Origin of the sequence: Nocardia altamirensis NBRC 108246 (genome assembly GCF_001612685.1) — a bacterium.
Taxonomy (GTDB): Bacteria; Actinomycetota; Actinomycetes; order Mycobacteriales; family Mycobacteriaceae; genus Nocardia; species Nocardia altamirensis.
The window spans coordinates 1-56514 of sequence record NZ_BDAY01000009.1; the positions used below are offsets into that span (position 1 = coordinate 1).

The window sequence follows — 56514 nt, forward strand, 5'->3', positions numbered from 1 at the left end:
GCAGTGGGGGTGCGGATTTCGGTGTTGAGGCACGGCTAGCCACGGGTGCCGGTATCGGAGAGACCTGCGATCCCAGTATGTGGGGAGTACAAGGGGTGGATTCTGGGCGAAGGGGCACTGGTGGCGGGGGCTTCTCGGGCGATGCCGCCGTCAGTGCCTCGTGATCAGTCGACCAACTCCAGAAGGGGCCGGGGAGAGTGATCGGGGCGAAAGTTGGCTCGGCTGTGTCCCGTTCGATGGGGGTGGGTTCGGCGAGGGGGACATGGTGGAGTCGTTTGCGGGTGTCGCCTCTGTCATGTCCCACTCGCGGCGTGGTTGGAGGGGGTCAGGGGGTTTCGGCGGTGAGGAAGGTGGCGACGTCGCGGGCGAAGTCGGGGTGTTTGGCTACGCCGGTGTGAGTGGTGCGGGGGTAGATGGTGAGGCGGGAGTCGGGGATGCCGTCGGCGGTGTGGCGGAAGTTCTCCGCGCTGTAGGCCGCGTCGCGTTCGCCGCCGAGAATGAGGGTGGGGGTGGTGATTTCGTGGAGGCGGGCGTCCAGGTCGAAGGCGTCTTCGGCGCGGACGAAGGCGTACGTGTCGGCGGGGTTCTTCGGGCGGGCCAGCGGATCGAACAGCCACATGGCGACGCCGAGGACACGGGCCAGCGCTGGGGAGGAGACGGCGGTCGGGGCCATCAGGTGCAGGGCGCGACGGCCTGCGAACACCGCTTCGCCGTAGCGGAGCTGGCTTTCCTTTGCGATCGGGTCGAGGCGGTAGCCGGAGGAGGCGACAATCAAGCGGCGCACGGCGCTCGGATGGTCGGCGGCCAGTTGCAGGGCGATCGAGCCACCCGAGGAAATGCCGAGCACATCCACCGGCCCGCCGAACTCGGCCTGGAACGCTGCTGCATGCTGGGTGGCGATGTCGGCCATGGTGATGCCCTCGGCCATGCCGGGTGCCCTGTTGACCGCGTAGACGCGGAAGTGCTTGGCCAGCGGGGCGAGCATCTTGATCTCGGCGTCGCGCATCCAGCCGCGGGGATTCGCGTGGTCGGGGGTGAACCAGCGCAGGAAAACCAGCGGTCGCCCGGAACCCATCGCTAGGTAGGGCATCCCATGCTTCAAGGCACCCTCGGTGATATTCAGCTCGGCGGCGAGGGTCGACTTACTCATGGTTCCTCCGGATCGACTGATCGTTGTCTAGCATTGTCGACGCTAACGGACGGTGCCGACCGACCGGAAGAACCTCCTCCCAGGTGTGGAAATGCCTCCGGACCAGGCTAGCGTGGTCCGCTGGCGGAACCTGTTGCGGCGCATACGACTAGTGTGATGATCATGCGAATCGCGGCGCTCGCTGCTTTGATCCTGGCGCTGAGCGCCTGCTCCCAGTCCACCCCTGGCAAGCCACAGTCGAGCTCGGACCGGCCCCCGGCCACCTCGACCGCGGCGACACCCTCGAAGCCGCCGAGCCGGGACAGCCAGCTCAAGGAGCGGATCGCCTGGGTCCAGGCGGGCACCCAGGCGGACCTGGGCGGATACCATTCCGCCAGCACCGGCACCGGACCCGCCACCGACCTGAAAAGCGATATCGCGTTCGTCAGCCCGTCGGGGAAGATCAGCTGCATCACCGGCACCGAATACCAGATCGATGGCATCAACTGCGTCGTCAAACTGAAGAACCCGGTCCCCAAGCCTGCTGACGGCGTCGGCAACTGGGACGGCGGCTACGTGCGCTTCACGGGCTCCGCCCTCACCGTCGGCCAATTCCGTGGCGACCCAGGCCTTTTCATCTACGGAGAAGGCCAGACGCTGCCCTACGACGGCGCGCTGACCTTCGGCAAATACTCCTGCCGCATCGCCACCAACGGCCTCACCTGCGTCAACCCCGCCACCAAGAGCGGCGTGCAACTGAGCGACGACGGCATCGTCCCGTTCGGCTGCCTGCACGAGATCCCCGCCGCTCGCCGCGAGCAATACGACGGCCAAGTCTTCAAGTGCTGACCGCAGCAGCGACGAACCCGAGTCACCCCTCGCAATCGGCCGAGAACCACCACCGACAGGTCTAGGGTTGCCTTATGCGCGGCACAGCATTGGTCGTCCTCGCTGCGGCACTCTCCCTGGCCGCATGCACCGACTCCTCGCCAGGACCGTCAACCACGGCCAGCCCGGTGGTGGGCACACCGGCCGCCGCCGAGCCGACCCCGAACCGGCCGCCGCCGCCCTCAGCCCCCAAGGCCGAAGCCGCCTGCACCGCAGCCGATCTCGACATAGCACTCGGCAGGCAGGGCGGAGCCGCAGGCAGCATCTACGTTCCCGTCGTGTTCACCAACACCGGCAACGCACCGTGCACGCTCTCCGGCTACCCCGACGTCTCCCTCGCTGCAGGCACACCCCCGACTCCCCTCGGCCCCGCCGCCGACCACAAGACCGACAGCACCGCACCGGCCCCGGTCACCCTGGCCCCGACCGAAGCCGCCCACGCCACCCTCCGCTACGCCCAAGCAGGCAACTTCGACTGCGAACGCACCCCAGCCCAATACCTCCTGGTCTCCCTGCCTGCCCAGCCCTCACGCCCGCTCCCCTTCCCCGTCGACGCCTGCACCAAGCCTGCCCACCAACTCCTGCACGTCGACCCCATCAAGCCCGGCAAGCAGGACTGACGCCGACAGCACTCGGAGGATCGCTCCTCGACGTAGACCGCATCCCCGGTTTCGCCCGCTGCCAAGAACTCGAGCACGTCACGAGGGTGGACAAGTCCGGCCTGGCAGGCGCTGAACGGCGCCGCTCCCTTCGGAGCGACGCCGACGGATCAGCGACCGGTCGCCTTGGCGATGATCTCCTTCAACACGTTGGCCGGAACCTCCGCGTACGAGTTGAACACCATGGAGTAGTTCGCCCGGCCCTGGGTCTTCGACCGCAGATCACCGATATAGCCGAACATCTCCGAGAGCGGAACCAGCGCCTTGACGACACGGGCACCACTGCGTTCCTCCATGGCCTGAATCTGGCCACGGCGGGAGTTCAGGTCGCCGATCACATCGCTAAGAGCGCTTGCGAGTCGCGAATGCGCGAGGCCGCCCATGTAGTCCTCGGGCGTGATGACCTCCACCGCCATCAACGGCTCGAGAATCACCGGACCGGCCTTGCGCACCGCCTCTCGTACCGCTTGGGCACCTGCCGTGCGGAAGGCTAGTTCCGACGAATCCTGTTCGTGCGCAGCACCATCGAGCAGGATCACCCTCAGGTTCACCAGCGGGTACCCGGCGAGCACGCCGGACTGCATGGCATCCTGCGCGCCGGCGTCGACCGCGGGGATGAACTCCTTCGGCACCCGGCCACCGGTGACCCGGTTGTCGAAGGCGTAGATCTCCCCGTCGGACCCGAGGAACGGCTCAACGGCGACAACCACTTTGGCGAACTGCCCGGTCCCACCGCGCTGCTTGCGGTGGGTGTATTCGAGCTTGTCGACCTTCTTGGTGATCGTCTCGCGGTAGGCCACCTGCGGCTTGCCGATATTCGCCTCGACCCGGAAATCCCGTTTCATGCGGTCGAGCAGGACGTCGAGGTGCAACTCGCCCATGCCGCCGATGACGGTCTGACCGGTCTCCTGATCCAGCGCCACCGAGAAGGTCGGATCCTCCCTGGCCAGCTTCTGGATCGCGAAGCTCAGCTTCTCCTGGTCGGACTTGGTCTTCGGCTCGATGGCGACCTCGATGACCGGGTCGGGGAACGTCATCGACTCGAGCACGATCTGGTGCTGCGGGTCGCACAGGGTGTCACCGGTGCTGACGTCCTTCAGCCCGACCACGGCATAGATATGGCCCGCCGTGGCTTCGCCGACCGGAATCTCCTTGTCGGAGTGCATCTGGAACAGCCTGCCCAAACGCTCCTTTCGACCTCGTCCTGGATTGCTGACAACCGTGCCCGGTTCGGCACGGCCCGAATACACCCGGAGGTAGGCGAGTTCGCCGAAGAACGGATGCGCGGCAATCTTGAACACCAGTGCCGCGAAAGGCGCACTGCTGCTGGCACTTCGGTGGATCACCTGTGTCTCGTCGTGTGGCGGGCAACCGTCCGTGCCGCCGCCGTCCAGCGGCGAGGGCAGATAGTCGACCACGGCGTCGAGCATCGGCTGCACGCCGGTGTTCTTGAACGCCGAACCGCACAGCACCGGGTACACAACGGATTTCACCGTCATCGCCCGAATAGCCGCCTTGATCTCCGCGACCGTGAAGGCGACGCCACCGACGAACTTCTCCAGCAGCGCCTCGTCCGACTCCGCGACGACCTCGACCAGCTCGGCCCGGTACCGTTCGGCCAGCACACGCAGCTCGGCCGGAATCGCGACCACGTCGTAGCGCTTACCGAGATCCGTTGCACCACACCAGATCTTGGCGTTCATTTCGACCAGGTCGACAACGCCTTCGAAGGTGCCCTCGACCCCGATCGGCAGCTGCACGACCAGCGGCGTCGCGCCGAGACGGTCCCTGATGGTCTGCACGGTGAAGAAGAAGTCAGCACCGAGCTTGTCCATCTTGTTCACGAAACAGATCCGCGGCACGTCGTACCTGTCGGCCTGACGCCACACCTGCTCGGACTGCGGCTCGACGCCCTCCTTGGCATCGAAGACCGCGACCGCACCGTCGAGCACCCGCAGCGAACGCTCCACCTCCGCGGTGAAGTCGACATGCCCTGGCGTGTCGATGATGTTGACCTGGAAGCCATTCCAGAAACAGGTTGTCGCCGCCGAGGCGATGGTGATCCCGTGCTCCTGCTCCTGCACGGTCCGATCCATCACGGCGGTCCCGTCATGCACCTCGCCGAGCTTGTAGGTGACACCGGTGTAGAACAGAATCCGCTCGGTGGTGGTCGTCTTGCCCGCATCGATATGCGCCATGATCCCGATATTCCGAACCATGCCGAGATCGGCGGTGATTGCACGCGTCATGGGAATCCCCCACTCCATCAACTGGTTTCGTCAAGAGAAATGACACCCGCCTGGTTGATGCGTTCCGGCGACGGCACGAGTATCGGGAGCTGACGCGGCGCGGGCAGCGCGCCACTGAACGCTCTACCGACTGCTACCGCGAATGCGGACGTGCTGTAACCATGCCCCCATGTGTACCCGCCTCCTGGTCGACTGTCGACCGAATATATCCCCCGAAATGCCGAACGGCGCCGCCCCTTTCGGGGCGACGCCGTTCAGTGCAGCGATTCAGTGAATCACTTGACGATCTTCGTGACGCGACCGGCGCCGACGGTGCGGCCACCCTCGCGGATCGCGAAGCGCAGACCCTCGTCCATGGCGACCGGCTGGATCAGCTTGACGGACATCTCGGTGTTGTCACCGGGCATGACCATCTCGGTGCCCTCGGGCAGGGTCACAACGCCCGTCACGTCAGTCGTACGGAAGTAGAACTGCGGACGGTAGTTGTTGAAGAACGGCGTGTGGCGGCCGCCCTCGTCCTTGGACAGGATGTAGGCCTGGCCCTCGAACTCGGTGTGCGGGGTGGTGGTGCCCGGCTTCACGACAACCTGGCCACGCTCGACATCTTCACGCTTGATACCACGAACCAGCAGGCCGACGTTGTCGCCCGCCTGGCCCTGGTCGAGCAGCTTGCGGAACATCTCGATGCCCGTGATGGTGGTCTTGGTGACCTTCTCGCGGATGCCGACGATCTCGACTTCCTCGTTCACGTTGACGATGCCGCGCTCGACACGACCGGTGACGACGGTGCCACGACCGGTGATCGTGAACACGTCCTCGACCGGCATCAGGAACGGCTTGTCGGTCTCACGGACCGGGGTCGGGATCGACTCGTCGACGGCGTTCATCAGCTCGACGATCGACTCGGTCCACTTCGGGTCGCCCTCGAGCGCCTTCAGACCGGAGACACGCACGACCGGCGCGTCCTCGTCGAACTCCTGGGCCGCGAGCAGCTCACGGACCTCCATCTCGACGAGCTCGAGGATTTCCTCGTCGTCAACCATGTCCGACTTGTTCAGCGCGACCAGGATGTAGGGCACGCCGACCTGACGGGCGAGCAGCACGTGCTCGCGGGTCTGCGGCATCGGGCCGTCGGTCGCGGCGACCACGAGGATGGCACCGTCCATCTGCGCCGCACCGGTGATCATGTTCTTGATGTAGTCAGCGTGACCCGGCGCGTCGACGTGCGCGTAGTGACGGTTCTCCGTCTGGTACTCGACGTGGGAGATGTTGATCGTGATACCACGAGCCTTCTCTTCCGGCGCCTTGTCGATCTGGTCGAACGCGAACGCCGCGTTCAGATCCGGGTACTTGTCAGCCAGCACCTTGGTGATCGCTGCAGTCAGCGTGGTCTTGCCGTGGTCGACGTGACCGATGGTGCCGATGTTGACGTGCGGCTTCGTCCGCTCGAACTTCGCCTTCGCCACTGTGGTGTCCTCCTGGACTTGTTGGTGCGTGCAGTTGCAGCAGTGCGGTTATTTCTGGGGTCGTACTGACTCCCGGCTGGCGGGGCAAGTGCCTGCAACGCGTCCCGGAAGTGGGACTTGCAGCAAGTGTGGCACTTGCCCTGCCGGACTTATTCGCCGGTCGCCTTGGCGATGATCTCCTTCGACACGTTGGCCGGAACCTCCGCGTACGAGTTGAACACCATGGAGTAGTTCGCCCGGCCCTGGGTCTTCGACCGCAGATCACCGATATAGCCGAACATCTCCGAGAGCGGAACCAGCGCCTTGACGACACGGGCACCACTGCGTTCCTCCATGGCCTGAATCTGGCCACGGCGGGAGTTCAGGTCGCCGATCACATCACCCATGTAGTCCTCGGGCGTGATGACCTCCACCGCCATCAACGGCTCGAGGATCACCGGACCGGCCTTACGGGCCGCTTCCTTGAGCGCCTGCGAACCGGCGATCTTGAAGGCCATTTCCGACGAGTCGACGTCGTGGTACGCGCCGTCGAGCAGGGTGACCTTCAGGTTAACCAGGGGGTAGCCCGCGAGCACACCGTACTGCATGGCATCCTGCGCACCGGCGTCCACCGAAGGGATGTACTCGCGCGGCACGCGGCCACCCGAGACCTTGTTCTCGAACTCGTAGGTCGCGCCGTCCTCGCCGACGAACGGCTCGAGGGCGATGATGACCTTCGCGAACTGGCCGGAGCCACCCGTCTGCTTCTTGTGGGTGAACTCGAGCTTCTCGACCTTCTTGGTGATGGTCTCGCGGTAGGCCACCTGCGGCTTGCCGACGTTCGCCTCGACCTTGAATTCCCGCTTCATGCGGTCGACAAGGATGTCGAGGTGGAGCTCGCCCATGCCGCCGATGACGGTCTGGCCGGTCTCCTGGTCGAGCTTGACCGAGAAGGTCGGGTCCTCTTCCGAGAGACGCTGGATCGCGGTGCCCAGCTTCTCCTGGTCGGACTTGGTCTTCGGCTCGATGGAGACCTCGATGACCGGGTCAGGGAAGGTCATCGACTCGAGCACGATCTGGTTCTGCGGGTCGCAGAGGGTGTCACCGGTGGTGGTGTCCTTCAGACCGATGACCGCGTAGATGTGGCCTGCCACGGCCTCGCCGACCGGGTTCTCCTTGTTGGAGTGCATCTGGAACAGCTTGCCCAGACGCTCCTTCTTGCCCTTGGTCGAGTTGATGACCTGGGCGCCGGAGTCGACCTTGCCCGAGTACACGCGGACGTAGGTCAGCTTGCCGAAGAACGGGTGCACGGCGATCTTGAACGCCAGGCCGGCGAACGGCTCGGACGTGCTGGCGTCGCGGTGGATGATCTGGTCTTCCTTGCCGGGCACGTGGCCGTCGGTGCCACCGTCGTCCAGCGGCGTCGGCAGGTAGTCGATCACGGCGTCGAGCATGGGCTGCACGCCCTTGTTCTTGAACGCCGAACCACACAGCACCGGGTACAGCTCGGAGTTGACCGTCATCTTGCGGATGGCGCCCTTGATCTCCTCGATCGAGAGCTCCTCGCCGCCGAAGAACTTCTCCAGCAACGCCTCATCGGATTCGGCGACCGTCTCCATCAGTTCCTGACGGTACTGATCGGCCTTCTCCTTGAGCTCGGCCGGAATCTCGACGACCTCGTAGGACTCGCCGAGCTTGGTCTCGCCGCGCCAGACCTTGGCATTCATCTCGACCAGGTCGACGATGCCCTCGAAGGTGTCCTCAGCGCCGATCGGCAGCTGAATGACCAGCGGCTTGGCACCGAGGCGGTCCTTGATGGTCTGCACGGTGAAGTAGAAGTCCGCACCGAGCTTGTCCATCTTGTTGACGAAGCAGATACGCGGCACGTCGTACTTATCGGCCTGTCGCCACACCTGCTCGGACTGCGGCTCGACGCCTTCCTTGCCGTCGAACACCGCGACGGCGCCGTCGAGCACGCGCAGCGAACGCTCCACCTCGACGGTGAAGTCGACGTGCCCGGGGGTGTCGATGATGTTGATCTGGTTGTTGTTCCAGTAACACGTGGTAGCCGCGGAGGTGATGGTGATACCACGCTCCTGCTCCTGCTCCATCCAGTCCATGGTGGCTGCGCCATCGTGGACCTCACCGATCTTGTAGGTGATGCCGGTGTAGAAGAGGATGCGTTCAGTTGTGGTCGTCTTGCCCGCATCGATGTGGGCCATGATGCCGATGTTGCGGACCTTGTTCAGGTCGGTGAGCACGTCCTGTGCCACGGAAATCTTCCCCGCTCGTAGCTAGTTGGGATTTTCGGGGACGACCCGGTGGTCGTCTTTTTGTCAACGCCGGACGCGGCAGGTAGGTGCCGCGACCGGCTGTGCCTCCCGACCCAATAACTACGGGCCGGGCAGACGTCACCAGCGGTAGTGCGCGAAGGCCCGGTTCGACTCGGCCATCTTGTGGGTGTCTTCCCGACGCTTCACCGAGGCGCCGAGACCATTGCTGGCATCGAGCAGCTCGTTGGCGAGACGCTCGACCATGGTCTTCTCACGGCGTGCGCGGGAGTAGTTGACCAGCCAGCGCAGCGCGAGGGTGTTGGAGCGACCCGGACGAACCTCGACCGGCACCTGGTAGGTGGCGCCACCGACGCGGCGCGGCTTGACCTCGAGGGCAGGCTTGACGTTGTCCAGCGCGCGCTTGAGGGTGACGACCGGATCGGTGCCGGTCTTCTCGCGCGCCTGCTCCAGCGCGCCGTAGACGATGCGCTCGGCGGTGGACTTCTTGCCGTCCAGCAGGATCTTGTTGACCAGCTGAGTGACCAGCGGCGAACCGTAGACCGGGTCGTTGATCAGCGGACGCTTGGGTGCGGGGCCCTTGCGTGGCATATCAGCTCTTCTCCTTCTTGGCGCCGTAACGGCTGCGGGCCTGCTTGCGGTTCTTCACACCCTGGGTGTCGAGGGAACCGCGGATGATCTTGTAGCGCACACCGGGGAGGTCCTTCACACGACCGCCGCGCACGAGCACCATCGAGTGCTCCTGCAGGTTGTGGCCTTCGCCCGGGATGTAGGCCGTGACCTCGACCGCGCTGGTCAGGCGAACGCGCGCGACCTTACGCAGCGCGGAGTTCGGCTTCTTCGGGGTCGTGGTGTACACGCGGGTGCACACGCCACGACGCTGCGGGCTCCCCTTGAGGGCCGCGGTCTTCGTCTTCGCGACCTTGTCGCGGCGACCCTTGCGGACCAGCTGGTTGATCGTTGGCATAGACCGGCTTTCCTTATTAGTAACGCGGTGTCTGGTTCTTAATGTCCGTGTCATCGAGCCTTCACTCGCACGTCCAACCACGTTTCTCGCGTCCCGAGGTCGGGCGTGTCGCGCGCGGCGCAGGGCCCGAATTACGGGCACGCTGGAGGTGTCAGCCGCTTTCGCTGGCCTACGGTCACGCACGAACTTGCCCGTATGCTTCCGGGCACAGCGATCCACGATACCTGTGGTCGCGACACAGGGTCAAAGCGGGGTGGCTCGAGACCCCGCTACCTGGCCAAGTTCAACGTCAACTCTACGAGTTTCTTCGCCCCTTCGCACGGATCCGGATGCGATGACCCGGGGCGGTAGTTGATCCAGAAGCCGATGACACCCTGATCCGCCGCGCCCGCACTGACGCCGCAGGAATCCGGATCGTTCGGCCGCTTGGTCTGCAACGCCCGCCTGCCCTGCACGGTGATGTTGTCGGTGAGATACCCGAGCTTGTCGTTGTTGGTCTTCTCGTTGTTCAACGCGCCGACCTCGTACCAGTTCAGGGTGACCATGGCATTGCCTGCGGACCCTGGCACTTCCCACATGCACACTGCACCGTAGAAAGACGGTTGCGCGACGGCCCCCTTGCCCGCGGCCGCCTCCCCGATCTGCTCGAGGGTGACGATTTCGCATTCGCGCAGCAGCTTGTCGAACTTGGTGTTGACGTTGTCCCCGGTGCCTGCGCCTGCCGGAAAGGCCTGACCGCTGATGGTCTGGCCGCAGCCTGCGGCGGTGGCCGAGACAGACAACGCAGCCAGTGCGGCGAGTATTCCTCGGGTCGAGGCGCGACGACGATTCATGGCCGGTCCCCTTCTCACTTCAGCCGCTGCACGGTGAGTTCGGCGAGCTTGTGCATCCGATCGCACGGGTTGCCGTTCGCCGGGTAGACGCCGAACGACATGGACCATTCGAAGAAGTCGTCGTCGAGTTGCACCGCGAGGTCGCAGACCTGGCCGGTCGGCTCCAGCGCCTGCCAGCCGGTGCGCCCGCCGACATTGATCGTCTGCGGGTTGCGTCCCTGGGTGGACACCCAGGCCTTCTCGCGCGCGATCGGGCTGCCTCGGTAGGAGGCGAAAGTGACACTGGGCGAACCGTATCCAGAGGACTGCCAATTGCAGCCGGTCGAGTTCTTCAACGCCTGGGAGATCTGGCCGAGCTGTGCGATATCGCGCACCTCGTCGTCGGTGGCGTGTCCGCACTCACCGACGAACGGGCCGAGCGAGGCCACCTTCGGCGGCGGCCGCAACGGGGTGTTGGTGTTGTCCGAATCGCCCCCCGAACCGCACGCCGTCAGCACCAAAGACAGCGCTGCCGCGCAGCCGACCAACGCCCCTATCCGCATGCCTGCACTCTACCCACGCCGACGGCGAGTGGCCTGGCACGCGACCCGCTAGCCGTTGGGGACGCGGAGCTCCCAGACACGTTGGTCGTCGAGATACGTGCACTGGGCTGGGCCCGCTTTGATTCTCGACATGGCGGACAGGCAGTCGTCGAGAGACGGGTGGTAGCTCGGTGCGGGATCGGCGTACGCCGCCGCGCTCGCCCCGAAGGTGAGCGCGACAGCGAAGGCTACGGCCGCAGCAGATCGATAGAGCACGGCAGCCCTCCACAGACATCCGGCGAATCCACGGAGCGTACTGCCGGATGCTCAGGGCCACAACCGATCACAGGTTGCCGCGAGCCTCTTGTTCGCGCTCGATCGCCTGGAAGAGTGCCTTGAAGTTGCCCTTGCCGAAGCCGAGCGAGCCGTGCCGCTCGATCAGCTCGAAGAAGACGGTGGGGCGGTCGGTGATCGGCTTGGTGAAGATCTGCAGCAGGTAGCCGTCCTCGTCGCGGTCGACCAGGATGCCTCGGCGCTGCAACTCCTCGACCGGCACCCGGACGTGACCGATGCGGGCACGCAGTTCGGGGTCCTCGTAGTAGGAGTCGGGGGCGTCGAGGAATTCCACACCCTCGCGGCGCAGCGCGTCGACGCAGGCGAGGATGTCGCTGGTGGCCAACGCGATGTGCTGGACGCCGGGCCCGCGGTAGAACTCGAGGTATTCGTCGATCTGCGAACGCTTCTTGCTGACGGCGGGCTCGTTGAGCGGGAACTTCACCCGGTGATTGCCGTTCGCGACAACCTTGCTCATCAGCGCCGAATACTCGGTGGCGATGTCGTCGCCGACGAACTCGGCCATGTTGGTGAATCCCATGACGCGGCGGTAGAACTCGACCCACTCGTCCATCTGCCCGAGCTCGACGTTGCCGACGACATGGTCGATCGCCTGGAACAGCCGCACCGGCGCGCCTTCGCGCGGCTGGTAGCCGGCCTTGCGGGTGATGTAGCCGGGCAGATACGGGCCGTCATAGCGGGAACGGTCGACCAGGGTGTGCCGGGTCTCGCCGTAGGTGGCGATGGCCGCGCTCCGGACGGTGCCGAAATCGTCTGTCTCGTCGTGCGGTTCGACGAGGACGGTGGCGCCGTGGGTGCGCGCCCACTCGACGCAGCGGTCCACATCGGGCACCTCGAGCGCGATGTCGACCACGCCGTCGCCGTGCCGATCATGGTGCGTGACCAGGCTGCTGTCCGGGTCGACGGCGCCCTTGATCACGAAGCGGGCTCCGCCGCTGCGCAATACGAAGGCCTTGTGATCGCGGTTGCCGGTCTCGGGACCCGAATAGGCCTCGAGGCGCATACCATAGGCGGACTCGAGGTAATGCGCGGTCTGCGTCGCGTTGCCGACGACCCAGACGAGGGCATCCCAGCCGATCACCGGAAAGGGATCGACGCTGACATCATGGTCGACGAGGCCGACGAGCTTGCGCAGCTCACCGTCGGTCGGGGCGGTGCTCGAACCGCCAGAGGTCGTGCTGGACCGGGCATTGGGCAGGTGCTCGATGGTCATGCACCAAGTAATCGTCAGGCAGGTCGGATAGGCAACCGCAGCGATTTTCGGTAGACACTGTGGCGGTTTCGGCTAGGAAACGCCCCGGAATGCTGGACAATTTGAATAGCATCAGCTGGCTGATGCTATTCCTGGCTGGAGGCCCCAGCCTGCGCTCGAAACGGAGGCGGTCATGTCGCGCACGCCGGCGAAATTAGACGAACTCGATCTCGCGATTCTCACCGCGATGCACGAGTATCAGAAGGCGGGCATCCTCGAACTGTCCCGCCGGACCCGAGTGGCAAGGGCGACGGTGCAGTCCAGGATCGGCCGGATGGAGGAATCCGGCGTCATCGCCTCCTACGACCCGCAGATCGATGTCACCGCAGCGGGTTTCGATGTCCAGGCGTTCGTCACGCTGGAGATCGCCCAGGGCGCACTGGACGCGGTCGCCGCCGAACTCGACGGGATACCAGGGGTTTTGGAGGCGTACGCGACCACCGGCTCCGGGGACGTCTGGTGCCGGATCGGCGCCGACTCGCACGCCGGCCTGCAGACGGTGTTGTTGAGCATCGACCAGACTTCGTCGGTGGTGCGGTCGCACAGCGTGATCGTGCTCTCGACGGTGGTGTCGTATCGCACGCTGCCGTTGCTGCGCACCCTCGATCCGGCGGGCACGACGAAGGCGCCCGCCTATCGCGCGGCCACCGAGCGATAGACGACGCACGCGGACTCGGCGGCGACCGTTCCGGCGGCCCACCTCGACCGCACGAAACCGGCTGTCCCGCAGCCCGTCACAGGCGCAGGTCCGCGCCCACCTCGAGGATCTCGACCTGCGGTTCCTTACCTGCTTCGAGAAATGCGAGCAGCGCGTGGCTTTCGGCATCGACGGCCCGGCGTTCGGCGGCCGACCAGGTCCGGGTCGGGCTGATCCGCAACCGGGCAACGTTCTTGTCCGGGAAGACCTTGTAGAGCCCGGCGAGGTATCCGTCGAGCAGCACCGGTGATACCGCGAGGCCGAACGTCCCGAGAAACGGGCCCTCTGGCACGATCCTGGTCCGATCCTGGTGGGAGAGCAGCGCATTGTCGTACCAGCCGAGCAGCCGGACCGGGGCAGGCAGGTCCGGATCGGCCAGTTCGCCGTCCGCGACGTCGTAGAGGGTGCGGCCGCGTTCGTCGGTGTAAGTGCGCAGGCGATCACCGAGCTGATCGACGACGGCCTTCATCCCGGTCATCCTGGACCAGGTCTGCATGTCCATGGTGCTGGCCGGGCCGAACGCGCGCAGATAGCGAAAGACCAACTCTGCCAGCGGATAGCTGGGGTCCAGCGGTGCGCCGAGCCACGGCTCGACCCGCGACCACACCGGCCTGCTGCTGTCCTTCCACTTGCCGCGCGGCGGTGTCTGCAGCACCGGAAGCTGATACAGCCAGGTCTGCAGGACCGCGCCCGCATCCCGATCCGGGTACAACGCTGCGGCTTTGGCACGCAGGTCGGCGGCCGACATGGGCTCGTCGCCCAGCGCGGCCTCGCCGTGCTTGCGCACCTCGTCGGGATCGAGCCCGACCATCGCGCCGTAATTGAAACCCTTACGGAAGGGCACCTTTTCGAGTTCCGGCTGAATATGCGGCGCGATGCGCAGCGCGTCCGGCGGAGTCACCAGGTGAATGGTGCCGCGCATCAGGGTGATCCGGACCAGCGAACGATCCTCCAGCCCGTCCGACACGGTCGCCGGATCGAAATCGGCGATGCGGCTCCACAATGCGACGAACGGCGGCGGGGAGTCCTGCGCTTGCAACCCGACAAGGTAGTCACACATCTCGGGCACGGTCAGGCTCGACCGTTCGAGCAGGTGCTGGCGGGCGAGCAGGGTCCGGTTCAACACCCGGTTGGACAACATCATCATTCGAACAACCCGTCAGCGCAGTGTGACAACGACTTTGCCGGTCGCGGTCCGGTTGTCCAGCGACGCGACGGCCTCGGCGGCCCGATCCAACGGGTAGAGCACCGGCTCCGGCGGGGCGATCGTGCCCGCGGCGAGCAGCGGTGCGACCTCGTCCCACTGCTCGGCCAGGTAGCCGGGATGGGTCATCACCCATTCGCCCCATGCCGCGCCGGTGACCTCGACGTTCTTGAGCAACAGCCGGTTCACCTTGACCGTGGGGATCTCCCCCGCGGTGAAGCCGACCACGAGCAGGCGGCCCGCCGAGGCCAGCGAACGAATGCTGTCGGTGAAGCGATCGCCGCCGACCGGATCGAGCACGATATCCACGCCGCGGCCGCCGGTCAGTTCCTTGACCGCGGCGAGCCAGCCGTCGGTGAGCACCACGTCGGTGGCGCCGTTGGCCCGCGCCACCGCGGCCTTTTCCTCCGTGCTGACCACCGCGATGACCCGGCCTGCGCCGAGGGCCACCGCCATGCGCAGCGTCGACGTGCCGATGCCGCCCGCGGCGCCGTGCACGAGCACGGTCTCGCCCGCGGCCAGCCTGCCGCGATTGCGCAAGCAGAAGTGCACGGTCAGATCGTTGAACAGAATGCCTGCGCCCGCCTCCAGCGAGACATTGTCGGGCAGCGCGAACACCATCGCGGCAGGCGCGACTGCCACCTCTGCCATGGCATTGCCGAGCAGCGTGAGCGCGACGACCCGGTCACCGGCCTTGACGTGCGCGTCCGCCGGGGCTTCCCGGACGATCCCGGCTACCTCGCCGCCGACGACGAACGGCAGCTCCGGCTTCATCTGGTAGAGCCCGCGCGACATCAGCACATCGGGGAATGCCACCCCGGCCGCGTGCACGTCGATCACGACGCCACCCGGATAGGCCGCGGGTTCCGGGATATCCACGATCTCGATCGCTTCCGGGCCCTCTAGCTTGCTGATCTGAGCTGCGCGCATCCGCCGACCTCTCTGTCGTGGCGCCTGCACTTGTCCTCGCAGGCGCCGCCGTGATCAACATAACGGACCAGGACTGACAGAGTTCGGTTCGCGGACTGCCTGACCCTCGCGGGCGCCCTTGTCGGCAACCCGATTTTGCTATGCTGACCGCGACCTACGGTCGGGCGGGAAGGGGGACTTATGGTCGAGAACAATCAGTCGCCTGCGACGAAAATGCAGGTCGATCCCGAGGCGCTGCGGTCGTTCGCGCAAACTCTCGGCACCGAAGCCGGTGCGGTCACCACACTCAACGACGGTGACGCCTTTGCCAACGCAGCCACCGCGCTCCCCGGCACCGAATTCGGCGCCACCGCACAGCGGGCAGGCGATGCGGTCAACCGCTGCCTCGGTCGCATCGGCGACCGGCTCACCACCATCGCCGACAACATGCACAACGCCGCGGGCAAATACGAACTCGCCGAGGACGATTTCACCGCCAAGCTCGAGGCGATCGGACTGCCATGACCCTGACCATCCCCGACGTGGACAACTGGAAGCCAGAACAACTCGGCACCGCGGGTGAGCATGCGGGCACCATCTCGCAAGGGTTGGACACCGCCGTCGGCAACGGCGCCACCGAAACGAAAGCGCTGGACGACAAATGGTCCGGCGCCGCAGGCGCGGCGGCGACCGCCAGGATGGACACCGAGAAGACCAAAGCCTCCGCCGTCAGCGCCGCGCTGCTCGAACTGAAGACGGCACTCACCGCTCAGGTCGGCAACCTGGTCGAAGCGAAAGCCAAAGTGGTGCAGCTGCGCGACGACGCGATCAACCAAAGCCCGCCGTTCGACGTCGAGCCCAACGGCACCGTCAACGCCACCACCCGCATCGCCGCCCTCCGCGAGCACGCGAACAAAGCCGACGTCGAGGGACTGGTCCTCCAGGAACAACACCAGGCCGCCACCCGCACCTGGGATCTGACCAACGCGCTGAAATCCGCCGAAACCGTTGCCAACCAGGCAAAGACGCAGGTGGATGCCGCGATCACCAAGCTGGACCAGGCATTTGCCGGGCTCGGCGAGCCGAGCGCGAACGTGGCGCCCGCCGCGAACACCGCGCCCGCCGGCGCCAACTCCGGCACTCCGGTCACCACCACGTCGTCGCACGCGTCCCCGGTCAGCAGTGCCTCCCCGGTCAGCTCGTCGAACTCGGACCGGCCGAATTACGCGATGGGGAACTACAACTCGGGTTCCTCGTCCGGCGGCCCGAGTTCCAGCGCCCCCACCGGCCCGCTGCCGAGCGGTGATATGGCGAAATGGATCGCCGAAGCCAAACAGAAACTCATCGAAATGGGCTACGACCCCAAGGATATCGATGAGCGTGCCATCGCCATGATCATCGAGCACGAGTCAGCCGGTAACCCGTATGCCGAAAACCGGTGGGACAGTAACTGGGAGGCCGGGCATCCGTCGAAGGGGTTGATGCAGACCATCGACAGCACCTTCAACGCGTACAAGGCGCCAGGGCACGACGACATCTGGAATCCGGTGGACAACATCATCGCTGGTGTTCGGTATTCGATCGACAGGTATGGGTCCGTCAACAATGTGCCGGGCGTGGTGGCTGTCGGTCAGGGGCGCGCGTACCAGGGGTACTAGAGGTATCTGGGATCCCTACACCTGAAGTCTCCCAACGCAAACCGCGCGCTCACCGCTGACTGTTGGCAAGCAAAGCGAATTGCGCTGCGGCGCGCTGCTGGGTCTCCCACAGTCGTGGACCGATCACCAGGGCGACGTATCTGCGGTAGGAAACGAAGCAGCGGAACTGCCCCTCCTTGAACGCGAGATAGTCCTGCACACACTGCGCGCCGGGAACGTCGTCGGGCGGATCGACCGCCCTGCGGTCCACCGCGTTGCCGAGCTCGGCGGACTCCCGCACGAATGTCGTTGCGGCGGCGTCATCACGGGTGCGGAAGCCGAAAGCATCGGGCGTCACCGCGATCTGGTCGACCCCGGCCCGCTGCAAGACCGGGTACCGACCCGTCTGATCCTGCAGATAATTCAGGTAGCCGCGCAACGACAGCACCACTTCTCCCTGCCCATCGGGCGCAGGCACCACGCGTTGATCGTGGATGACCCTGGCGAGCAGCCCGTCCGGATCCTGCCGCAGCGTACTGAACTTGCCGACTGGTGTCGGCGTGAATTTGTCCAGCTCAACGACTTCGGCATCGAGGTACTTCTGTGTCGATTCGATCAACCGGTTGAGATCCGGGGTCCGTGCCTCCGCGAGCATGCTGATCACGTAGCTGCCGTGCGGAGTGGTGCTGCCGAGTGACGGCACGCCAGGACGCCAATGCGCCCGGGAGTCAGGGTATTTCGGCAGCGTGGCCGGGGCGTTCTCCGGACTGAGCCCGAGGTCGATCGCATCGAGCTCGACGGCCGCCGCTTTCGCCGCCGCGGCATCGGGGAAACGCAGCACCGTCACGGTCAGCCCCGCACGCAGTGTGCTCCCGTCGGGAGCCTGCTGCGTCCGCTTCTCGTCCGCTGAGCCCGTCGAGAACCCTACGAGGAAGCCATGATTCAGCAGCACCGGAATCACCGGCTCGGCGAGATATCGCGTCAACGACTGCACGTCGGTGTGTACCTGGGCGGATATGCCGTTGGAATAGGTGGCATCGACCTCGTGCGGGCTGAGCACCGCGCCAGCCAATCGCGCGGCCTCCAGTCGGGCATAGCCGATGTCGTCCAACCGGGTGGACTGGCTCGGCCGCGCGGTCGGGAATCGGCCGGTATCCAACGTCCGCACATCGGGTTCGCCGGGCACCCCCGCCCCCGGCTCCGTCGACGCGCATCCGCCGACCAGCACAAGGGCAACAGCGGCCAAGGACGCGGCCGCGCACGCACGCCTGCTCATCCGTTCACCCGCGGCAGGTTCTCCATGATGTTCTGCAACACCGTTTGCGCGGCAGCACACCGGAATTCGGGATGTTCGTTAACCGACGGATTCTCGACCTGCACCGTCACCACCTCCGCGTCGCTGTTGTCGATCTGTCGATATTGGCCGCGACGCACGCAGGCAGGTGATCCCAGCTCCGCCTCATCGAGGAAGACGAAGTTGCCGCCGCCCAGGTCGAACGGAATGGGCTTCTCGGTCGGCACCAGAATCTTCGAGCGCTCGAAGGAGACGGTGGTCGGACCGACGGAGCTCCACTTGCAGGTGTGCAGCAGATCCGGCTCGCCGCGCACCTTTTCACCGATGTTGAGCCTGACCACGATCGAATCGACCAGTGCGCACGGGTCGTGCTTCGCGAGCGAGATGCGGCTGTTCGGAAGTTGCGGTGCGCCTTGCGCTATCCGGCTCACCAACTGTGCGGCGGCCTCGTCGGCGATGCCGCAGCGCTTGTCGGTGTCCCCGCCGCGCACGCGCACCGCAATGCCGAATTGGCGTTCCATCGCCGCGGGCAACAGGGCCCGGCCGCAGCCGTCCTGCGCACCGGCCACGTCCTCCAGCACCGAGGCGCCTGCTGCCTTCGCGCCGTTGTCCCGGTAGCCATCAATGCGTTTGATGTCGAAGTCGAACTGGTACTCGCCCGCCTGGGCGGCGCAGGTACCCCATTGACTGGAGCTCGGCTTCTTGGTCCACTCGCCGACCGACGAGACAAGCGGCTGCTCGACGGCGGCACACAGGTCGATCGACCGCAGCTTCGTGAGGTTCAGCCCCACAAGCGGATTCGCTGTCTCGCGGACCGGAGTGTCCTCGCCACCGCTGAACACGGCAGTCGCCGTGATGACCCCGGCGACCAGCAGCACTACCGCCGACACCGCGGTGAGTGCCCGCTTACGCCGCCTGCGTAGGTTGGTGGCCCGTTGAATCTCGACGAGCGCCTGCAACCGCTGCTCGATGTCGGCGACATGCTGCGCCGCGCTTGGCGTCGGGGTGGCACCGACAATCTGAGTTGCCTCCGGATCGGCGAGCAATGCCGCGACCTCCACCGCTTGATCGTTGATCTCCCGGTGCACGCGGGCCGACCACGGCCGATGGGGTGGCGGCAGCGGGCCGAGGAAATCGAGGAGCTCGGCGGGCGTCGGGCGCTCCTGCGGATCCTTCGCCAGGCACGGCCGCACCAATTCCGCCACCTCGGGCGGCAATCCGCTCAGGTCTGGTTCGGTGTGCGCGATGTTGTAGAGCGTGTGCGGCATCGACGCCCCGGCGAACGGGCTGCTGCCGCCCGCAGCCATGGCCAGGACGCTGCCGAGAGAGAAGATGTCGCTGGCGGGTGTCAGCGGCAGCGATTGCGCTTGTTCCGGCGACATGTAGGCGGGGGAACCGATGATCGAGCCGGTGTGGGTGAGCTCGGACCTGCCCTCGACTGCTCGCGCGATGCCGAAGTCGATGACCCGCGGCCCGTCTTCGGCGAGAATCACGTTGGCGGGCTTGAGATCCCGGTGCACCAGCCCGGCACCGTGGATGGCCTGCAATGCCGTGGCAAGGCCGACGGCCAGCATGCGCACTTCGGCGGTGGTGCACGGTCCGTATTCCTGGACGGCCTTGCCCAAGGGCACGCCTGGCACGAAAAGCGAAGCAAGCCAAGGTGATTCCGATTCCGTATCGAAGTCGACCACGGCCGCGGTGAAGGCGCCGGAGACCTTGGCCGAGGTCTGCACCTCGCGCCGGAACCTGGGCAGGAAGTCTTCCTCGGTGACCAGATGCTGGTGCACCTGTTTGATGGCGACGAGTCGTCCATCGGGGCCGACACCGAGCAGGACCCGCCCCATGCCGCCGGAACCGAGTTCACCGAGCAGCCGGTATCTGCCGATCCTGGCCGGGTCACCGACCGCCAAGCGCTTCACCATCAGGAATTCACCCTCCGAGCTTCGACACCGGTGAGTACCGCTTCGGTCGTGGCGCAGGCGGTGTCGGCGGCGCCTGCGGCTGCCGGTTGTGCGGTCACGGCGATCAGTTCTCCTCGATCTTCGATGGTCGGGCGAACCAGATAGTAGGTGGCGCAGGTTCCGTCCGCATCGATACGGCGCGCCGCCGGGAGGTCGCCCAGCTTGCCTGCGTTCACCTCGAGCACGGTGTACCGCCGGTCCGACTCGACCCGCTTGCCCTCTGCGGCGTGCAGCGTGATGACGAACGGGCTACCCGTCCAGGTGCAGGTGTGGACGTCCACTGCCGTGGGACGCGCACCGCCCGTGTACGGAGCGAGAACGGCTTGGTCGACGGCATCGCAAGGAACGAGGGTCACCACAGACTGTTTCGGCGGGTGCACACTCGGTGGGTTCGTGAGCAGGCGCGTCACAACGGCTTTGAGCGTGGCGGTGGCCAGCGCGCAGGAATCGCCATCGGCTTCGGCGATTTTCACGTCGACGCCGAGCGTCGGTTCGGTGCGGACGGCCACCGCTCGGCCGCAGGACCGCGCGCCTGCGGTGGTGTCGAGCACGGATCGGCCTGCGACCTGCTCGGTGCGTGGTGGTCCGGCCACCGCCGTTCCCACACTGACCGTCATGCGTGTTCGGCGCCCACCCGGTTCCACGAATGTCGTTCCACACACCGACGAATCTGCGAGCTCTGGCCGCACCGGTTGTCCCAGACTTCCGACGACATCATTGCCGAGCAGCGCGCAGGTGTCGGTGCGGCGCATTTGTTCGTCGGTCAATTCCAGCGTCCGGTTCGCCAGTGGGTCGGGAGTGTCAGGCGAACCGCCTCGATCGACGAGGAAGGCCGCGACCGTGCCCGCCGCCAAGACGGCGAACACCGCTGCGGCGGCAACCCCTATCGCGGTGCGCCGCGATGAGCGGACCGGTGCCTCGCCGTCGGTTTCGATCCAGTTCTCGGCCGCCGCACGATCGCGCTCGATCTGCTGCCGAACCGCCGCGGGCCATCCCGGCCGTGCGGTCATCGCGGCTACCGCGTCGATCAGTTGACCGGGTGTCGGGCGCGCTGCCGGGTTCTTCTCCAGGCAGGCCGCAACGACCTGCCGCAGCGCCGAAGGCACCTGGCTCGTGTCGGCGCTGTTGTGCACGACGTTGTACAACGTCTGCGGCGTCGACGCGCCGAGGAACGGGCTCTCTCCGGTGGCCGCCATGACCAGCATCGCGCCGACCGAGAAAACGTCACTGGCAGTGCCGAGTTCGTGGCCGGAAGCCTGCTCTGGCGACATGAACGCGGGCGAACCGATCAGCGTACCGGTGCTGGTGAGCTGGAGATCGGCTTCCAGCGCCCGAGCGATGCCGAAGTCGATGACGCGCGGGCCGTCCTCGGCCAGTAGGACATTCGTCGGCTTGAGGTCGCGGTGGATCATCCCCGCACGGTGGATCTCCACCAGGGCGGAGCCGAGACCCGCTGCCAGTAGCCGTAGGCCGCCGAGCGGCATCGGTCCGTACTGATCGATCGCGGCGCGCAAGGACGGACCGGGTACGAAAACCGAAGCGAGCCAAGGCTCTTCGGCGTCCGGATCAGCGTCCCGAACGGCGGCCGTGTAGGCACCGGTAACCCGTTGGGACGCTTGAACTTCCAACCGGAATCGAGCACGGAATTCGGGATTCGCGGCGAGATGCCGGTGAATCATCTTGACCGCGACCAGCCTGCCGTCCGGCGCACGCCCGAGCAGCACCCGCCCCATCGCGCCATGACCGATCACCGCGACCAAGCGGTGCCTGCCCGCGACGCGCGGGTCGTGTCGGCCGAGCGGCTTCACCGGTTTCCCCTCCCCTGGAGTGCTTGTCGGATCGTACCGGCGCACTCGCGCGCCGTCCCGGCGTCGCGCGAGGAGGAGCTCAGGCGAAGGTCTGGTTGCGGGCGGCGAGCGCGGCGCGGAGCTTGGTCACGGCGGTCGGGCCCACGCCGTGCAGGGCGGCGAGGTCGCGTTCGGTCCAGGTGGTGAGGTCGTCGAGGTGGCGGATTCCGGCCGCCGCGAGGGCTCGTTCGGCCGGTTTGCCGAGTTCCGCGGGCAGGCCCGTATCGGTCATGGCGCCCATCGTGCCTGGCCAAGAGAATTTTCGTGCGGGCATTCCTGAGTAGCGGCGGCTCAACGCGATGGTGCGACATCCGCCCCGTAAAGTCAGTCACAACAGCAACACGAAGAACGCGGCACACCGTGCAGCGCGAGGAGCACCAGTGTCACTCGATCAGCCACTCGCCCCGCTTCCCCAGGAGGGCATGGGCTTTGCTTCGGCGTGGCCCATCCGGGCTGGCGACGTAGATCCCTACGTTCGGCTGCGTTTCGACGCGATCGCCCGCTATCTGCAGGACATCGCCTGGGAGAATCTGTACGGCACCTTCCTGAACCGAACCGATCCGAACTGGATCGTGCGGCGCACGGTGATCGATGTGATCCGGCCGATCCAATGGCCGGACGAGGTGCAGCTGTTGCGCTGGTGCTCGGCGATGTCGACCCGGTGGACGAACATGCGGGTGCGGATCACCAGCACGAACGGCGGACTGATCGAGACAGAGGGTTTCTGGATCAACATCAGCGAGTCGACCGGGATGCCCGCGCGGATCAGCGACGACGGCCTCGCCTATTTGGCGCAGACAACGCAGGAACACCGGCTGCGCTGGCGGCCCTATCTGACCGACACCGTGCCTGCGGAATCGGATACCGATATGCCGTTTCCGGTGCGCGCGACCGACATCGACCAGTACAACCACGTCAACAACGCCTGCTACTGGCAGGCGGTCGAGCAGTTCCTCGTCGACTATCCCAAGCTGCTCGCAGGCCCGCATCGCGCGGTGATCGAATACGTGGCGCCGGTGCTCGCCCGTCAGCATGTGACGGTGCGCAGCCGCTACGAGCCGGGCGATCGCACCGGACGGCCGGTGCTTCGACTCTGGTTCGTGGTCGGCGGCACGACCACCACCGTCGTGCGCATCATGCCGCTGCTCCCCCGCCTCTCCGAGTATTCAGGCCAGACCTAGGCGGCACGAGGGCACCGTTGGCGGCCGACGGTCGCCGAGTACGGGAGTAAGCCCGTACCCGGTGAGTTACCCATGTCCTTGCGAAATCAGTTGGCAGTCTGGGCGGCCGGGGCCGCCCAGACTCAACCGCGTGCGGCCTTCAACAGATCAGCGCGGGTGGTGAACTTGACCCGCGGCCGACCCGATGACTTGCCAGCGGCGCGTTCGGCCTGATCGATCGCCCGCCAGCCTTCCCGGTCGACCAGATCGGCCTGCCGCTCGCCGAGCAGCGCCTTCAGCTGGGCCCGATTCGCCTCCGGCGCAGCGAGTTTGCCCGTGGTGAAGTCGGCGATCAGGTTCTCGACGGTTTCCTCGGCGTCGGTCCGGTTCGAGCCGATGACACCGCGCGGACCGCGCTTGATCCAGCCGCTGACGTATACCCCGGACAACGGAGCACCGTCATCGGCAAGCACCCGGCCGTGCTCGTTCGGCACGACACCGCGCCGCTCGTCGAACGGGATGTCGGCGACGGCCGCACCGCGGTAGCCGATCGAGCGCAGCACCAGCGAGGCGTCCATGTGCTCGGTGCGGTCGGTCGCCCGCGCCACCACCTGTCCGTTCTCCTCGAACAATTCGTTGTGCACGAACTCGATCGCCTCGACCTTGTCGGTGCCGGTCAGCGCGGTCGGTGAAGCCAGGTAGCGGAAGACGATCCGCTTGTTGCCCGGATCGCGACGCCCGCCCGCGTACTCCTCGGCGAGGGTGTACTTGAGCTTCAGCGACGGCTCGACGTCCGGGTCGTCCAGCACGGCCTGGCTGGCGTGATCCAGCGCCAGATCGGCCGCGTCGACGACGACATCGATGCCCTTCAGGTGCGCCAGCGCCAGGAACTCCGACGACGTGTAGGCCGCCTGCAGCGGGCCACGCCTGCCGAGCACGACCACCTCGCGAATATTGCTGCGCCGCAGCGCGTCCAGCGCGTGGTCGGCGATGTCGGTCTTGGCCAGCTCGTCCGGGGACACGGTCAGGACCCTGGCCACATCGAGGGCGACGTTGCCGTTGCCGACGATCACGGCCCGCTCGCCGGACAGGTCGAACTGCCGGTCTGCGTAGTCGGGATGCCCGTTGTACCAGGCGACGAACTCGGTCGCGGAGTGGCTGCCCGGCAAATCCTCGCCCGGCACGTCGAGGCGGCGGTCGGTCGACGCGCCGACCGCGTAGATGACCGCGTGGTGGTGGCGGAGCAGCTCCTCGTGCGAAATATGCGTGCCCACCTCGACATTGAGGTAGTACTGCAGGGTCTCGCGCCGGAACGCCGACTCGAACAGGCCCGAAACCGTCTTGGTGCCAGGGTGATCGGGGGCGACGCCTGAGCGAACCAGGCCCCATGGCGTCGGCACCCGGTCGAACATCTCGATCTCCACGTCCGCTCTGCGGAGCAGCTCGTCGGCCGCGTAGCAGGCGGCAGGGCCTGCGCCGACGATCGCGACCCGCAAGGTGCCGAGATCCTTCGGCGGCCGCGGTGGCGTCACGATCGGGTCGAAGTTGGATTCGAGCGGATGCCGTTGGAAGTAGGCGGCATTGATGTCGCGGTAGCGCGCCAGCGATGCGGTCAGGTCGTCCTCGGAGAAGATGGCTTCCACTGGGCACGCATCCACACACGCACCGCAGTCGATGCAGGTGTCGGGGTCGATGTAGAGCATCTCGGTTGTCGCGAACTCCGGCTGGTCCGGTGTCGGGCGGATGCAATCGACCGGACACTCGGAGACGCAGCTGGCGTCGTTGCAACAACGTTGCGTGATTACGTAGGCCATATTGTGCAAGTCCTCGAAGTACGTGGGCTGTAGGCCACCCGATGGGCAGAGGTGGACAAAAGCGGCACGCCGCGCAACCGCCGCGATGTGACGCCGCTTTCAGTTTGCCTCGAGTGTGGTCGAGGCCATGCCACCGGAGGCCTTACGGTATCTCCATGGTGCGGACTCTGATCCTCATGCGACACGGCAAGTCGGCGTATCCCGACGGTGTCGGCGACCACGAACGCCCGCTCGCGCCGCGCGGACAGCGCGAGGCCGCGCTGGCGGGCGACTGGTTGCGTGCGACCCAGCCCCCGGTCGACGCGGTGCGATGCTCGACCGCGACCCGCACCAGGGAAACGCTGGCCGTCACCGGAATCGACGCGCCGGTGGTCTACGAGGCCGGGATCTACGAGGCCTCGCCGCAAAGCCTCATCGAGCTGGTCCAGCTCAGCGACGATGACGTGTCGACGCTGCTGGTGATCGGGCACGCGCCCGGAATGCCGTGGACGGCATGGGAGTTGGCGAGCAATCGGAATTCGACGCACGCCGTCGAGCTCAGCCGCAAGTTCCCCACCTCGGCGCTCGCGGTGCTCGAGTTCGACCGGCCGTGGGCACAGGTCGACGCGGGGACCGGGGAGCTGGTGCGCTTTCACATCCCCCGGTAAGCGGACGCGGTAGGCCGTCGTTAGAGCCTCCGCCGACGTTGTGGGCGGCTCCCGGTGTACGCCAACGGGCGTGGGTGCGCCACCGAGGAAGGCAGCCGACGGCGTGGGTGCGTTCCCGTGGACGGCAGCCTGCGGAGCCGACGCGGTGGGTGAGTTCAGCGCAGCAACTTGCCGCCGACCACCACGACCGCGCCGAGGATGACCAGCAATACGAATGCGGCGAACCCGCCGAGCAGCCACCACACGACGGCGAGCGCGAGCACCACCGGCGCCACCGCGATGGCGGTGATCATGGGGCTTTCTTTGACCGTGGCCCAGGCCGAACGGGCCCTGATCCGGTCGATGTCCTTACCTGGCATATCCCCAGAGTAGGCCGGAACCCAGGACTTTGTCGGCGACCTTTGGGATGCTCGGGCGATGGATTGGAAAATCGAGCTCATCGCGATCCCCGTCAGCGACGTCGATCGTGCGAAAGACTTCTACGCCAAGATCGGGTTCAACGTCGACCACGATCACCGGGTCAACGAGAACCTGCGATTCGTGCAGCTCACCCCGCCCGGCTCCGGCTGCTCCATCTGCATCGGTGACGGCATCACCGAGGCCGCACCCGGCAGCGTCAGCGGCGTGCAGATCGTCGTCGCCAACGCCGAAGACGCCTACAAGGAACTGATCGCCGCAGGCGTGGAGGCCACTCCGGTGGAAACCCTCGACTGGGGCAAGTTCACCTACTTCGCCGACCCCGACGGCAACAGGTGGGCCGTCCAGGAACTCCCGAAATACAACTGACCCTCGAATGTTCGAGCCCGCTGCGTCGAGGAGTCAGTCCAACTCATCCAGACGGATCGTCAGCGGGCACGGAGAGTTGGTCGTGAACGTTCCGCTCGCTTCACCGTTGTCCACGTAACCGAGTTCGCTGGTAAGCCGGAGAGCGAGGAGACTTACCGGTGGGTTCGGATCGAGGATCCAGTATTGCGGGATTCCCGCGTCTTCGTAATCGCCACGCTTAGTTCGATAATCGGTCCGTCTGGTCCCCGGCGAGACTATCTCGACTATCACGACGACGCCGGAGGCCCGCAGGATGCCGCCTTCGGCCTTCCGGCGTTCCATCTCTGCCCGCTGCACGATCATGACGTCCGGTCTGCGCACAGTCGCGGGTCCATCCGCAGGGGCCAACTGCAGATCGACATCGACGTCGGGCACCGCGACCAATTCCCGCGGCAGTTGGGCACGCAGCTGAAATACGAGCTCACTGCCGACCAGATTGTGCTCAGGCTCCGGCGACGGCACCATCAGCAGCTTCCCCTCCTCCAGTTCCAGGCGATACCGATCGTCCTCACCGAGTGACACATAGTCGGCAATCGTCAGCAGCCGCCCTGGTTCCGGAAGTGCCGTCACCCTCGCTCCTCAGCTCGCCCCGCCCCTGGTCGGCTCCAGTGTCCCACGCAAGGTACAGGAACGGAGGGAAGCAGTCGGGTGCTTCGGCAGGATGAGTGTTGCTTGGAGTGAGCTCCAGGTAGGTACCGTCGATGGTGTCGTCGGGAAGAGGTGAGGGTGATGAGTGAAGCTGCCGGGAACGAGCGCGACTGGGAGGTGCCTCGATATTCGATCGGCGAGGTGGCCGAGCGGTCGGGGCTCAGCAGGGATACGTTGCGCTGGTATGAGCGGATCGGGCTGATGAACTACATCGGGCGCGATCACGCGGGGAAGCGGCGGTTCAGCGGGCGTGATCTGGAATGGCTCACGTTGATCGGGCATCTGCGCACCACAGGCATGTCGGTGGCGGACATGGTCCGCTACGCCGAGCTGGTGCGGGAAGGGGAATCGACGTTCCCCGAACGGCTGGAGATGTTCCGGAATACCCGCGCCGAGGTGCTCGCCAAGATCGCCGACCTGCAACAGGCCGTCGCCGTCCTGGACTACAAGATCGGCGTCTACGAGGGCAAGGTCGCGCCGGTCCGAGCAGCCACCGTCGACGCCACGCGGTGACCCGCACCGGAAATATCAAGCACCACAACGAAAGAGGAACCACAGTGGCCACGCTGACACTCAATGTCCGGTTCACCGCCAAGGCGGGTCGGGAGTCGGAGCTGCGCGAGGTGTTGCAGAACCTGATCGAGCCGACCCTCGCCGAAGAGGGCTGCCTCACCTATGAGCTGTACCTGCATCCCACCGATCCGAGCAGGGCGGTGCTGCTCGAGGAATGGGTCGATGCGGACGCATTGGCGCGACATTTCGAGACCCCGCACCTCCAGGCGGGCGCGGCGGCGCTGGACGACTTGCTCGTCGAGCCGTTCCAGCTGCGCCGGTTCACCGAAATCTAGTGGGACAGCACGCGGCCCGGCGATCCGAAGGTGGATCGCCGGGCCGCGGTGTGTCAGTGGAAGGTGCGCCCGCCCAGTGACGCGCTGATGATCGCGGGCGGTGTCCAGCCCGCCATCAGATTCGCGCGTTCCTGCGGGGTGAGATCCTGCCTGGCCCAGATGCGGTGCGCGCTGCGGCGGCAGGCGGCGACCAGGGTTGGGGCGGTGCGGTTGCGGAACCTCATGACATTTCTCCTTCGGTGAACCTCCAATTCTGTGCCGTGAGCAGGGCGGGCGCGAGCGTCGGCGACGATCTTCACGAATTCTGTATGCGGGTGTAAATGGCGCGGACCTCGGTCCGTTTGAACCGTCCCCGGCCGGATGCCTGACCGTTCGAGCCGCTAACATTCCACGGAGTGAAGCCCGATACACCGCACGCCCGCGTCTGGCTCGACAAGCAGACACCCACCGCGTACCGCGCCCTCGGCAAAGTCGCGAACGAAGTACGCGCCGCGGCCGCCGCGGCAGGACTCGACCGCAAACTCATCGAGCTGATCAACCTGCGGGTTTCCCAAATCAACGGGTGCGCCTACTGCCTGGACGTGCACGCCCGAGCCGCGCGCGCCGCGGGCAACACCGAACAGGAACTCGCCGTGCTGCCCGCCTGGCGGCGCACGGAGCTGTATTCCCCGAGGGAACGAGCCGCGCTGGCGCTGGCCGAGCTCACCACGACACTCCCCGACGAGGACACCCTCGCGCGCGCCTACGCACTCGCACGCACCGAACTGACGGACGATCAACTGTCCGTCGTCCTCTGGGCCGCCACCACGATCGGCGCGTTCAATCGCGTGTCGATCCTGAGCAATCACCCTGTCCATGCCGCGAAGGAGAAGCCGACCATGACCACATCCACTCCGGAATCCACTGTCGCCCGCAACGCCGAGAAGAACCGCTACGAAGTGTTCTACGGCGGCGAGCTGGCAGGATTCGCCGAGTACGAGGAGCGCGACGACGAGACGGTGTTCATCCACACCGAGATCGACGGTGCGTTCTCCGGCAAGGGGCTCGGCAGCGTCCTGGCCAAGCAGGCCATCGAGGACACGATCGAGCGGGGCAGGGTTATCCGGCCGCTGTGCCCGTTCATCAGGGCGTACCTCGACAAGCACCCGCAGTACGACGCGCAGGTGATCGGCAAGGGCATCAGCCGGTGAGCCGAGCGTCGGCGACCGCATCGGAGGCGGAGTCATGAGCGAGCGTAGCGAGCGAACAAAGGGCACAGCTGAGCCCTCGCTCATGGCGGAGCCGAGCGCCAGCGAGGCGGAGTCATGAGTGATCTGGACGCGCATCCCGAAGAGGCGCTCTGCGAGCCGACGGCCGGTCCCGGACCGGTCGCCGAGCTCTTTCCGTTGCGCGAGGTGCCGCTCGGCGGCGTCCGCGGCGTCTACGTGGAACGCGTACTGCCGCAACGGGATCTGCCGACCGTCGGCGCCTGGTGCTTCCTCGATCATTTCGGCTCCCCCACCGTCACCACGACGGGGGCGTCCCCGGATATCGATCCGCATCCGCACATCGGCTTGCAGACGGTGACCTGGCCGTTCAACGGCCGGATCCGCCATCGCGATTCGGTCGGTTCCGATGTGGAGATCGAGCCGGGGCAGCTGAACCTGATGACCTCGGGGCGCGGCATCGCGCACTCGGAGTACAAGGTCGCCGGCGCGCACGCCGGGCACGGCCTGCAGCTGTGGATCGCGTTGCCCGGCAACAGCACCGGGATCGAGCCGCATTTCGAGCAGCATCGCGAGCTGCCGGTGTACGAAGCGCAAGGACTGCACGCGACGGTCTTGATCGGCTCGCTGGCAGGCACCGTCTCACCCGCCAAGGCGTACACGCCGATTGTCGGCGCGGACGTGCGGCTGGATCCCGGCGCCGAGGTCACCCTGCCCCTGGAACGCGGCTTCGAGCATGCGGTGCTGGTGATCGAGGGCGAGGTGACGGTCGGCGGCACGCCGCTCACCGCAGGACCGCTGCTCTACCTCGGCACCGAGCGCGACGAGATCGCGCTGACCAGCACGGCGGGTGCGCATTTCGCGCTGATCGGCGGCGAGCCGTTCGGCGAGGAACTGGTGATGTGGTGGAACTTCGTCGGACGCAGCCACGATGAGATCGTGGCTGCCCGAAATGATTGGGAGAACCACAATCTCGATCGCTTCGCCGATATCGCGGGACACTCGCCGGACCAGCGCATTCCGGCGCCGCCGTTGCCCGCCTTGCATCTGAAGCCGCGTAAACGCCGGATCGGTCCGGCCAGAGACTGATTCGAGTAGGCGCCGCGGTTCGCCGTCATGGAGCCGCGGTGAAGATCTCGTAGCTGTGGCGGTCCGGTGCGCACACGTACACACCGCGGCCGCCGCCGAGGCGATTGATGTCGCGGTTCCAGCCGTGCTCGATGCCCGCACCGTAGGCGACGTCGGGCCACCCGGCCAGGCGATGCAGGATCGCGTCGAAGGTGGTGTCGTCGACGAGGAAGGCGTAGTGGCCGGGTTCGACCCGGCCACGATCATCGAAGTCGAGGGTCAGGTCGCCGTTCACTCGGACCGGAACGAACGGACCGGTCGGCGCGCCCACCGTCAGACCCATCAGCTCGGCGAAAAACGTTGCGGCGGCGTGCCGATCGGCGGCGGGCACGATCGTGTGATGCAAGACGATGGCCATGAACTACCCTCCATATACATGCGGTACGCATACAAATATACATGCGCATTGCATGCAATTGCTAAGGTTCGCGTTAGGCTGGCGGCATGAGCACAAGGGGGACCAAACCTGGCACCGTCGACGGCGGGCCCGCACTGTTCCGGGTGGTGCGATTCTGGTCGCGCCGCTGGATCAATCGAACATCCGAAGACCTGCCCGACGAGCTGCGGCACGCACAGCACGTGCAGGTGGTCGAGGTGGTCGCCGCCACCATCGAGCAAGGCGGCGAAGCCACGATCACCTCGGTGGCACACCAACTCGGGCTCGACCACTCCGGCGCGAGCCGCATGGTGCGGGACGCGACGGCGGCGGGCCATCTGTCCCGCGCCGAATCCGAACACGACCGTCGCCGTACCTCACTCGCGTTGACCGCCCGCGGCGAACAGCTGCTCGCGGACGCGCACGAGTGGCAACGCCACGTCTTTGCCGAGCTCACCGCGGACTGGGACGAACAGGATCGGCAGCGGTTCGCCGGCTATCTGCGCAGGGTGTGCGACCAGCTGCAGGCGTGATCCGAACGCGTTGTGCCCGAACCCCTTCTGCTGAAGGTCACGAAACGGTATCGTCGCCGACGAAAACACCGCGCAGGGGGAGCGCTACCGAAAAGAGCACAACGATGAGCATCTTCAGAAGCACCGCCACGGTATTGCTCGCCATGACCGCAACGGTCATCACCGCGGGCACCACCTATGCGGACCCCGCAAGCACCGCACCCGACGCACCGCTCGATGTGCGCGGATCATTCCACGAAATCGCCTACCAGGTCGCGGCATCCGAGGACCGGCGAGGGGCGGTGACCACGATCCAGGACGGCCGATTCGAGCTGATCAAGGAGGGTCGGGTCGTCACACTCACCGACCGCGACGGCACCGTCGTCGCCGCGCTACCGATGGCGGTGCGTGTCGGCGACCAACGGGTGCAACTACATCCGGACATCGACGCGTCCGGCCGCCAGCTCAGCATCACCCCCGACAACATGTCGCAGACACCGCTGCGCGATGTGGCAACCCAGGAACGCTTGTTCGCCGAAGTCGAGAAGGCGTGGCCATTTGTGTTGGCGGGCGCGGGAATCGGCGCAGGCATCGGGTTCATCCTCGGCTTCCCGCTCGGCCTGTTCATCTTCGACTTCATCACGGTGCCGATCACCACGGTGCTCGGCGCCGCGATCGGCGCGGCAAGCGGACTCGCGATGGGCGGCGGCCAGCCCGCGATCGACGCGGCGCTGGAATACGCCTCCGGCGCACCCTGATCCGGCGTCACCGGGTCACGCGGTCCTCGGCGGCAGCGCCGAGGACCCGTGTTCCGATGACGGGCAACAGCGTGCGCGCCCCGGTGCTCGCTACGCGGATCTGCGCGGGCGGATGACCGCGGTGAATGCGGCTGCCGCGACGGACTTTCCGGTGTTGTCGGTGATGTTCACCGGCACTTCGAGCTCGATCGAAGCCTTGGCCGCGATATCGGCCCTGACCCGCTGTAGGACTTCACCGGACAACTGAGAGGTCGCCAGGAACGGACCTGCCTCCCCCTTGGCACGCGCCCGGTATTCGATCCGTCCATCCCTTGCGACGATGAACGTTTCGCCCATCAGGTCGACGATGCCCGACACCGATGCGCCCATCGCCGCGGTCTCGGCCAGTCCGAACAACACCGCGGCGTGCAGGTCACCGTTGTGGTTCAGATGCTCCGCCTGCGGCGCCATCCGCACCACGTTCCGTCCGGCGTCGAACTCCACCCCTTCGATCCCGGTGTACTGGATGAAGCCCAACTTCTGGAAGCCGGCCATCACCAACTCCCCCATGGCCGCGCTGTCCATCGCATCTCCCGCCGCGCAAAATGAAACGTGTTCTAATTTCATACTCGCATCGGGTGCGGGTTGTCCAGACAGCTGTCGACTTACCGCTGGTACCGCTTCGGCAGCTGATAGCCGCGCTCGGAGAGGACAGTGCGCAACAAGTCCGGCCGGTTGGTGATGAGGCCGTCTACACCGAGATCGAGCAAGGCGATCATGGTGGCGCGATCGTCGACGGTCCACGGCACCACCCGGATTCCGCGATCATGCGCGGCCCGGACGAGTTCGGCCGTGGTGAAAGGGCGATAGCCGGGGGTGGTGACCGCGGCACCCTGGGGGTCGCCGTGCACCGGCGACACCGCGTCCGCACCGAAAGATGCTGCGGCGGCGACAAATTTCTGCTGGAGGGAACCGGGGAAGTCATCGATGTCGAGGCCGCCGAGCCATGGCGAGGGACCCGGTTGACCCTCTTGCAAGAACTGCTGGCCGTTGGTGAGGGCGACCAGCGGCAGCTCGGGGGCGACTTCGCGCATGCGCATCAATGCGCCCCAGTCGAAACTTTGGATGGTGACCTGGTTTTCGATGTGGGCACGGCGGATCTCCGCCGCGACAACCTGCACGAACTGTTCCCGCGGTGCCGTCTGCTGCGGGGCGCCCGCTTCGACCTTGGTTTCGATATTCAGTTTCACCTCGTCCGCGTGATGGGCCCGGACGAGGTCGAAAACCTCGGACAGCAGCGGCATCCGGGCGCCGGGCACGGTGCGCTGTTCGGGGAATGCGGCCAATTGCTTTGAACCGCAATCGATCGTGCGCACCTGCGCCAGCGTCAGATCCCGGATATACCTGGTGCCGGGCACATACGGGAACTTCGGGTCGCCAGGGAAAGCGGGGGCCGTGTCGATGCACTTGTCCGGGTTGGGATCCCGATCGTGAGTGAGCACCGGGTAGCCGTCCTCGGTGATCTGCACGTCCAACTCGAGCGTGCTGACGCCGAGTTCCAGCGCGTTCGCGAACGCCGCCAGCGTGTTCTCCACGACCAGTGCGGTGCCGCCGCGGTGGGCTTGCAGGTCGAAAGGACGTCCGGGGCCGCCCGCGGACGCCGTCCCCGTCGACAGGACACCGATCAGCAGGACGGCTGCCGCGCTCGCCGCATACGTTCGTCGCATATACCCATGGTGGACCGCATGATCCACACCCTGGTGACCATGGGATGAAAGGCTACGGAACCAGGATCACTTTGCCGGTCGTTGCCCGCCGCTCCAGTGCGGCGTGGGCTTGCGCCGCCGCGGCGAGCGGGAAGGTGTGCACCGTCGGCACCATCGCCGCGTCGGCGGCGGCTTGCAGGGCCCTGGATTCCTCGCCACGCACCTCGCGCGGTTTGCTCAGCATGATCGACAGTGCGTCGATCACCGTAATGCCGTGTTCCCGCAGCTTTTCCGAGTCCGGTGCGAACTCCTCGCGGGACGCGTTGCCGTAGGTGACGTAGCGGGCGCCCTCGCCAAGCAGATCCAGTGCCGCCCTGCCCTTTTCGCCCATGACACCGTCCAGTGCCACCGTCACCGGGTGCTCACCGAATGCCCGCCGGACCGGATCGGTCCAGTCGGGTTGGTTGTAGTCGACAGCGAGGTCCGCGCCGAGTGCCTCGACCGCGGCGACCTTGGCGGGTCCACCTGCCGCGCCGATGACACGGGCACCGATGGCGCGGGCGTACTGGACGATCAGTCGTCCGACCCCACCCGCCGCCGAGTTCACCAGGACCACGTCGGCGGCGGTCAGTGCGGCGATGTCGAGCACTTCGATGGTGGTGGTGCCGGTGACGATCATCGCGGCGGCGGACTCGTAGTCCAATCCGGCCGGAATCCGATGCAGCGCAGTCGCTTCGGCGACGGCCAGTTCGGAGTACCCGCCGGACACGCTCCTCGACGTCACCACATCGACCCCGACCAACGCCGTATCCACCCCAGGCCCAACGGATTCGACGACCCCCGCCACCTCACCACCGAAGATCGCAGGCAGCTCCGGCAGCGGCGGCCCGATCGGCAAGCCCTCGCGCATCGCCGTCTCGATCAGATGCACCCCCGCCGCTTTCACCGCGATCCGTACCTGCCCCGCCCCCGGAATCGGATCAGGAACAGTTTCGTATCGCAGATTCCCTGCGGGCCCAAAAGCATGCAATACAACCGCGCGCATGGTGTCTCCTCCGGTCAGAACTCGATCTCTCTGACCCCACCCTGCAACCTCAACATTAGTTGATGTCAAATGCTGCAGGCACAGCACCGCTCAGAGGTGCAGGTGCCATTCAGCAATTTCACGGACGCGGGCCATCGTAACGCCGGTGCGCTGTTCCACAGCAAGCGGGTGGTCGGTGGGTTCCAACTCGACCAGCGGCCGGATACCGAGCGGCTGCGTGTGCAGCTTGGTCTTCAGCTCCAGTGTTGACGGCTCGTACAGCGGCAGTTCGTTCGACAACCAGCCGAAATACGGTGGCTCCTCGGCGCGGTCCGGATTGCCCCACATCTCGACGATGCGGTCGTAGCTGGGCGCACTGACCGAAATCCACACGCCCCACTCGAAGTCCTCCTCGGCGTCCAACACGGGCAGGACGAGACGGGCGCGCAGGAAGAAGTGGTCGCCGATCTTGCACTGTTCGGCCTCGAGCACGTTCCCGGGACGCTGCTCGAGGTCGGAACTCCAGTAGGCCGGTGCGGGGACGGCGTAGGCGAAGGGCGGGCCGTCGTGCTGTTGATCGCAGGATCCACAGCGAAAGGTAGAGCTCGTCACGCCGGAAGCATACGGAATTCGGCTCGGCGGCATGCCCGGCGGGAAGGCTCCGGACGACCGTACGTGCAGGTGATGCAGGCTGCGTCCGGCAGTGACGCAGCCCGCATCACCTCACGATCGGTCGGGGACGTCGTCGTGTGGTCGGATTCCTTCGAGGGGTGGGCCGATCAGTGTGTCGGTGCGGTCGCGCACGTCGTCCCAGACCGCCAGGGCGACAATGCCTATCAGCACTACGCTGCCGATCGCCGCCACGAGTATGTAGTCCACGGTTCGGATCCCGCGATTCAGTTGTCGGTGGAGTCGAGTCAGGCCAGTCCGCCCGGCTTGGCCAAGAGCTCGGACAGGGCGGTATCGATGAACCGGGTGTCTTCGTGATTGCTACCATGGCCCGCGAAATGGCCCCAGATGCCGGGGATTACCCGCAGTTCGGCGTTCGGGATGTGGGTGACGGCCCATGCTTCGTCTTCCGGCGGGAAGTACAGGTCCTTCTCGGCGGGCAGCACGAGGGCGGTCGCCTTGATCGAGGCGAGGGCTGCTTCGGTGTAACCGTCGAAGCCAGGTGTTTGGCCGACGTCGCCGTGCTGCCAGGTCCACAGCATGCTCAGCAGATTGTTGGGATCACGGCCGTCGAGGAAGAAGCCTTCCCAGAAGCCGATGAGGAAATCGTCGAGGGAGGCGTAGCCGAGCTTCTCGTACTCGCGCTCCCAGTAGAAGGCCTGCGAGAAGCCCCAGCCCGCGTAAACCCTTGCCAGCGCACGCAATCCGGTGGTCGGCCAGTTCTCGCCGTACCAGCCGCCCGCGAAGACCGCGTCCGCGGTCAGCGCCGCCTTGACGCCCTCCAGGAACACCTTGTTGTGCAGGCTGGTGCGCGCGGAACCACAGAACGGAGCGATCCGCTCGACCATCTCCGGATAGCTCACCGCCCACTGGTAGGTCTGGCCGGCGCCCATCGACCAGCCGGTCACCAGCGCGAGCCGCTCGATGCCGAACTTCTCTGTCACCAAGCGATGTTGGGCGGCAACCTGATCGAAGACCGTGATGTTCGGGAACCGCGCCCGGTCGTAGGGCGGCAGCGTGTTGCTCGGCGAACTCGACAGCCCGTTGCCCATCATGTTCGGCACGATGATGAAGTACTTCTCCGGGTCCAATGCCATCCCCGGCCCGATCAGCCACTCATTGTCCCAGTGCCGCCCCGAATACCACGTCGGGTACACCACCGCATTGCTCTTGTCGGCATTCAGCTCGCCATACGTCGCGTACGCCAAGAAGGCGCCCCGCAAAGTGGCACCGTGCTGCGTGGTGAAATCACCGAGATCGAAGATCTGGTGGTGGGTCATGGAGTGACTCGCTTTCGAACGGGCGGAACAGCTTTCACCAGGACACAGGCCGCCGTCGCACCCCACAACCAGCCGAACCCTTACATCCGAAAATATTCTGACAGCAATAATTCCCCCAGAAATAATTTTCCCATCACCCTCCCATCGTCACCCCTCACCGTCTCGTCCCGCACGACACCGGGCCACCGGTCGGCGCATTCCGACGAGACAGTTACGGTGGCCCGACCGCTTCGCCTGGCCGCACGAGGGAGTGAACCATGACCGAACCGATGCTTGCCAACGCAACCGTGCAGGAGATTCAGCTGGAGTTGATTCGCCGCAGCCGATTCAACAACTTCGACGGCGAGCGAGTAGTCGCCAGCCTGGAGCAGAATCGTGAGCTGTGGACTGCAGTGTGCATGGACCGTCTCGGGCTGGCATCGGCGGCGCACCCCGATCGGCTCCCGGCGATGTCGTTGATCAAACTACGAGACCTCGGTCGCAACACCTGGAACGTGGACACCCTCTTCGTACTGACCGAGAGCTTGGAGAAGACCCAGAAGCTGGCTCAGGTGGCCGTAGAAGGCAGTTGGCAGGCAGACGAAGTGATCGTCCAAGACAACGCGGAAGAGATGGCCGAGGCTCTCGGGTACCGGCCTTACACCGGAGGAATGCTGACGGTCTGGTGGGATTGACCTGGCCGCGATAAGAACATCCGGTCAGGCCAGATATGAGCAACCGACGCGACGTCAGCCGGGATCTGAACGCGCCGGAAGCCAACTGCCCAGTGCCGCAACGGATCCGCACATGCGGTTAGAGAGCGTCGATCAAGACGACCTGCACGATCACTTGGATCAGGACCCTACGGCCGGTCGAAGACGTCTTCCTGCTCCAGGTCTTCTCGCGTCAGCGTGCGGAAAGCCGACGGATCGGCGGCGTATTGCGCCATTCCCTCGCGCATTTGAGCCGCAATCAGATTTCGGCCCTCAGTCTCCTGGAGGCGACGCAACTCTGCACGCTCGGCCTTGAGCTGCTGATACTCGCTCAAGCTCACGATCACCTCGACAACGCCGTCTGGACCGGTGATCACGCGATGGGGATCACCGGCAGGTAGGGGGCTGGCAGGAGGCATAGGCCAATGATAGGTGATCGGGGCACGCCGAGCCTGAGCTGCTACTACAGCTCCTCGGAGGCGGGGGTGGTCGGGTCGGGGTGGGAGATGAAGGGGACGAGCCATTCGATGCGGGGGCGGCCGCCGGTGCCGTCGTATTCGAGGAAAGCGGCTTGGTGGTAGTCGAATTGCTGGAGGAAACCTTGGAGTTTGCGGTAGTCGGGTTCGCGGTCGATGTCGGTGGGCGCGCCCTTCTTGGCTTCCAAGACGAGGAGGTTGTGGTCGGGGCCGCCACCACGCGGGTCGTGCACGATGAGGTTCGGATAGACGTTGCGGCGGTCGCCTGCGGCACCGCGCAGATACTTGGTGCCGATCGCCTCGAGGCCGCGGTCGTGGAAGCGGTTGTATTCGACGTCGGCGCGCCACAGTCCCGGCCACGCCTCGAGCCGCACGTTCAACGCTGCGGCGATGTGCGCCACCACCGTTCGCTCGTGCACACCGTGCTCGATCAGGTCGGGACATTGCTTCCACACCGACCGGATCGCTTCTCGTACGACATCGCGAACGACGTCGTCGGCCACCGGAGCCGTCATTCCGCAGATCATGCCAGCACCGACCAGCGTCGGAGTGCGGAAACGCAAACGGCCCCCGCTCGCGAGGAGCGGGGGCCGGATGTTGTTGCTGCGCTACCGGTTAGCGGTAGTCGCTGAAACCGTAATCGTCCAGCGGGACCGCGGCACCGGTGGTCTGACCGAAGCTGTCCGGGCTGTAGTAGGTGTCGTCGTAGGACGGCACCGCGTACGCGGCGGCACGGGCTTCTTCGGTCGGCTGCACCTGGATGTTGCGGTAGCGGTTGATACCGGTACCTGCCGGGATCAGCTTGCCGATGATCACGTTCTCCTTGAGGCCGATGAGCTTGTCGGAGCGGCAGTTGATCGCCGCGTCCGTCAGGACTCGCGTGGTCTCCTGGAAGGACGCCGCCGACAGCCACGAATCGGTCGCGAGCGACGCCTTCGTGATACCCATCAGCACCGGGCGGCCCGCCGCGGGCTCGTTGCCCTCGGCGACGACGCGACGGTTGGAGGCCTCGAACTCGGACCGCTCGGTGAGCGAGCCGGGCAGGAACTCCGTGGCACCCGAATCGATGATCGTCACGCGACGCAGCATCTGGCGCACGATGACCTCGATGTGCTTGTCGTGGATCGACACACCCTGCGAGCGGTAGACCTCCTGGACCTCGTGGACCAGGTGGATCTGCACCTGACGGGGGCCCATGATGCGCAGCACCTCGTGCGGATCCGCCGCGCCTTCCAGCAGCTGCTGGCCGACCTCGACGTGGTCACCATCGGAGAGCAGACGCTCGGTGCCGTCGTCGTGCTTGAAGACACGCAGCCGCTGACGCTTCGAGAGCTTGTCGTAGACAACCTCTTCACCACCGTCATCCGGGATGATGGTGATCTTGTAGAAGCGATCGTCGTCCTCGAGCCGCACGCGACCCGAGACCTCGGCGATGGGCGCCTTGCCCTTCGGCACACGAGCCTCGAAGAGCTCCTGCACACGGGGCAGACCGCCGGTGATGTCATCGCCTGCGACACCACCCTGGTGGAAGGTACGCATGGTGAGCTGGGTACCCGGCTCACCGATGGACTGCGCGGCCACGATGCCGACGGCCTCACCGATGTCGACCAGCTTGCCGGTCGCCATGGAGCGGCCGTAGCAGGTCGCACACACGCCGGTGCCGGTGGTGCAGGTCAGCACGGAGCGGACCTTCACCTCGGTGATGCCGGCGTCGAGCAGCGCCTCGATGGCCGGGTCGCCGAGGTCGGCACCCTTCGCCACCACGACATTGCCCTTGGCGTCCACCGCGTCGGACGCGAGAGTCCGTGCGTAGGCCGAGGTTTCGACGTGCGCGTCGCGAATCAGCGTGCCGTCCGGCTGCTTCTCCGCGATCGGAACGACGATGCCGCGCTCGGTGGTGCAATCGTGCTCGCGCACGATCACGTCCTGCGAGACGTCCACCAGACGACGGGTCAGGTAACCCGAGTCGGCGGTACGAAGCGCGGTGTCGGCCAGACCCTTTCGGGCACCGTGGGTGTTGATGAAGTACTCGAGAACGGTCAGGCCCTCACGGAACGAGGACTTGATCGGCCGCGGGATGAACTCACCCTTCGGGTTAGTCACCAGGCCCTTCATACCGGCGAGGGTACGAGTCTGGGTGAAGTTACCCGTGGCGCCCGACTCGACGATCGTGATGATCGGGTTGTCCGGCGGGTAGTGCGCACGCAGCGCCGTACCGACCTCTTCCGTCGCTTCCTGCCAGATCTTGACCAGGGCGTTGTTGCGTTCCTGGTGATCCAAAGCACCACGCTGGTACTTCTTCTCGATCTGATCGGCGAGCGCCTCGTAGCGCTCCATGATCTCGGTCTTCTCCGGCGGCACGAGGACGTCGGACATCGAAACCGTCACGCCGGAACGAGTGGCCCAGTAGAAGCCCGCGTCCTTCAGCTTGTCGACGGTCTGCGCGACCACGATCATCGGGTAACGCTCGGCGAGATCGTTGATGATCGTCGCCTGACGCTTCTTCGGCATCGGCTCGTTGATGAACGCGTAGTCCGCCGGGAGCAGCTCGTTGAACAGCACACGACCGAGGGTGGTCTCGGCAATCCACGCGTCGCCGCGGTTCCAGCCCTCCGGGAACAGCTTCGCCTCGATCTCCTTCGGCGGGCGCTGGTGGATGAGCCGCACCTTGATCAGCGAACGCACGGTGAGCTCGGCACGGTCCACCGCCATCTGTGCCTCGGACGGCGAGGAGTACACGCCGAACTCGACGGAATCCTTTGCGGCCGGCTTGTATTGCCCCTTCGCGCCCTCTTCGAGGCGGGTCAGGTAGTACAGGCCGGTCACCATGTCCAGACGCGGCATGGCCAGCGGACGACCCGAGGCGGGCGACAGGATGTTGTTCGAGGACAGCATCAGGATGCGGGCCTCGGCCTGCGCCTCCGCGGACAGCGGAAGGTGCACGGCCATCTGGTCACCGTCGAAGTCGGCGTTGAACGCTTCACAGACGAGCGGGTGCAGCTGGATCGCCTTACCCTCGACGAGCTGCGGCTCGAACGCCTGGATGCCGAGGCGGTGCAGGGTGGGCGCACGGTTCAGCAGCACCGGGTGCTCGGCGATGACCTCTTCGAGGACATCCCACACCTGGGGACGCTGACGCTCGACCATCCGCTTGGCGGACTTGATGTTCTGCGCGTGGTTCAGGTCGACCAGACGCTTCATCACGAACGGCTTGAACAGCTCCAGCGCCATCAGCTTGGGCAGACCGCACTGGTGCAGCTTGAGCTGCGGACCGACCACGATGACCGAACGGCCCGAGTAGTCGACGCGCTTGCCGAGCAGGTTCTGACGGAAACGACCCTGCTTGCCCTTGAGCAGATCGCTCAGGGACTTCAGCGGGCGGTTACCCGGTCCGGTGACCGGACGGCCACGACGGCCGTTGTCGAACAGTGCGTCGACGGACTCCTGCAGCATCCGCTTCTCGTTGTTGACGATGATCTCGGGCGCACCGAGGTCGATCAGTCGCTTGAGGCGGTTGTTGCGGTTGATCACGCGGCGGTACAGGTCGTTCAGGTCGGAGGTGGCGAAACGGCCACCGTCGAGCTGAACCATCGGGCGCAGCTCCGGCGGGATCACCGGAACGGCGTCGAGCACCATGCCCATCGGCGAGTTGCCGTTGGTCTGGAACGCCGCGACGACCTTGAGCCGCTTGAGCGCGCGCAGCTTCTTCTGGCCCTTACCGCTGCGGATGGTCTCCCGCAGGTTCTCGGCCTCGGCGTCGATGTCGAAGTTCTCCATCAGCTTCTGGATGGACTCCGCACCCATGGCGCCGGTGAAGTATTCGCCGTAGCGGTCGATCAGCTCGCGGTACAGCACCTCGTCGACGATGAGCTGCTTGACGGCCAGCTTGGTGAAGGTGGTCCAGATCTCGTCGAGCCGGTCCAGCTCACGCTGGGACCGATCGCGGAGCTGACGCATCTCGCGCTCGCCGCCGTCCTTGACCTTGCGGCGCACGTCGGACTTGGCACCCTCGGCCTCGAGCTCGGCCAGGTCGGCCTCGAGCTTCTGAGCGCGGGCCTCCAGGTCGGCGTCACGCTGGTCGGCGACGGCCTTCTTCTCGACCTCCATCTCGGCCTCGAGGGTGCTGAGCTCGTTGTGGCGCAGCTCCTCGTCGACTCCGACGATGACGTAGGCGGCGAAGTAGATGATCTTTTCCAGATCCTTCGGCGCCAGGTCGAGCAGGTACCCGAGGCGCGAAGGAACGCCCTTGAAGTACCAGATGTGGGTAACGGGCGCGGCCAGCTCGATGTGGCCCATCCGCTCACGACGCACCTTGGCGCGCGTGACCTCGACGCCACAGCGCTCACAGATGATGCCCTTGAAGCGGACACGCTTGTACTTGCCGCAGTAGCACTCCCAGTCCCGGGTGGGGCCGAAGATCTTCTCGCAGAAGAGTCCGTCCTTCTCCGGCTTGAGCGTGCGGTAGTTGATGGTCTCCGGCTTTTTCACCTCGCCGAAGGACCACTGGCGGATGTCGTCCGCGGTGGCCAGGCCGATCCGGAGTTCATCGAAGAAGTTGACGTCTAGCACGTAACTTCCTTTCCCCTATTCGGGTCGAATTCGAGCAAAAAGTTCACTAGTTGGTGGAACGCGGGGCGCGAATGCCGTTTGAAATAAACGACATTCGCACCTACCGCCTAGTTCGCCAGATCGTCGACGGTTGCGGCTTCGTTCCTGGACAGGTTGATGCCCAGGTTGGCTGCCGCGCGCTCCAGATCCTCGTCGTCGCCATCGCGCATCTCGATCGCGGCGCCGTCGGAAGACAGCACCTCGACGTTGAGGCACAGCGACTGGAGTTCCTTGAGGAGCACCTTGAACGACTCCGGAATGCCCGGCTCCGGAATGTTCTCGCCCTTGACGATCGCCTCGTAGACCTTCACACGGCCGACCACGTCGTCCGACTTGATGGTCAGCAGTTCCTGCAGCGTGTACGCCGCGCCGTAGGCCTGCATCGCCCAGCACTCCATTTCACCGAAGCGCTGGCCACCGAACTGGGCCTTACCGCCGAGCGGCTGCTGGGTGATCATCGAGTACGGACCGGTCGAACGGGCGTGGATCTTGTCGTCGACCAGGTGGTGCAGCTTCAGGATGTACATGTAGCCGACCGCCACCGGGTACGGGAACGGTTCGCCGGAACGTCCGTCGAGCAGCGTCGCCTTGCCGTTGTCGTCGACCATGCGCTCACCGTCGCGGTTCGGCAGGGTCGAGGCGAGCAGACCGGTCAGCTCCTCCTCGCGGGCACCGTCGAAGACGGGGGTCGCGATGTTGGAGTCGGACGGCGCGCCGAGCATCTCCTCCGGCAGTGCCTTCGCCCAGTCGGGACGGGTTCCGTCCGACGCGACGTCGACCTGCCAGCCTGCCTTGCCGATCCACCCGAGGTGGGTCTCCAAGATCTGGCCGATGTTCATACGACGCGGCACACCGTGGGTGTTCAGGATGATGTCGACCGGGGTGCCGTCCGGGAGGAACGGCATGTCTTCGGTTGGCAGGATCTTGCCGATGACACCCTTGTTGCCGTGGCGGCCTGCGAGCTTGTCGCCGTCCTGGATCTTGCGCTTCTGCGCGACGTAGACGCGGACCAACTCGTTGACACCCGGAGGCAGATCGTCGTCGTCCTCGCGCGAGAACACGCGGATGCCGATGACCTTGCCGGACTCACCGTGCGGAACCTTCAGCGAGGTGTCGCGGACTTCGCGGGCCTTCTCACCGAAGATCGCGCGCAGCAGCCGCTCTTCCGGGGTCAGCTCGGTCTCGCCCTTCGGGGTGACCTTGCCGACCAGGATGTCACCGTCGCGCACCTCGGCACCGATCCGAACGATGCCGCGCTCGTCGAGATCGGCGAGGACCTCATCGGAGACGTTGGGGATGTCGCGGGTGATCTCCTCGGCACCGAGCTTGGTGTCGCGGGCGTCGATCTCATGCTCCTCGATGTGGATCGAGGTCAGGACGTCCTCTTCCACGAGGCGCTGCGACAGGATGATCGCGTCCTCGTAGTTGTGGCCTTCCCACGGCATGATCGCCACGAGCAGGTTCTTGCCGAGGGCCATCTCACCGTTCTCGGTGCACGGACCGTCGGCCAGCACCTGGCCGGTCTCGACGCGCTGACCCTCGTCCACGATCGGACGCTGGTTGGCGCAGGTGCCCTGGTTCGAACGCGCGAACTTGCGCATCCGGTAGGACTTGCGGGTGCCGTCGTCGGCCATCACGGTGACGTAGTCGGCCGAAACCTCTTCCACCACACCGGACTTCTCGTTCACCACGACATCGCCCGCATCGACGGCGGCGCGCAGTTCCATGCCGGTGCCGACAACGGGCGCCTCGGAACGGATCAGCGGCACAGCCTGACGCTGCATGTTCGCACCCATGAGGGCACGGTTGGCGTCGTCGTGCTCGAGGAACGGGATCATCGCGGTCGCGACCGACACCATCTGGCGCGGCGAGACGTCCATGTAGTCGACCTCGGAGGCCGGGACGAGCTCGTTCTCCTCGTTGCCGCGCCGACAGAGCACGCGGTCTTCGAGGAAGCGACCATCCGCATCGACCGGCGAGTTGGCCTGCGCACGAACGTGCCGGTCCTCTTCGTCGGCGGTGAGGTACTTGACCTCGTCGGTCACCCGGCCGTCGACCACCTTGCGGTACGGCGTCTCGATGAAGCCGAACGGGTTGACCCGCGCGTACACCGACAGCGAACCGATCAGGCCGATGTTCGGGCCTTCCGGGGTCTCGATCGGGCACATACGGCCGTAGTGCGAGGTGTGGACGTCACGGACTTCCAGGCCGGCCCGCTCACGGGACAGACCACCCGGGCCAAGAGCCGACAGGCGGCGCTTGTGGGTCAGACCCGACAGCGGGTTGTTCTGGTCCATGAACTGCGACAGCTGGGAGGTTCCGAAGAACTCCTTGATCGCGGCGACGACCGGACGGATGTTGATCAGGGTCTGCGGCGTGATCGCCTCGACGTCCTGAGTCGTCATCCGCTCGCGGACCACGCGCTCCATGCGGGAGAGGCCGACCCGGATCTGGTTCTGGATCAGCTCGCCGACGGTGCGCAGGCGACGGTTACCGAAGTGGTCGATGTCGTCGACGTCGACCGGGACCTCTTGGCCGCCGGGGGCGGTCATGACGCGGTCGCCCGCGTGCAGGCGGACCAGGTACTCGATCGTGGAGACGATGTCTTCCTTGGTGAGCACCGATCCGGTGACCTGCTCGCCGAGGTGGATACCGAGCTTCTTGTTGATCTTGTAGCGACCGACGCGCGCCAGGTCGTAGCGCTTCTCCTTGAAGAACAGGTTCTCCAGCAGGGTCTGCGCGGACTCCTTGGTCGGCGGCTCGCCCGGACGCAGCTTGCGGTAGATGTCCAGCAGCGCCTCGTCCTGACCGGCGGTGTTGTCCTTCTCCAGCGTCGACATCATGATCTCGGAGAAGCCGAAACGCTCGACGATCTCCTCGGTCGTCCAGCCGAGCGCCTTCAGCAGCACGGTGACCGGCTGGCGGCGCTTGCGGTCGATGCGGACACCAACGGTGTCGCGCTTGTCGACGTCGAACTCCAGCCACGCACCACGCGACGGGATGACACGCACGCTGTGCAGGTCCTTCTCCGTGCCCTTGTCGACCGAGTGGTCGAAGTAGACGCCCGGCGAGCGGACCAGCTGCGAGACGACGACGCGCTCGGTGCCGTTGATGATGAACGTGCCCTTGTCGGTCATCATCGGGAAATCTCCCATGAAGACCGTCTGGCTCTTGATCTCACCGGTGTTGTTGTTGATGAACTCCGCGGTGACGAACAGCGGCGCCGCGTAGGTCATGTCCTTGTCTTTGCACTCGTCGATCGAGGCCTTGACCTCTTCGAAACGAGGGTCAGAGAAAGACAGGGACATCGAGCCGGAGAAGTCCTCGATCGGCGAAAGCTCCTCGAGCACCTCCTCGAGTCCCCCGACTAGCCCGACGTCGCCGCGCGCGGCAACCTTTTCACGCCATGACGGCGAACCGATCAACCATGCAAATGAGTCCGTCTGTAGATCGAGAAGTCCGGGCACCTCCAAGGGTTCACGGATCTTCGCGAAAGACACCCGCAACGGGGCTCCGGGGATTCCGGCAACTGCCTTGGTCTGGGTGGAGACTGCCAAGATGCGTCCTTCCAGCACCTCACGCGCGTCGCGTGGTGGTCCGCGACCGTCGCTTGTCTGCTACGAATTCCGCTGGTTACAACCCGAACGAAACCCGAACAGGCAACAACGGAAGTAACACCGGAAGGTGGAACTTACGTGTGCAAATCGAGGTATGGACAGGAGGCAGCCAGCGCAACGTCCAACCATACACCAACCGCCACGGGGGCGTCAACCTACCACCCGTGCGCACATTCACGTGGCTGGCGCGCCGAGTCCGAATCGCTGGCTGCGTCGGGGACGACGGGGCGCTAGGGAGCCACTGTGACAGCTGCCGCTGTTGTGAATAGCGTGACGGCTCGGGCGAAACTCGTCAAGTGGCAGGGCCGTGTGGCGCTCGGTGAGATCCCCTGGGCCGCTGGGTGATCACTGGTCGACAATGTCGCTGGCCAGCCAGCGATCGCCCACCTTCTGCATGTGCAGCACGATCGGGCCCGCGACGCTCTGCTGAGCGACGCCATTCTTTGTCGCGCTCACCACAAGATTGACGATCAGCTCGGCCCGATCGTCGGTGAGCAAAGTCACAGCGATGGGATCCGCCTTGGCATCCGCGCTGGTCTGAGCCTGTTTTACCGCCGAGATGGTGGTGTCGGCGTACTTGTCGAGATCGGCAAGCATCTTGCCGGTCAGCACCTGTTCGGCGGCGTCGCGGTAGCCATCGATGTTCTTCACGTCATAGGCGTAGACGGTCTTCAGCGCGTGGTCGGCGGCCGCGCGGACCTCCTCGGTGGCCTTGTTGTCGACGAAGGCCTTGTTCGAATCGTCGACGCCAGGGCGCAGCGCGGCGAGCACCGCGAATCCACCGAGCAGCACGGCGGCGACCAAGCAGGTGACCACGATGGACCAGTACGAACGACCCGGCCGTGCGATGCGCAGGCGCTCGGACCGCTTCGGCTCGGGCCGTTGCTCGGTGCGCGGGCGCGCGGTGGTCGCGCGCGAGGTGCCGGTCGAGCGCGGCTTACGGGCAGGGGTGGTGCGTGGCGTGGTAGCACGCGACTGCTGCTCGGCGCCGGGGCGGCGCTTGGAGGTGACCCGGTTGACCGGTTTACGCGAAGTCATGTCGGTCCCCTCCTACGATCCCGGCTTGGGTGCGGCGGGCGGCTGATCGCCGGGTGGCGCGGGCGGCGCCTGGCCCTGGCCGCCGCTGAGCAGCACCGGCTGGCTCAGCGAGGAGATCTGCTCGGCCTTCCACACCTCGCCGGTCTTGGTCACGTCGACGTTCCAGGTGTAGCGGTACTCGGCGGGCGGCTTGTCCTTGCCCGTCTCGGTGACCTGCAGCACGACCAGCGCCGACGCCTTGTCCTCTTCACTGTTCAGCGTGGTCAGCGCGGCGCCGAGCACCTTCGAGGTCATCCCGACACTGGTCTGCTTGGCCAGCGTCTCGGCCTGGTCCTTGTTCTTGTTGGCCGAGTCGAGCAACGCGCCGGTCATCGAGGACCTGGCCAGCGCCAGCGAGCCGGGCACGTCGTCGAGGTTCATCGACGTCATGTTGAGCGCGGCCTGACGAGCGCCGTCGAGCGCGGTGTCGCGGGCATCGGCGCGCGGGCCGTCGGTGAAGGCGGCACGCACCCAACCGGTGCCGAACCACACGGCAGCGACGAGCGCGACGATCAAGACGGTCGCAGAGCCGATCAGCACGAACGTACGGAGGAGCCCGGTCCGCTCGGGTGCCTCGGAGCCGCGCGCCTCGACCGGCGTCTCAGCGGCGGTCTTCGATGCGTCGAGCTGTTTGGACAGGTCGGTGCTCACGACTCCACCTCGCTGACGCTCGGTTCCGTCGTGCGCACGGGCGCGCTGCATTCTCGGTTCGCTCGCTGACGCTCGCTCACGACTTCGCCTCACGGTTGGATTCGGTTCGCTCGCCCATGCGAGTCACCCTAACGTCGTCGGTCCTGGTCACCGCTTCGGCGTGACCCCCATCAGGGTGGCCAACTGCACGGCGATCGGATTCATGTTCAGCTTGTCCGGATCGGTTTTGGGGGTGGCATCCCACGGCTGCACGATGCTCGGATCGGCGAGCTCGGCCCGCTCCCCGCCGCGCACCGCAGTCGGATTACCGAACGGCACAAGGCATTTGGCGTCCTTGTTGAACGGGAACTCGTCGCGGGTGTCGTCGAAGTCCGGGTTCTGCGCCTTCATCTGTTCGAGAATCCGCTGGGTTCCCTCGTAGCCGACGGTACAGGCAGGCGGATTGTTCGCTTCGAGCACCAGACCGAAGTGGCTGGTGCCGTCGCCGGGCGCGGTGGCCGAACCGCCGATGGACAGGTGCGGCAGCATCTGCAACAGCGGCTTGAGCGCGTAGAACTTCGGCGAGATGGTCAGCAGCAACTGACGCAGGTTGGCGAAGTCCTGGGTGAGCGCGGGACCGCTCTCCTTGACCAGCGCGCCGATCTGCTGGCCCGCATCGGTGCCGGTGCCGATCAACCTGCGGATGTCGGGGTCGCTGGAGCGCAGCTGGGCGCTCAATTTGTCGAGGCCGTCACTGAATTCGCGGATGGCGCCAGACTGCTCGGCCTGCGTGCCGAGCGCGACCTTGCCGTCCTGGATCAGCTGAATCGTCTGCGGCAGTGTGTCATTGAAGGTGGTGGTGAAGTTGTTCAGCGATTCGACGAAGACCTGAAGATCGTCGCCCTTGCCGTCGAATGCCTTGCCGAGCTCGCGCACCGTCGTGTTCAGCGCCTGCAGATCGACCGAGCGGGTGAACGTGTCGACGCTGGCGATCAGCTGCTGCACCGGCACCGGCGTGGTCGCCGAGGAGATCACCGAATTGTCGCGCAGGTACGGGCCGGTGTCGGCGTCCGGCTGCAGATCGACGTATTGCTCACCGATCGCGGATCGGTTGGCGACCACGGCTTTCGCGGACGCGGGGATCTTCGGCGAATCCGAATCGATGACGAGGTTCATCACGACACCGTCGCCGGTGAGCTCCATCGTGCCGACCCGGCCGACCGGAACACCGCGATAGGTGACCTCGGCGCCCTTGTAGATGCCACCGGTTTGCTCGGCCTGCACCTTGACGGTGTACTGGCCGAATCCGATCATGTGGTCGAGCCGGATGTACTTGGCGCCGACGAAAACCACGCCGACCACCGCGAGGACGACGAAGGCGATCAACTGCCAGCGGACCAGACGGGTCATCGGGGGCCTCCCGGTTGCGGCGCGACACCGAGTTGCTCGAGAATCGCGCCGACCGGATTGGGCGGCACTCCCGGTGCGGGCGGCTGCGCCATGTTCGGCGGCAGCGGCAGGATCGAAATCGTCGGCCAGCCAGGGCGCGGACCGTTGCCGTTGTAGTACGGGTTCGTCGGATTCACCGGCACCGGCGGGCCGACCGGCGGGATGTACACCGGATCCGGTTTGCCGACACCGAGATTGCTCAGCGTGACGCCGATCTGCTGATCCACCGAGAGCCAGGTGTTCATCTGACCGCCGAAGGTGCTGGCCAGCGACGAATCCGGGAACGGGTAGGTGGGGATGAGCGGGAAGGCGGTCACCAGATCCGGTGCGGCCTTGCCCAATTCCTGCAACGTCGGGCGCAGCGAGGTCAGATCGCGGATGAGCTCGTCCTTCGAATGATCGAGCACATCGAATCCCGCCTGACCGACCCGGTCCAGCTGGCTGAGCAGTCCGATCAGCTGCGGACGCTGCTGCTCGAGGATCTTGATGCCCTGGGGCAGCTCGTCGAGGATCTTGCCGATCTGGTCGGTCTGCCTGCTCACCCGGCTACTGAGCACATCGAGACCGTCGAGGGCCCTGGTGATGTCGTTGACCTGATCGTCGAGGCCCTTGATCAAGATGTTCGCCTGGTCGAGCAGCGAACGCACCCGATCCTCACGACCGCCGATGGCCTTGTTCAGCTCGGTCACGATCGGCTGCAGCTGAGCGACGCCACCGCCGTTGAGCAGCAACGACATCGCACCGAGCACCTGCTCGATCTCGGTGGCGTGCCTGGTCCGGTCGACCGGGATCACCGCACCGTCGCTGAGCTTCTTGGCATCCGCGTCGGCGGGCGGCTTGGACAGCTCGATGAACTTCTCGCCGAGCAGATTCGACTGGCGCACTTCGGCACGCGCGTTCGCGGGCAGGTTCACCGTCGAGCTCACCACTGTGCGCACGGTGGCGGTCCACTGGTCCTTGCCGATGGTGATGTCCTCGACGCGACCGACCGGAACGCCCTCGACCTTCACCGCGGACTGCGGCACCAGGTCGAGCACGTCGTCGAACTGGATGTCGATGCGCATCGGGTGCGCACCCACGTCGGCGCCGCCGGGCAGCGGCACGCTGTAGATGCCGTCGGATGCGCACGAGGCGACCAGCGCCGCGCTCACCCCGAACACCAGCGCGGCACCGAAACCTCGTGTGACAGAACGGATTCGGGTACTCACCGCGCACCTCCCCGAGACGGTGGCTGCTGATCCGACGGCGTGCCTGGCACGGTGCCCGGCACCGGAGCGCGCTGCTGGTTCTCGTTGCTGAGGATGCCGAACGGCAGGATCAGCGTCGGCGTCTGCACACCCGCGGTGATCTGGTCGGAGATCTCCTTGCAGTGCTCGAGGATCGGGCGCATCTGCCTGCCGAGCGCCTCGAACTGCGGATCGCCAGGCCGCAGCTTGGCCACGTCGATCAGCTTGCACATGACCCCGAACGGATCCTGCAGGTCGGTGAAGTTGGCGCGCATGTCGAGCGTGCCGGATTCGGCGTTGTGGATGTTGACCAGGTTGCTCAGCGCCACCGGCAGCACGGGCAGCAGTTCGGCCAGATCGTCGCGCTGGTCGGCGAGCGTCTTGGTGAGGGTGACCAGACCCTCGGCATTGCTGGCGATCAGCTCGCGGTTGTTGTCGATGAACCGCGCCACATCGCCGAGCGCGACCGAGAGCAGGTTCAGCGCGGCGCCGAGATCGGCACGCTCATTGGCGAGGAAGCTGGACAGGTCCGCGAGCTGCACATTGAACTGCCGCACCTGCTGATCGTTCGTGGCGAGCATGGTGACGAAGGTCTGCAGATTCTTGACGGTGTCGAAGATGTCGCCGCGCGCGTCGGACAGGTAGCGCGCCGCCTTGGACAGCTGGGTGAGGCTGTTGGCCAGCGCCTCGCCGTTGCCGTCGAGGTTCGCCGCGCCGGTGCGGACCAGCTCGTTCACCGCGCCGTCCTTGTTGGCGCCGTTGGGGCCCAACGCATCCGAGAGCTCGGTGATGCTCTTGTACAGCTGGTCGACCTCGACGGGGGTGACGGTGCGGTCACGCGGAATGGTCGCGGTGCGGTCCATTTTCGGCCCGCCGGTATAGACCGGGGTCAGTTGGATGTAGCGGTCCGACACGATCGACGGCGTGATCTGCGCCGCCCGCGCGCCGGCGGGCACGTCGAACCTGCGCTCGACATGCATCACGATCTTGACCTGATCACCTTGCGGCTCAACGGAATCCACCCGACCGACCGGAACACCGAGGATGCGGACATCCGAGCCCTCGTAGATGCCGACGGAACGATCGAAGTACGCGGTGATCTTGGTGGTGGTCAGCCGATCGAACGTCCACCACAGCACGCCTGCCAGCACCACCGCGACGACCGCGACGAGCGCGATCCCGGCCTTGGTGCCTCGACTCGAATTCCGCAGTGCCGTCAGCGGTTCGCCGCGCCAGTTCGCCGCCATGTCAGTTGCCTCCCATGGTGCGCACCGGCGGCCGGTCGCCGGGGATCTCCGGCAGCGCGGGTGGGATCAGGTTGACGATCACCGCGTCGAACCAGCGTCCGGTGCCGAGGACGTTGGCGTAGATGCCGTAGAACGGCGCGGCGAGTTCCAGTGTCTTGGAGATGTTCTGCTGGTTGGCGTTGAGCAGATCGATCGCGCCACGCAGGTTCGTCAGCGCGGGACCGATCTGCTCCTCGTTGTCGTGCACAAGCGCGCTCAGCTCCGACGCGACCGTCTTGGCGCCGGACAGCAACTGCGCGATCGACTGCTGGCGAATGTTCAGCTCGGCGAGCAGCTGGCCACCCGAAGCGAGCAACCGCTCGAACTCGGCGTTGCGATCGGCGAGCACGGTGGTGGTCTGCCTGGTCGCGGCGAACAGCTTCTTCAGTTCCTCGTCGCGCTTGGCGAGAGTTTCCGACAGCCGGGCGACACCGTCGATGGAGCCGCGGATCTCCGGTGGCGTCGTCGCGAACGCGTCGGACAGCACCCGCATGCTGGTGGCCAGTTGCGCGGTGTCGATCTGATCGATGTTCTTCGCGGCGTCGGTGAACGCGTCGACCACGTCGTACGGAGCGACGGTGCGCGACAACGGAATCCGCTTGCTCGGATCGGCGGTGCGCGACCCCTTCGGATCCAGCGCGAGGTACTTCTGGCCGAGCACGGTCTTGATCTGGATCGAGGCGGTGGTGTCGCTGCCGATCCAGGCGTTCTGGGTGCGGAAATCGACGAGGACCTTGTCCCGGTCCAGGCGCACGTCGGACACCGAGCCGACCTTCACGCCTGCGATGCGCACCTCGTTGCCCTTCTTCAGGCCTGCCGCCTCGGAGAATTCGGCCGTGTACTTGGTGCCTGCACCGATGATCGGCAGCCGGTCGATGAAGAACGCCGACACCGTCACCAGCAACACCATGGCAAGACCGAGCACACCCATGAACGCGGGGCTGCGCTTGCCGAGCAGGATCCGATCGTCCATCAGCGGGCCCTCCCCTGGCAGCGCGGCGCGGCATTGGTGTACAGCGGCTGGTTGATCGTCGGCAGGCCCGCGGGCAGGTTGAGCTGCGGCGCTTCCACCGCGCCTGGCCCGACGACGATGTCGATGCCGCACAGGTAGAACTGGAACCAGGAGCCGTAACTGCCGACGCGGCCGAGCTTTTCCATCTTGAGCGGCAGGTTGGCCAGCGCCTCGTTGACCTCGTCCTTGCGGCTGTTGAGGGTGCCGGTCACCTGGTTGAGGCCCGCGATCGAACCCTGCAGCGTCGGGCGGACCGGGACAAGCAGATCCGCGGTGGCCGAGGCGAGATTGCCGAGCGAGGTCACCGAGCGCCCGATCGTGTCCCGTTCCGCGGACAGACCGCTGATCAGCGCCTCGGTGTTCACGATGAGCTGGTCGAACTGATCGTCGCGCTTGTTCACGGTGTCGAGCACCGCGGTCAGGTTGCGGGTCAGCTCGCCGATCACCGCATCCTTGTCCGCGATTTTGTTGGTCAGGCTGGCCGTGCTCGCCACCAGATCATGGATGGTCCCCTGCTCACCCTGGAACACCTGGATGATCTCGAAGGAAAGCTTGTTCACGTCGTCGGCGGTCAGCGTGCGGAACAGCGGACGGAAGCCGTTGAAGAGGGTGGTCAGGTTCAGCGCGGGGCGGGTGTGGTCGAGCGCGATGGTGCCGCCCTTGTTGAGCTTGCGGCCCTGCTCGCCCGTGCCTTGCTCGAGCGCGATGTAGCGCTGGCCGACCAGGTTTCGGTAGCGGATGCTCGCCGTGGTCGAGGCGGGCAGCCAATCCCGGTCGGTCAGTTGGAATTCCACCTCGGCCAGACGCTTGTCGACGATCGCGATGTTGGTGACCTTGCCGACCCGCACGCCGGCGATCCGCACCTCGTCACCCTTGTTCAGCGAGGTGACATCGGTGAAGCGGGCCTTGAAACCGGTGCCGCCGCCGCTGTAGTTGGCGATGGACAGGGCGAGCACCGTGGTCGCGAACAGTGTCACGACGACGAAGATGATCAGTTTGGTCAGCGACCCGCCCAGGCCGCGCAGCTGCTGCTTCATCGCACGCTCACCTCGCTGCCACGGAACGCCGGCGCGCCGGCCCTGGTCACCCAGCTCGGCACTTGATCGGCCGAAACACCGTGCGCCGCACCATAAATCGCGCCGAGCGACTGCCGCTCCAGCGGTGAACCGGCGACCGTCGGAACCTGGCCTGCGGGGTAGACGCCGAACTGCGGCGGCGACATCTTGCCCGAATCCTGATCACCGGGGTTACGGCTCGGCACCGCGTAGGAACCGTCGCTGTACGGCCCGCCGGTGTACTGACCTGGGTCGACACCGAGCGGGTACTCGGGAACGCAGAACGGGCCCTCGGTGCCGAGCCAGCGCGGCTCGTCCTGGTTGGGCAGGTACTTGCCGCGAGTATTGGTCAGCTCGATGCTCACCCGGGAACCGGGGTTCGGCTTGCCCTTGCCCATGATCTCGTCGATGCGCGGCTTCAGCTTCGCGAAATTCGCCATCGTGCACGGGAATCCGGGCGAGTAGGTGGCGAGCAGCTCGAGCGCAGGCCTGGAATCGATCGCCACGTCGATGAAGTTGTCGCGGTTGGCGACAAGGAAATCCGCGGTGTCCGACGAGGCAGGGGTGAGCACGGCGTAGAGCGAGTCGATGTCCCAGCGTCGCTGCACGATCGTCGCGTTGGTGGTGCGCAGGTTGTCCAGGGCCTGCACCAGCTGCGGCGCGGCATCGGAGTAGGTGGCGGCCACCTCGGCGAAGCTGCGCAGATCCTGTTGCAGGTCCGGCAGCACGCCGTTGACCTGACGGAAGATGTTGTCCAGCTTGTCCACGCTCTCGCCGAGCGCGAGCCCCTGGCCGGACAGCGCCTGCGACAGCGAGCCGAGCGTCGCGGCGAGGTCCTGCGGCGGGATCGCCTGCAGCAGCGGCATCAGGTCGTCGAGCAGCTTGCTGAGCTCGATCGCGTTGCCGCTCTTGTCCTGCTGCAGCGTCACGCCGTCGGCCAGGTGTTGGGCACTGCGGTCGGCAGGGATGATCAGGTCGACGTAGCGCTCGCCGAACAGTGTCTTGGGCAGCAGCCGTGCGGTCGCGTTGGCCGGAATCTGCTCGGCCTTGTCCGGCTGGATGGCCAGGTTCAGCGTCACCCTGCCGTCCGTCGAGTGGCTGGAACGCACCTCGCCGACGGTGATGCCGCGGACCTTCACGTCCGCGTTCTTGGTCAACGCGTTGCCGACGCTGTCGGTGACCAGATCGACGTCGACCGTCTTCGTGAACGCCTTGTTGTAGATCGCGATGGTCGTCCAGAGGAACAGCGCGACCACCACGAAAAAGGCGATGCCGAGCAGCCGAACGCGCAGTTTCGCGGTCGACCGCCAGGCCTGCACGCCCCTGCGCCCACCCGTCGCCCGACCACCACCCCTCACTGAATCGCTACGCGATGCCGTATTCATCCCGCCACCCGCACGGTCGTAGTCGTCCCCCAGATCGCCAGGCTCAGGAAGAAGTCGAGCACGTTCACCAATACGATCGCCGCACGCACCGCGCGACCGACCGCGACGCCGACGCCCGCGGGCCCGCCGGTGGCGTGAAAACCGTAGTAGCAGTGCACCATGATGATCACGAAGGCGAACACCAGCACCTTGAGGAACGAATAGAGCACGTCCTCAGGCGGTAGGAACAAGCTGAAGTAGTGATCGTAGGAACCGCTGGACTGGCCGTTGAACCAGATGCTGATCATCCGGGACGCCAGGAAAGTGCCGAGCAGGCCGACGACGTAGAGCGGGATCACCGCGAGGAAACCGGCGATCACCCTGGTGGAGACGAGGAACGGCACACCGGGCACCGCCATCACCTCGAGCGCGTCGATCTCCTCGGAAATCCGCATGGCGCCGAGCTGCGCGGTGAAGCCACAGCCCACCGTCGCCGACAACGCCAAAGCCGCGACCAGCGGCGCGATTTCCCGCGTATTGATGTAGGCGGTGAGGAAGCCGGTCAGCACCGAACTGCCGAGCGCGTCCAGCGCCTTGAAGCCCTGCAGGCCGACGACAACGCCGACCGATCCGGACATGAACACGATGACGCCGATGGTGCCGCCGATCACCGCGAGCGCGCCGCTGCCGAAAGTCACCTCGGCGAGCAGCCGCATGACCTCCTTGCGGTAGCGGACCACGGTGCGCGGAATCCACGCGATGGCACGCGAATAGAACGACATCTGATGGCCCGCGCGATCGATCACCTTCAAGGGTGCGCGCATGACCTCACCCGTGCGGCGCACGGACTTGGCGATGATCGGGTGACGGTACTGGGTGGCCACCGGTCAGGCGCCCTTGGCCGGGACGACCTGCAGATACACCAGGGTGAGGATGAGGTTGACGAAGAACAGCACGAGGAACGTGATCACCACCGATTGATTCACCGCGTCACCTACTCCTTTCGGGCCGCCCTTGGGATGCAGTCCCTTGTACGCGGCGATCACGCCGGCGATCAAACCGAAGACCAGCGCCTTGATTTCGCCGATCCACAGGTCGGGGAGCTGGGCGAGCGCGGAGAACGAGGCGAGGTAAGCGCCCGGGGTGCCACCCTGCAACAACACGTTGAAGAAGTAGCCACCGGCGATGCCGACCACCGAAACCAGGCCGTTCAGCAGCAGCGCGACCAGCGTCATGCCGAGCACGCGCGGGACAACCAGCTTGCGCACCGGATCGACGCCGAGCACCTCGAGCGCGTCGATCTCCT

Annotated in this window: 56 protein-coding genes and 1 pseudogene (1 of these 57 only partly in view); 16 read left to right on the forward strand and 41 right to left on the reverse strand. The window is 65.9% G+C overall.

Annotated elements, in window-relative coordinates:
* Positions 1–325: 325 nt before the first annotated feature.
* Positions 326–1150 carry an alpha/beta fold hydrolase gene (locus tag NA11_RS04770; protein WP_069160522.1) on the reverse strand — a complete coding sequence of 275 codons (825 nt, stop codon included), beginning with the start codon at positions 1148–1150 and terminating at the stop codon, positions 326–328.
* Positions 1151–1306: 156 nt separating this feature from the next.
* Here NA11_RS04770 and NA11_RS04775 point away from each other — a divergent pair, with 156 nt between their 5' ends.
* The gene (locus tag NA11_RS04775) at positions 1307–1978 is read left to right on the forward strand and encodes a hypothetical protein (protein ID WP_084654166.1); all 672 of its coding nucleotides are present in this window, start codon (positions 1307–1309) and stop codon (positions 1976–1978) included.
* A gap of 74 nt (positions 1979–2052) precedes the next feature.
* Positions 2053–2637 (forward strand): DUF4232 domain-containing protein, encoded by a 585-nt coding sequence (locus tag NA11_RS04780; protein WP_069160523.1) that lies wholly within the window; start codon positions 2053–2055, stop codon positions 2635–2637.
* 149 nt (positions 2638–2786) lie between these two features.
* Here NA11_RS04780 and fusA (NA11_RS04785) read toward each other — a convergent pair whose 3' ends face one another.
* From fusA (NA11_RS04785) to hppD, 9 genes are all read right to left on the reverse strand, one after another.
* Positions 2787–4925 carry an elongation factor G gene (gene fusA, locus NA11_RS04785; protein WP_069160524.1) on the reverse strand — a complete coding sequence of 713 codons (2139 nt, stop codon included), beginning with the start codon at positions 4923–4925 and terminating at the stop codon, positions 2787–2789.
* A 275-nt stretch (positions 4926–5200) separates the two neighbouring features.
* Positions 5201–6391 carry an elongation factor Tu gene (gene tuf / locus NA11_RS04790; protein ID WP_069160525.1) on the reverse strand — a complete coding sequence of 397 codons (1191 nt, stop codon included), beginning with the start codon at positions 6389–6391 and terminating at the stop codon, positions 5201–5203.
* A gap of 149 nt (positions 6392–6540) precedes the next feature.
* A complete protein-coding gene (gene fusA, locus NA11_RS04795) occupies positions 6541–8643 on the reverse strand; it encodes an elongation factor G (protein ID WP_069160526.1) in 2103 nt (700 codons plus the stop codon).
* Between the two features lie 138 nt (positions 8644–8781).
* Positions 8782–9252 (reverse strand): 30S ribosomal protein S7, encoded by a 471-nt coding sequence (rpsG, locus tag NA11_RS04800; protein WP_040739280.1) that lies wholly within the window; start codon positions 9250–9252, stop codon positions 8782–8784.
* A 1-nt stretch (position 9253) separates the two neighbouring features.
* Positions 9254–9628 (reverse strand): 30S ribosomal protein S12, encoded by a 375-nt coding sequence (gene rpsL, locus NA11_RS04805; RefSeq protein ID WP_014353064.1) that lies wholly within the window; start codon positions 9626–9628, stop codon positions 9254–9256.
* Positions 9629–9897: 269 nt separating this feature from the next.
* Positions 9898–10461, reverse strand: a complete 564-nt coding sequence (locus tag NA11_RS04810) for a DUF3558 domain-containing protein (RefSeq protein WP_084654168.1) — start codon at positions 10459–10461, stop codon at positions 9898–9900.
* A 14-nt stretch (positions 10462–10475) separates the two neighbouring features.
* Entirely contained in the window at positions 10476–11003 is a 528-nt protein-coding gene (locus NA11_RS04815) for a DUF3558 domain-containing protein (protein WP_069160527.1), read from the reverse strand.
* 48 nt (positions 11004–11051) lie between these two features.
* Positions 11052–11258, reverse strand: a complete 207-nt coding sequence (locus NA11_RS04820; RefSeq protein WP_069160528.1) for a hypothetical protein — start codon at positions 11256–11258, stop codon at positions 11052–11054.
* A gap of 67 nt (positions 11259–11325) precedes the next feature.
* Positions 11326–12549: a 4-hydroxyphenylpyruvate dioxygenase gene (hppD, locus tag NA11_RS04825; RefSeq protein WP_069160529.1), complete on the reverse strand. Its 1224-nt coding sequence runs from the start codon at positions 12547–12549 to the stop codon at positions 11326–11328.
* Between the two features lie 172 nt (positions 12550–12721).
* On the opposite strand from hppD, the gene NA11_RS04830 reads away from it, so the two are divergent.
* A complete protein-coding gene (locus NA11_RS04830; protein WP_069160530.1) occupies positions 12722–13246 on the forward strand; it encodes an Lrp/AsnC family transcriptional regulator in 525 nt (174 codons plus the stop codon).
* 76 nt (positions 13247–13322) lie between these two features.
* On the opposite strand, the gene NA11_RS04835 is transcribed toward NA11_RS04830, so the two are convergent.
* Positions 13323–14432 carry a winged helix DNA-binding domain-containing protein gene (locus NA11_RS04835; protein WP_369691111.1) on the reverse strand — a complete coding sequence of 370 codons (1110 nt, stop codon included), beginning with the start codon at positions 14430–14432 and terminating at the stop codon, positions 13323–13325.
* 12 nt (positions 14433–14444) lie between these two features.
* Positions 14445–15419 carry an NADPH:quinone oxidoreductase family protein gene (locus NA11_RS04840; RefSeq protein WP_069160532.1) on the reverse strand — a complete coding sequence of 325 codons (975 nt, stop codon included), beginning with the start codon at positions 15417–15419 and terminating at the stop codon, positions 14445–14447.
* Between the two features lie 180 nt (positions 15420–15599).
* On the opposite strand from NA11_RS04840, the gene NA11_RS04845 reads away from it, so the two are divergent.
* Together NA11_RS04845 and NA11_RS04850 are read left to right on the forward strand one after the other, a co-directional pair.
* The gene (locus NA11_RS04845) at positions 15600–15923 is read left to right on the forward strand and encodes a type VII secretion target (RefSeq protein WP_069160533.1); all 324 of its coding nucleotides are present in this window, start codon (positions 15600–15602) and stop codon (positions 15921–15923) included.
* Positions 15920–17056, forward strand: coding sequence for a transglycosylase SLT domain-containing protein (locus tag NA11_RS04850; RefSeq protein WP_069160534.1), 1137 nt, complete (start codon positions 15920–15922; stop codon positions 17054–17056). Before NA11_RS04845 ends, NA11_RS04850 begins: the two co-directional genes overlap by 4 nt.
* Before the next feature lie 49 nt (positions 17057–17105).
* Here the strand turns inward: NA11_RS04850 and NA11_RS04855 are convergent, their stop codons facing one another.
* From NA11_RS04855 to NA11_RS04870, 4 genes are all read right to left on the reverse strand, one after another.
* Positions 17106–18311: a DUF7373 family lipoprotein gene (locus tag NA11_RS04855; protein ID WP_141717417.1), complete on the reverse strand. Its 1206-nt coding sequence runs from the start codon at positions 18309–18311 to the stop codon at positions 17106–17108.
* The gene (locus tag NA11_RS04860) at positions 18308–20251 is read right to left on the reverse strand and encodes a serine/threonine-protein kinase (RefSeq protein ID WP_069160536.1); all 1944 of its coding nucleotides are present in this window, start codon (positions 20249–20251) and stop codon (positions 18308–18310) included. The genes NA11_RS04855 and NA11_RS04860 overlap by 4 nt, the downstream gene beginning before the upstream one ends.
* Positions 20251–22098, reverse strand: a complete 1848-nt coding sequence (locus NA11_RS04865; protein ID WP_069160537.1) for a serine/threonine-protein kinase — start codon at positions 22096–22098, stop codon at positions 20251–20253. Before NA11_RS04865 ends, NA11_RS04860 begins: the two co-directional genes overlap by 1 nt.
* Before the next feature lie 79 nt (positions 22099–22177).
* Positions 22178–22369, reverse strand: coding sequence for a helix-hairpin-helix domain-containing protein (locus NA11_RS04870; RefSeq protein WP_069160755.1), 192 nt, complete (start codon positions 22367–22369; stop codon positions 22178–22180).
* A 148-nt stretch (positions 22370–22517) separates the two neighbouring features.
* On the opposite strand from NA11_RS04870, the gene NA11_RS04875 reads away from it, so the two are divergent.
* Entirely contained in the window at positions 22518–23318 is an 801-nt protein-coding gene (locus NA11_RS04875; RefSeq protein WP_218023246.1) for an acyl-[acyl-carrier-protein] thioesterase, read from the forward strand.
* A gap of 122 nt (positions 23319–23440) precedes the next feature.
* On the opposite strand, the gene NA11_RS04880 is transcribed toward NA11_RS04875, so the two are convergent.
* Positions 23441–25111 (reverse strand): FAD-dependent oxidoreductase, encoded by a 1671-nt coding sequence (locus NA11_RS04880; RefSeq protein WP_069160539.1) that lies wholly within the window; start codon positions 25109–25111, stop codon positions 23441–23443.
* A 155-nt stretch (positions 25112–25266) separates the two neighbouring features.
* Here NA11_RS04880 and NA11_RS04885 point away from each other — a divergent pair, with 155 nt between their 5' ends.
* Entirely contained in the window at positions 25267–25758 is a 492-nt protein-coding gene (locus NA11_RS04885; RefSeq protein WP_069160540.1) for a SixA phosphatase family protein, read from the forward strand.
* A 155-nt stretch (positions 25759–25913) separates the two neighbouring features.
* Here NA11_RS04885 and NA11_RS04890 read toward each other — a convergent pair whose 3' ends face one another.
* Positions 25914–26117 carry a hypothetical protein gene (locus NA11_RS04890; protein WP_069160541.1) on the reverse strand — a complete coding sequence of 68 codons (204 nt, stop codon included), beginning with the start codon at positions 26115–26117 and terminating at the stop codon, positions 25914–25916.
* A 58-nt stretch (positions 26118–26175) separates the two neighbouring features.
* On the opposite strand from NA11_RS04890, the gene NA11_RS04895 reads away from it, so the two are divergent.
* The gene (locus NA11_RS04895) at positions 26176–26544 is read left to right on the forward strand and encodes a glyoxalase superfamily protein (protein WP_069160542.1); all 369 of its coding nucleotides are present in this window, start codon (positions 26176–26178) and stop codon (positions 26542–26544) included.
* Between the two features lie 33 nt (positions 26545–26577).
* On the opposite strand, the gene NA11_RS04900 is transcribed toward NA11_RS04895, so the two are convergent.
* Positions 26578–27153 (reverse strand): Uma2 family endonuclease, encoded by a 576-nt coding sequence (locus tag NA11_RS04900; protein ID WP_069160543.1) that lies wholly within the window; start codon positions 27151–27153, stop codon positions 26578–26580.
* Positions 27154–27312: 159 nt separating this feature from the next.
* Here NA11_RS04900 and NA11_RS04905 point away from each other — a divergent pair, with 159 nt between their 5' ends.
* Together NA11_RS04905 and NA11_RS04910 are read left to right on the forward strand one after the other, a co-directional pair.
* Positions 27313–27744 (forward strand): MerR family transcriptional regulator, encoded by a 432-nt coding sequence (locus NA11_RS04905; protein WP_069160544.1) that lies wholly within the window; start codon positions 27313–27315, stop codon positions 27742–27744.
* A 44-nt stretch (positions 27745–27788) separates the two neighbouring features.
* Complete coding sequence (locus tag NA11_RS04910) at positions 27789–28079, forward strand: putative quinol monooxygenase (protein WP_245745722.1); 291 nt, start codon at positions 27789–27791, stop codon at positions 28077–28079.
* 53 nt (positions 28080–28132) lie between these two features.
* Here the strand turns inward: NA11_RS04910 and NA11_RS45490 are convergent, their stop codons facing one another.
* The gene (locus tag NA11_RS45490; RefSeq protein ID WP_167837573.1) at positions 28133–28303 is read right to left on the reverse strand and encodes a hypothetical protein; all 171 of its coding nucleotides are present in this window, start codon (positions 28301–28303) and stop codon (positions 28133–28135) included.
* 171 nt (positions 28304–28474) lie between these two features.
* Here NA11_RS45490 and NA11_RS47305 point away from each other — a divergent pair.
* The 3 genes and pseudogenes from NA11_RS47305 to NA11_RS04920 all read left to right on the forward strand — a co-directional run.
* A pseudogene (locus NA11_RS47305) lies at positions 28475–28933 on the forward strand (carboxymuconolactone decarboxylase family protein); the annotation flags it as partial.
* 24 nt (positions 28934–28957) lie between these two features.
* The gene (locus NA11_RS47310; protein ID WP_439957044.1) at positions 28958–29269 is read left to right on the forward strand and encodes a GNAT family N-acetyltransferase; all 312 of its coding nucleotides are present in this window, start codon (positions 28958–28960) and stop codon (positions 29267–29269) included.
* A gap of 114 nt (positions 29270–29383) precedes the next feature.
* Positions 29384–30373, forward strand: coding sequence for a pirin family protein (locus NA11_RS04920; RefSeq protein ID WP_069160546.1), 990 nt, complete (start codon positions 29384–29386; stop codon positions 30371–30373).
* A 25-nt stretch (positions 30374–30398) separates the two neighbouring features.
* On the opposite strand, the gene NA11_RS04925 is transcribed toward NA11_RS04920, so the two are convergent.
* The gene (locus NA11_RS04925; protein ID WP_069160547.1) at positions 30399–30770 is read right to left on the reverse strand and encodes a VOC family protein; all 372 of its coding nucleotides are present in this window, start codon (positions 30768–30770) and stop codon (positions 30399–30401) included.
* Positions 30771–30856: 86 nt separating this feature from the next.
* Between NA11_RS04925 and NA11_RS04930 the strand changes: the two genes are divergently transcribed.
* Positions 30857–31321 carry a MarR family winged helix-turn-helix transcriptional regulator gene (locus tag NA11_RS04930; RefSeq protein ID WP_069160548.1) on the forward strand — a complete coding sequence of 155 codons (465 nt, stop codon included), beginning with the start codon at positions 30857–30859 and terminating at the stop codon, positions 31319–31321.
* Positions 31322–31425: 104 nt separating this feature from the next.
* Positions 31426–32058, forward strand: coding sequence for a DUF8020 domain-containing protein (locus NA11_RS04935; protein WP_069160549.1), 633 nt, complete (start codon positions 31426–31428; stop codon positions 32056–32058).
* A gap of 90 nt (positions 32059–32148) precedes the next feature.
* On the opposite strand, the gene NA11_RS04940 is transcribed toward NA11_RS04935, so the two are convergent.
* From NA11_RS04940 to NA11_RS04960, 6 genes are all read right to left on the reverse strand, one after another.
* The gene (locus NA11_RS04940; protein ID WP_069160550.1) at positions 32149–32622 is read right to left on the reverse strand and encodes a PaaI family thioesterase; all 474 of its coding nucleotides are present in this window, start codon (positions 32620–32622) and stop codon (positions 32149–32151) included.
* 80 nt (positions 32623–32702) lie between these two features.
* A complete protein-coding gene (locus NA11_RS04945) occupies positions 32703–33764 on the reverse strand; it encodes a glycerophosphodiester phosphodiesterase family protein (protein ID WP_069160551.1) in 1062 nt (353 codons plus the stop codon).
* Between the two features lie 52 nt (positions 33765–33816).
* Positions 33817–34788 (reverse strand): zinc-binding dehydrogenase, encoded by a 972-nt coding sequence (locus NA11_RS04950; protein WP_069160552.1) that lies wholly within the window; start codon positions 34786–34788, stop codon positions 33817–33819.
* Positions 34789–34878: 90 nt separating this feature from the next.
* Complete coding sequence (locus tag NA11_RS04955; protein WP_069160553.1) at positions 34879–35379, reverse strand: DUF2199 domain-containing protein; 501 nt, start codon at positions 35377–35379, stop codon at positions 34879–34881.
* 111 nt (positions 35380–35490) lie between these two features.
* Entirely contained in the window at positions 35491–35646 is a 156-nt protein-coding gene (locus NA11_RS45495; RefSeq protein WP_167837574.1) for a hypothetical protein, read from the reverse strand.
* A 38-nt stretch (positions 35647–35684) separates the two neighbouring features.
* Positions 35685–36716 carry an alpha/beta fold hydrolase gene (locus tag NA11_RS04960; RefSeq protein ID WP_069160554.1) on the reverse strand — a complete coding sequence of 344 codons (1032 nt, stop codon included), beginning with the start codon at positions 36714–36716 and terminating at the stop codon, positions 35685–35687.
* A gap of 257 nt (positions 36717–36973) precedes the next feature.
* Between NA11_RS04960 and NA11_RS04965 the strand changes: the two genes are divergently transcribed.
* Positions 36974–37390, forward strand: a complete 417-nt coding sequence (locus NA11_RS04965) for a hypothetical protein (RefSeq protein ID WP_069160555.1) — start codon at positions 36974–36976, stop codon at positions 37388–37390.
* Between the two features lie 167 nt (positions 37391–37557).
* On the opposite strand, the gene NA11_RS04970 is transcribed toward NA11_RS04965, so the two are convergent.
* The 14 genes from NA11_RS04970 to NA11_RS05035 all read right to left on the reverse strand — a co-directional run.
* Positions 37558–37827: a hypothetical protein gene (locus NA11_RS04970; protein WP_141717418.1), complete on the reverse strand. Its 270-nt coding sequence runs from the start codon at positions 37825–37827 to the stop codon at positions 37558–37560.
* A gap of 44 nt (positions 37828–37871) precedes the next feature.
* Positions 37872–38399, reverse strand: coding sequence for a hypothetical protein (locus NA11_RS04975; protein WP_069160557.1), 528 nt, complete (start codon positions 38397–38399; stop codon positions 37872–37874).
* Positions 38400–38499: 100 nt separating this feature from the next.
* Complete coding sequence (locus NA11_RS04980) at positions 38500–42453, reverse strand: DNA-directed RNA polymerase subunit beta' (protein WP_069160558.1); 3954 nt, start codon at positions 42451–42453, stop codon at positions 38500–38502.
* A 107-nt stretch (positions 42454–42560) separates the two neighbouring features.
* Entirely contained in the window at positions 42561–46067 is a 3507-nt protein-coding gene (gene rpoB / locus NA11_RS04985) for a DNA-directed RNA polymerase subunit beta (RefSeq protein ID WP_069160559.1), read from the reverse strand.
* Positions 46068–46454: 387 nt separating this feature from the next.
* Positions 46455–47147 (reverse strand): hypothetical protein, encoded by a 693-nt coding sequence (locus NA11_RS04990; RefSeq protein ID WP_069160560.1) that lies wholly within the window; start codon positions 47145–47147, stop codon positions 46455–46457.
* Positions 47148–47159: 12 nt separating this feature from the next.
* Positions 47160–47837, reverse strand: a complete 678-nt coding sequence (locus NA11_RS04995) for a hypothetical protein (RefSeq protein ID WP_174567658.1) — start codon at positions 47835–47837, stop codon at positions 47160–47162.
* A gap of 147 nt (positions 47838–47984) precedes the next feature.
* Positions 47985–49226, reverse strand: a complete 1242-nt coding sequence (locus NA11_RS05000; RefSeq protein ID WP_069160561.1) for an MCE family protein — start codon at positions 49224–49226, stop codon at positions 47985–47987.
* The gene (locus tag NA11_RS05005; protein ID WP_141717419.1) at positions 49223–50473 is read right to left on the reverse strand and encodes an MCE family protein; all 1251 of its coding nucleotides are present in this window, start codon (positions 50471–50473) and stop codon (positions 49223–49225) included. Before NA11_RS05005 ends, NA11_RS05000 begins: the two co-directional genes overlap by 4 nt.
* A complete protein-coding gene (locus NA11_RS05010) occupies positions 50470–51738 on the reverse strand; it encodes an MCE family protein (protein WP_069160562.1) in 1269 nt (422 codons plus the stop codon). The genes NA11_RS05005 and NA11_RS05010 overlap by 4 nt, the downstream gene beginning before the upstream one ends.
* A 1-nt stretch (position 51739) precedes the next feature.
* Positions 51740–52750, reverse strand: coding sequence for an MCE family protein (locus NA11_RS05015; RefSeq protein WP_069160563.1), 1011 nt, complete (start codon positions 52748–52750; stop codon positions 51740–51742).
* Positions 52750–53826, reverse strand: a complete 1077-nt coding sequence (locus NA11_RS05020; RefSeq protein WP_174567659.1) for an MCE family protein — start codon at positions 53824–53826, stop codon at positions 52750–52752. Before NA11_RS05020 ends, NA11_RS05015 begins: the two co-directional genes overlap by 1 nt.
* A complete protein-coding gene (locus NA11_RS05025; protein WP_069160564.1) occupies positions 53823–55163 on the reverse strand; it encodes an MCE family protein in 1341 nt (446 codons plus the stop codon). The genes NA11_RS05020 and NA11_RS05025 overlap by 4 nt, the downstream gene beginning before the upstream one ends.
* Before the next feature lie 62 nt (positions 55164–55225).
* Positions 55226–56032 carry an MlaE family ABC transporter permease gene (locus NA11_RS05030; RefSeq protein WP_141717436.1) on the reverse strand — a complete coding sequence of 269 codons (807 nt, stop codon included), beginning with the start codon at positions 56030–56032 and terminating at the stop codon, positions 55226–55228.
* Positions 56033–56095: 63 nt separating this feature from the next.
* Positions 56096–56514, reverse strand: partial view of an MlaE family ABC transporter permease gene (locus NA11_RS05035; protein WP_245745736.1) — the 3' portion only. It continues 280 nt past the right edge of the window; 419 of the gene's 699 nt are visible here — the last part of the coding sequence; its start codon lies beyond the right edge, outside the window — the gene reads right to left on this strand; its stop codon occupies positions 56096–56098.

Excerpts from the sequence above, each read along its gene's own strand:
- NA11_RS04840 (WP_069160532.1), bottom strand. The coding sequence starts at position 15,419 with ATGCGCGCAGCTCAGATCAGCAAGCTAGAGGGCCCGGAAGCGATCGAG.
- fusA (WP_069160524.1), bottom strand. The coding sequence starts at position 4,925 with ATGACGCGTGCAATCACCGCCGATCTCGGCATGGTTCGGAATATCGGG.
- NA11_RS04925 (WP_069160547.1), bottom strand. The coding sequence starts at position 30,770 with ATGGCCATCGTCTTGCATCACACGATCGTGCCCGCCGCCGATCGGCAC.
- hppD (WP_069160529.1), bottom strand. The coding sequence starts at position 12,549 with ATGACCATCGAGCACCTGCCCAATGCCCGGTCCAGCACGACCTCTGGC.
- NA11_RS04815 (WP_069160527.1), bottom strand. The coding sequence starts at position 11,003 with ATGCGGATAGGGGCGTTGGTCGGCTGCGCGGCAGCGCTGTCTTTGGTG.
- NA11_RS05015 (WP_069160563.1), bottom strand. The coding sequence starts at position 52,750 with ATGGACGATCGGATCCTGCTCGGCAAGCGCAGCCCCGCGTTCATGGGT.
- NA11_RS04770 (WP_069160522.1), bottom strand. The coding sequence starts at position 1,150 with ATGAGTAAGTCGACCCTCGCCGCCGAGCTGAATATCACCGAGGGTGCC.
- NA11_RS04870 (WP_069160755.1), bottom strand. The coding sequence starts at position 22,369 with ATGACCGATACGGGCCTGCCCGCGGAACTCGGCAAACCGGCCGAACGA.
- NA11_RS04895 (WP_069160542.1), top strand. The coding sequence starts at position 26,176 with ATGGATTGGAAAATCGAGCTCATCGCGATCCCCGTCAGCGACGTCGAT.
- NA11_RS05030 (WP_141717436.1), bottom strand. The coding sequence starts at position 56,032 with ATGCGCGCACCCTTGAAGGTGATCGATCGCGCGGGCCATCAGATGTCG.
- NA11_RS04975 (WP_069160557.1), bottom strand. The coding sequence starts at position 38,399 with ATGACGGCTCCGGTGGCCGACGACGTCGTTCGCGATGTCGTACGAGAA.
- NA11_RS04990 (WP_069160560.1), bottom strand. The coding sequence starts at position 47,147 with ATGACTTCGCGTAAACCGGTCAACCGGGTCACCTCCAAGCGCCGCCCC.
- NA11_RS04780 (WP_069160523.1), top strand. The coding sequence starts at position 2,053 with ATGCGCGGCACAGCATTGGTCGTCCTCGCTGCGGCACTCTCCCTGGCC.
- NA11_RS04930 (WP_069160548.1), top strand. The coding sequence starts at position 30,857 with ATGAGCACAAGGGGGACCAAACCTGGCACCGTCGACGGCGGGCCCGCA.
- NA11_RS04830 (WP_069160530.1), top strand. The coding sequence starts at position 12,722 with ATGTCGCGCACGCCGGCGAAATTAGACGAACTCGATCTCGCGATTCTC.
- NA11_RS04965 (WP_069160555.1), top strand. The coding sequence starts at position 36,974 with ATGACCGAACCGATGCTTGCCAACGCAACCGTGCAGGAGATTCAGCTG.
- NA11_RS04950 (WP_069160552.1), bottom strand. The coding sequence starts at position 34,788 with ATGCGCGCGGTTGTATTGCATGCTTTTGGGCCCGCAGGGAATCTGCGA.
- NA11_RS04960 (WP_069160554.1), bottom strand. The coding sequence starts at position 36,716 with ATGACCCACCACCAGATCTTCGATCTCGGTGATTTCACCACGCAGCAC.
- NA11_RS04775 (WP_084654166.1), top strand. The coding sequence starts at position 1,307 with ATGATCATGCGAATCGCGGCGCTCGCTGCTTTGATCCTGGCGCTGAGC.
- NA11_RS04845 (WP_069160533.1), top strand. The coding sequence starts at position 15,600 with ATGGTCGAGAACAATCAGTCGCCTGCGACGAAAATGCAGGTCGATCCC.
- NA11_RS05010 (WP_069160562.1), bottom strand. The coding sequence starts at position 51,738 with ATGGCGGCGAACTGGCGCGGCGAACCGCTGACGGCACTGCGGAATTCG.
- NA11_RS04810 (WP_084654168.1), bottom strand. The coding sequence starts at position 10,461 with ATGAATCGTCGTCGCGCCTCGACCCGAGGAATACTCGCCGCACTGGCT.
- NA11_RS45490 (WP_167837573.1), bottom strand. The coding sequence starts at position 28,303 with ATGAGGTTCCGCAACCGCACCGCCCCAACCCTGGTCGCCGCCTGCCGC.
- NA11_RS04885 (WP_069160540.1), top strand. The coding sequence starts at position 25,267 with ATGGTGCGGACTCTGATCCTCATGCGACACGGCAAGTCGGCGTATCCC.
- NA11_RS05000 (WP_069160561.1), bottom strand. The coding sequence starts at position 49,226 with ATGACCCGTCTGGTCCGCTGGCAGTTGATCGCCTTCGTCGTCCTCGCG.
- NA11_RS04860 (WP_069160536.1), bottom strand. The coding sequence starts at position 20,251 with ATGGTGAAGCGCTTGGCGGTCGGTGACCCGGCCAGGATCGGCAGATAC.
- NA11_RS04920 (WP_069160546.1), top strand. The coding sequence starts at position 29,384 with ATGAGTGATCTGGACGCGCATCCCGAAGAGGCGCTCTGCGAGCCGACG.
- NA11_RS04850 (WP_069160534.1), top strand. The coding sequence starts at position 15,920 with ATGACCCTGACCATCCCCGACGTGGACAACTGGAAGCCAGAACAACTC.
- NA11_RS04905 (WP_069160544.1), top strand. The coding sequence starts at position 27,313 with ATGAGTGAAGCTGCCGGGAACGAGCGCGACTGGGAGGTGCCTCGATAT.
- NA11_RS47310 (WP_439957044.1), top strand. The coding sequence starts at position 28,958 with ATGACCACATCCACTCCGGAATCCACTGTCGCCCGCAACGCCGAGAAG.
- rpsG (WP_040739280.1), bottom strand. The coding sequence starts at position 9,252 with ATGCCACGCAAGGGCCCCGCACCCAAGCGTCCGCTGATCAACGACCCG.
- NA11_RS04835 (WP_369691111.1), bottom strand. The coding sequence starts at position 14,432 with ATGATGATGTTGTCCAACCGGGTGTTGAACCGGACCCTGCTCGCCCGC.
- NA11_RS05020 (WP_174567659.1), bottom strand. The coding sequence starts at position 53,826 with ATGAAGCAGCAGCTGCGCGGCCTGGGCGGGTCGCTGACCAAACTGATC.
- rpsL (WP_014353064.1), bottom strand. The coding sequence starts at position 9,628 with ATGCCAACGATCAACCAGCTGGTCCGCAAGGGTCGCCGCGACAAGGTC.
- NA11_RS04970 (WP_141717418.1), bottom strand. The coding sequence starts at position 37,827 with ATGCCTCCTGCCAGCCCCCTACCTGCCGGTGATCCCCATCGCGTGATC.
- NA11_RS04855 (WP_141717417.1), bottom strand. The coding sequence starts at position 18,311 with ATGAGCAGGCGTGCGTGCGCGGCCGCGTCCTTGGCCGCTGTTGCCCTT.
- NA11_RS04940 (WP_069160550.1), bottom strand. The coding sequence starts at position 32,622 with ATGGACAGCGCGGCCATGGGGGAGTTGGTGATGGCCGGCTTCCAGAAG.
- NA11_RS04935 (WP_069160549.1), top strand. The coding sequence starts at position 31,426 with ATGAGCATCTTCAGAAGCACCGCCACGGTATTGCTCGCCATGACCGCA.
- NA11_RS04945 (WP_069160551.1), bottom strand. The coding sequence starts at position 33,764 with ATGCGACGAACGTATGCGGCGAGCGCGGCAGCCGTCCTGCTGATCGGT.
- NA11_RS04880 (WP_069160539.1), bottom strand. The coding sequence starts at position 25,111 with ATGGCCTACGTAATCACGCAACGTTGTTGCAACGACGCCAGCTGCGTC.
- NA11_RS04890 (WP_069160541.1), bottom strand. The coding sequence starts at position 26,117 with ATGCCAGGTAAGGACATCGACCGGATCAGGGCCCGTTCGGCCTGGGCC.